At 28.9% G+C, this 57671-nt stretch carries 52 protein-coding genes, 2 CRISPR repeat arrays and 1 riboswitch (1 of these 55 running past the window's edge); of the genes, 44 read left to right on the plus strand and 8 right to left on the minus strand.

The features are described 5' to 3' along the window. Positions 1-124 precede the first annotated feature (124 nt). Positions 125-1732 carry a DEAD/DEAH box helicase gene (locus H9661_RS13090; protein WP_191769254.1) on the minus strand — a complete coding sequence of 536 codons (1608 nt, stop codon included), beginning with the start codon at positions 1730-1732 and terminating at the stop codon, positions 125-127. Positions 1733-1867: 135 nt separating this feature from the next. Further along, positions 1868-3766, minus strand: a complete 1899-nt coding sequence (locus H9661_RS13095) for an NAD(+) synthase (protein WP_191769256.1) — start codon at positions 3764-3766, stop codon at positions 1868-1870. 298 nt (positions 3767-4064) lie between these two features. On the opposite strand from H9661_RS13095, the gene H9661_RS13100 reads away from it, so the two are divergent. From H9661_RS13100 to H9661_RS13220, 25 genes are all read left to right on the plus strand, one after another. Continuing rightward, entirely contained in the window at positions 4065-4496 is a 432-nt protein-coding gene (locus H9661_RS13100) for an NfeD family protein (protein WP_191769258.1), read from the plus strand. Between the two features lie 2 nt (positions 4497-4498). Further along, the gene (locus H9661_RS13105) at positions 4499-5437 is read left to right on the plus strand and encodes an SPFH domain-containing protein (RefSeq protein WP_191769260.1); all 939 of its coding nucleotides are present in this window, start codon (positions 4499-4501) and stop codon (positions 5435-5437) included. 75 nt (positions 5438-5512) lie between these two features. After that, positions 5513-5845, plus strand: a complete 333-nt coding sequence (locus H9661_RS13110) for a hypothetical protein (protein ID WP_143315326.1) — start codon at positions 5513-5515, stop codon at positions 5843-5845. A gap of 123 nt (positions 5846-5968) precedes the next feature. Beyond that, positions 5969-6715, plus strand: a complete 747-nt coding sequence (locus tag H9661_RS13115; RefSeq protein ID WP_191769262.1) for a heparan-alpha-glucosaminide N-acetyltransferase domain-containing protein — start codon at positions 5969-5971, stop codon at positions 6713-6715. 335 nt (positions 6716-7050) lie between these two features. Then, a CRISPR array of direct repeats spans positions 7051-7470; the repeat unit is 30 nt; unit sequence ATTAACCATTAACATAAGATGTATTTAAAT. A gap of 213 nt (positions 7471-7683) precedes the next feature. Then, positions 7684-8376, plus strand: coding sequence for a CRISPR-associated endoribonuclease Cas6 (gene cas6, locus H9661_RS13120; protein ID WP_191769264.1), 693 nt, complete (start codon positions 7684-7686; stop codon positions 8374-8376). 15 nt (positions 8377-8391) lie between these two features. Continuing rightward, a complete protein-coding gene (gene cas8b / locus H9661_RS13125) occupies positions 8392-10134 on the plus strand; it encodes a type I-B CRISPR-associated protein Cas8b/Csh1 (protein ID WP_191769266.1) in 1743 nt (580 codons plus the stop codon). Further along, positions 10127-11077 (plus strand): type I CRISPR-associated protein Cas7, encoded by a 951-nt coding sequence (locus H9661_RS13130; RefSeq protein WP_191769268.1) that lies wholly within the window; start codon positions 10127-10129, stop codon positions 11075-11077. The genes cas8b and H9661_RS13130 overlap by 8 nt, the downstream gene beginning before the upstream one ends. A 3-nt stretch (positions 11078-11080) precedes the next feature. After that, positions 11081-11857 (plus strand): type I-B CRISPR-associated protein Cas5b, encoded by a 777-nt coding sequence (gene cas5b / locus H9661_RS13135; protein WP_191769271.1) that lies wholly within the window; start codon positions 11081-11083, stop codon positions 11855-11857. A gap of 41 nt (positions 11858-11898) precedes the next feature. Further along, the gene (locus tag H9661_RS13140; RefSeq protein ID WP_191769273.1) at positions 11899-13557 is read left to right on the plus strand and encodes a CRISPR-associated endonuclease Cas3''; all 1659 of its coding nucleotides are present in this window, start codon (positions 11899-11901) and stop codon (positions 13555-13557) included. A gap of 18 nt (positions 13558-13575) precedes the next feature. Further along, on the plus strand, positions 13576-14448 hold the full coding sequence (locus H9661_RS13145; protein ID WP_341480430.1) for a helicase-related protein: 873 nt from the start codon (positions 13576-13578) through the stop codon (positions 14446-14448). Then, complete coding sequence (gene cas4, locus H9661_RS13150) at positions 14445-14936, plus strand: CRISPR-associated protein Cas4 (RefSeq protein WP_191769275.1); 492 nt, start codon at positions 14445-14447, stop codon at positions 14934-14936. Before H9661_RS13145 ends, cas4 begins: the two co-directional genes overlap by 4 nt. A 9-nt stretch (positions 14937-14945) precedes the next feature. Further along, a complete protein-coding gene (cas1b, locus tag H9661_RS13155) occupies positions 14946-15944 on the plus strand; it encodes a type I-B CRISPR-associated endonuclease Cas1b (protein WP_191769278.1) in 999 nt (332 codons plus the stop codon). After that, positions 15944-16234 (plus strand): CRISPR-associated endonuclease Cas2, encoded by a 291-nt coding sequence (cas2, locus tag H9661_RS13160; RefSeq protein ID WP_191769280.1) that lies wholly within the window; start codon positions 15944-15946, stop codon positions 16232-16234. Before cas1b ends, cas2 begins: the two co-directional genes overlap by 1 nt. Before the next feature lie 173 nt (positions 16235-16407). After that, positions 16408-18587: a CRISPR direct-repeat array (repeat unit 30 nt; unit sequence ATTAACTATTAACATGAGATGTATTTAAAT). Positions 18588-18750: 163 nt separating this feature from the next. Continuing rightward, positions 18751-19548 (plus strand): amino acid ABC transporter substrate-binding protein, encoded by a 798-nt coding sequence (locus tag H9661_RS13165; RefSeq protein WP_143315324.1) that lies wholly within the window; start codon positions 18751-18753, stop codon positions 19546-19548. A 65-nt stretch (positions 19549-19613) separates the two neighbouring features. Further along, positions 19614-20255 carry an amino acid ABC transporter permease gene (locus H9661_RS13170; protein WP_191769328.1) on the plus strand — a complete coding sequence of 214 codons (642 nt, stop codon included), beginning with the start codon at positions 19614-19616 and terminating at the stop codon, positions 20253-20255. 11 nt (positions 20256-20266) lie between these two features. Beyond that, positions 20267-20950: an amino acid ABC transporter ATP-binding protein gene (locus H9661_RS13175; RefSeq protein WP_143315323.1), complete on the plus strand. Its 684-nt coding sequence runs from the start codon at positions 20267-20269 to the stop codon at positions 20948-20950. Between the two features lie 132 nt (positions 20951-21082). After that, entirely contained in the window at positions 21083-21442 is a 360-nt protein-coding gene (locus H9661_RS13180; protein WP_143315322.1) for a hypothetical protein, read from the plus strand. Between the two features lie 162 nt (positions 21443-21604). Next, positions 21605-22885, plus strand: coding sequence for an FHA domain-containing protein (locus H9661_RS13185; protein ID WP_185966723.1), 1281 nt, complete (start codon positions 21605-21607; stop codon positions 22883-22885). A gap of 18 nt (positions 22886-22903) precedes the next feature. After that, positions 22904-23953, plus strand: a complete 1050-nt coding sequence (locus H9661_RS13190; protein WP_143315320.1) for an AAA family ATPase — start codon at positions 22904-22906, stop codon at positions 23951-23953. Positions 23954-23965: 12 nt separating this feature from the next. Beyond that, complete coding sequence (locus H9661_RS13195; protein WP_143315319.1) at positions 23966-24238, plus strand: EsaB/YukD family protein; 273 nt, start codon at positions 23966-23968, stop codon at positions 24236-24238. Next, the gene (essC, locus tag H9661_RS13200; protein ID WP_143315318.1) at positions 24228-28772 is read left to right on the plus strand and encodes a type VII secretion protein EssC; all 4545 of its coding nucleotides are present in this window, start codon (positions 24228-24230) and stop codon (positions 28770-28772) included. The genes H9661_RS13195 and essC overlap by 11 nt, the downstream gene beginning before the upstream one ends. Positions 28773-29035: 263 nt before the next feature. Further along, positions 29036-29332: a WXG100 family type VII secretion target gene (locus H9661_RS13205; RefSeq protein WP_185966722.1), complete on the plus strand. Its 297-nt coding sequence runs from the start codon at positions 29036-29038 to the stop codon at positions 29330-29332. Positions 29333-29526: 194 nt separating this feature from the next. Then, complete coding sequence (locus tag H9661_RS13210; protein WP_143315316.1) at positions 29527-30348, plus strand: pyridoxamine kinase; 822 nt, start codon at positions 29527-29529, stop codon at positions 30346-30348. Positions 30349-30629: 281 nt separating this feature from the next. Beyond that, complete coding sequence (locus tag H9661_RS13215) at positions 30630-31541, plus strand: tetratricopeptide repeat protein (protein ID WP_143315315.1); 912 nt, start codon at positions 30630-30632, stop codon at positions 31539-31541. A 162-nt stretch (positions 31542-31703) separates the two neighbouring features. Beyond that, positions 31704-32600: an HD domain-containing protein gene (locus H9661_RS13220; protein ID WP_191769282.1), complete on the plus strand. Its 897-nt coding sequence runs from the start codon at positions 31704-31706 to the stop codon at positions 32598-32600. A gap of 45 nt (positions 32601-32645) precedes the next feature. Here H9661_RS13220 and speE read toward each other — a convergent pair whose 3' ends face one another. After that, entirely contained in the window at positions 32646-33491 is an 846-nt protein-coding gene (speE, locus tag H9661_RS13225) for a polyamine aminopropyltransferase (RefSeq protein WP_143315313.1), read from the minus strand. Between the two features lie 578 nt (positions 33492-34069). Between speE and H9661_RS13230 the strand changes: the two genes are divergently transcribed. From H9661_RS13230 to H9661_RS13275, 10 genes are all read left to right on the plus strand, one after another. Then, positions 34070-37816 (plus strand): phosphoribosylformylglycinamidine synthase, encoded by a 3747-nt coding sequence (locus tag H9661_RS13230; protein WP_191769284.1) that lies wholly within the window; start codon positions 34070-34072, stop codon positions 37814-37816. 14 nt (positions 37817-37830) lie between these two features. After that, a complete protein-coding gene (gene purE / locus H9661_RS13235) occupies positions 37831-38310 on the plus strand; it encodes a 5-(carboxyamino)imidazole ribonucleotide mutase (RefSeq protein ID WP_143315310.1) in 480 nt (159 codons plus the stop codon). Beyond that, entirely contained in the window at positions 38310-39020 is a 711-nt protein-coding gene (gene purC / locus H9661_RS13240) for a phosphoribosylaminoimidazolesuccinocarboxamide synthase (RefSeq protein WP_143315308.1), read from the plus strand. Before purE ends, purC begins: the two co-directional genes overlap by 1 nt. Positions 39021-39023: 3 nt before the next feature. Then, positions 39024-40454 carry an amidophosphoribosyltransferase gene (purF, locus tag H9661_RS13245; protein WP_191769286.1) on the plus strand — a complete coding sequence of 477 codons (1431 nt, stop codon included), beginning with the start codon at positions 39024-39026 and terminating at the stop codon, positions 40452-40454. Between the two features lie 9 nt (positions 40455-40463). Beyond that, a complete protein-coding gene (purM, locus tag H9661_RS13250) occupies positions 40464-41465 on the plus strand; it encodes a phosphoribosylformylglycinamidine cyclo-ligase (RefSeq protein WP_191769288.1) in 1002 nt (333 codons plus the stop codon). Beyond that, a complete protein-coding gene (purN, locus tag H9661_RS13255) occupies positions 41453-42064 on the plus strand; it encodes a phosphoribosylglycinamide formyltransferase (protein WP_143315304.1) in 612 nt (203 codons plus the stop codon). Before purM ends, purN begins: the two co-directional genes overlap by 13 nt. 15 nt (positions 42065-42079) lie before the next feature. After that, positions 42080-43582 (plus strand): bifunctional phosphoribosylaminoimidazolecarboxamide formyltransferase/IMP cyclohydrolase, encoded by a 1503-nt coding sequence (gene purH / locus H9661_RS13260; protein WP_143315303.1) that lies wholly within the window; start codon positions 42080-42082, stop codon positions 43580-43582. Positions 43583-43600: 18 nt separating this feature from the next. Beyond that, entirely contained in the window at positions 43601-44851 is a 1251-nt protein-coding gene (gene purD, locus H9661_RS13265; protein ID WP_191769290.1) for a phosphoribosylamine--glycine ligase, read from the plus strand. 139 nt (positions 44852-44990) lie between these two features. Next, complete coding sequence (locus H9661_RS13270) at positions 44991-45197, plus strand: alpha/beta-type small acid-soluble spore protein (RefSeq protein WP_143315300.1); 207 nt, start codon at positions 44991-44993, stop codon at positions 45195-45197. A 337-nt stretch (positions 45198-45534) separates the two neighbouring features. Then, entirely contained in the window at positions 45535-45744 is a 210-nt protein-coding gene (locus H9661_RS13275; RefSeq protein WP_143315298.1) for an alpha/beta-type small acid-soluble spore protein, read from the plus strand. 109 nt (positions 45745-45853) lie between these two features. On the opposite strand, the gene H9661_RS13280 is transcribed toward H9661_RS13275, so the two are convergent. Next, complete coding sequence (locus H9661_RS13280; RefSeq protein ID WP_143315297.1) at positions 45854-46201, minus strand: hypothetical protein; 348 nt, start codon at positions 46199-46201, stop codon at positions 45854-45856. 173 nt (positions 46202-46374) lie between these two features. On the opposite strand from H9661_RS13280, the gene H9661_RS13285 reads away from it, so the two are divergent. The 4 genes from H9661_RS13285 (at position 46375) to H9661_RS13300 (ending at position 49727) form a co-directional block, all read left to right on the plus strand. Continuing rightward, positions 46375-46722 (plus strand): hypothetical protein, encoded by a 348-nt coding sequence (locus H9661_RS13285; protein ID WP_191769292.1) that lies wholly within the window; start codon positions 46375-46377, stop codon positions 46720-46722. A gap of 98 nt (positions 46723-46820) precedes the next feature. Continuing rightward, positions 46821-47534, plus strand: coding sequence for a hypothetical protein (locus H9661_RS13290; protein ID WP_191769294.1), 714 nt, complete (start codon positions 46821-46823; stop codon positions 47532-47534). 132 nt (positions 47535-47666) lie between these two features. Next, positions 47667-48056: a metal-dependent hydrolase gene (locus H9661_RS13295; RefSeq protein WP_143315294.1), complete on the plus strand. Its 390-nt coding sequence runs from the start codon at positions 47667-47669 to the stop codon at positions 48054-48056. 180 nt (positions 48057-48236) lie between these two features. Next, positions 48237-48338, plus strand: a riboswitch (purine riboswitch). 87 nt (positions 48339-48425) lie between these two features. Then, positions 48426-49727 carry an NCS2 family permease gene (locus H9661_RS13300; protein WP_341480428.1) on the plus strand — a complete coding sequence of 434 codons (1302 nt, stop codon included), beginning with the start codon at positions 48426-48428 and terminating at the stop codon, positions 49725-49727. A 140-nt stretch (positions 49728-49867) separates the two neighbouring features. Here the strand turns inward: H9661_RS13300 and H9661_RS13305 are convergent, their stop codons facing one another. Further along, positions 49868-50659 carry a helix-turn-helix domain-containing protein gene (locus tag H9661_RS13305; protein ID WP_191769296.1) on the minus strand — a complete coding sequence of 264 codons (792 nt, stop codon included), beginning with the start codon at positions 50657-50659 and terminating at the stop codon, positions 49868-49870. A gap of 156 nt (positions 50660-50815) precedes the next feature. Between H9661_RS13305 and H9661_RS13310 the strand changes: the two genes are divergently transcribed. From H9661_RS13310 to H9661_RS13320, 3 genes are all read left to right on the plus strand, one after another. Further along, the gene (locus tag H9661_RS13310) at positions 50816-51547 is read left to right on the plus strand and encodes an HAD family hydrolase (protein WP_191769297.1); all 732 of its coding nucleotides are present in this window, start codon (positions 50816-50818) and stop codon (positions 51545-51547) included. A gap of 9 nt (positions 51548-51556) precedes the next feature. Then, positions 51557-52348: a lipid II flippase family protein gene (locus tag H9661_RS13315; RefSeq protein ID WP_191769299.1), complete on the plus strand. Its 792-nt coding sequence runs from the start codon at positions 51557-51559 to the stop codon at positions 52346-52348. A 133-nt stretch (positions 52349-52481) separates the two neighbouring features. Continuing rightward, entirely contained in the window at positions 52482-52850 is a 369-nt protein-coding gene (locus H9661_RS13320) for a phage holin family protein (protein WP_143315288.1), read from the plus strand. A gap of 116 nt (positions 52851-52966) precedes the next feature. Here H9661_RS13320 and H9661_RS13325 read toward each other — a convergent pair whose 3' ends face one another. From H9661_RS13325 to H9661_RS13335, 3 genes are all read right to left on the minus strand, one after another. After that, entirely contained in the window at positions 52967-54022 is a 1056-nt protein-coding gene (locus tag H9661_RS13325; protein ID WP_143315287.1) for a galactose ABC transporter substrate-binding protein, read from the minus strand. Between the two features lie 229 nt (positions 54023-54251). Further along, positions 54252-54461, minus strand: coding sequence for a DUF1648 domain-containing protein (locus tag H9661_RS13330; protein ID WP_143315286.1), 210 nt, complete (start codon positions 54459-54461; stop codon positions 54252-54254). 152 nt (positions 54462-54613) lie between these two features. Beyond that, positions 54614-55243, minus strand: a complete 630-nt coding sequence (locus H9661_RS13335; RefSeq protein WP_143315284.1) for a metallophosphoesterase family protein — start codon at positions 55241-55243, stop codon at positions 54614-54616. 229 nt (positions 55244-55472) lie between these two features. Between H9661_RS13335 and hcp the strand changes: the two genes are divergently transcribed. Continuing rightward, positions 55473-57176 (plus strand): hydroxylamine reductase, encoded by a 1704-nt coding sequence (gene hcp, locus H9661_RS13340; RefSeq protein ID WP_143315283.1) that lies wholly within the window; start codon positions 55473-55475, stop codon positions 57174-57176. A 243-nt stretch (positions 57177-57419) separates the two neighbouring features. Beyond that, a protein-coding gene (locus H9661_RS13345; protein ID WP_143315281.1) for a cupin domain-containing protein crosses the window boundary here: on the plus strand, positions 57420-57671 show its 5' portion. It continues 90 nt past the right edge of the window; only the first 252 of its 342 coding nucleotides appear in the window; it begins with the start codon at positions 57420-57422; its stop codon lies beyond the right edge, outside the window.

Genomic DNA, 57671 nt, shown 5'->3' on the forward strand with positions numbered 1-57671 from the left:
TTATTCCAAATCTACCATCAAACAATACAAAAAAAGAATGTAGTAGATTTGTTTTACACAAATCTATCTACATTCCCACCTTATATAAAAAAACTATCCAATTTTAAATTGGATAGTTTTTTTATTATCTTCTTTTAGTAGCTACTTCAACATTAACTTTTCTTTTATTAATCTTGTTTCCAGTACATGCTGAAAGAACTTTATCTGAAATGTCCTTATCAACAGTAACAAATGAAAAACTTTCAAGTATATCTATTTTATTAACTTTCTTGCCATTTATATTAGCCTTTTCAGTTATAAATTTTACTAAAGTTTTTGGTGTTAAATTATCTCTTTTTCCAATAGAGAAGAATAATCTAACATCATCACGATTTTTAAAACGATCTGTACCGTAAGAAGTTTCTCTTTTAGGAGTTTCCAAAGCATCAGTAGTATAGTTAAAGCTCATTTCCTTATTAAATTGCATTTTCATAAGTGCAGCAACCACATCAACTGGGTTGTAATTTTCACAAAGAGTGTTAGCAAGTTTAACATATTTAGAGCAATCTTCATTAAGTAAAACTTGTTCTATTTCCTTAGATTTAGAGTTAAACTTTGATTCTAAAATTTCTTCAACTGTTGGAACAGGCATTTTTGTTATAGTACCTTTTGTAACTCTTTTAATTTGGTTAAGCATTGAAAATTCTCTTGGAGTAATGAAAGAGTAAGCAGTACCTTCTCTGTTAGCTCTACCAGTTCTTCCTATTCTATGGACATAACTTTCAACATCTTGAGTCAAGTCATAATTTATAACGTGAGTAATTCCTTCTACATCAATACCTCTTGCAGCTACATCTGTTGCAACTAAGTAACTTAAAGAACCTTCTTTAAATCTTTTTAAAGTTCTCATTCTATGGAGTTGAGACATATCACCATGCATTCCTTCAACAACATAGTTTCTTGATTGAAGACCTTCAACTAAATCATCAACACCTTTTTTAGTTCTACAAAAGATGATTGCAGCGCTAGGTGTGTCATAATCTAATACTCTGCATAAGGCTTCAAATTTATTTCTTTGATTAACTTCAAAAAATCCTTGCTTAATCTTAGAAACTGTCATAGCAACTTTTTTTATGTTAACTATTTTAACATCTTTCTTCATATACTTCTTAGCTAATTTCTCAATTTGAGGTGGCATAGTAGCAGAGAATAATAGTGTCTGTCTTTCATTAGGTAGCTCTTTTATAACTTCTTCTATATCTTCAATGAAGCCCATATTAAGCATTTCATCAGCTTCATCTAAAACTAAGAATTGAGCATCTTCTAAGTGAAGAGCCTTTCTTCTAATAAGATCAAGAACTCTTCCTGGAGTACCAACAACTACATCAACACCTCTTTTAAGTTCTCTAAGCTGCTTTTGAATAGAATCTCCGCCGTATATTGGTAAAACGTTAATCTTATCATATTTTGATAATTTATTTAATTCTTCGTAAACTTGAATTGCAAGTTCTCTTGTTGGAGCTAAAACTATAGCACCAATATTGCCAGTTTTAACAAGGTTGTTTAATAAAGAACAACCAAAGGCAGCAGTTTTACCTGTACCAGTTTGTGCTTGACCTATAAGATCATGTCCTTCTAATGCTAAAGGAATAGCCTCTGCTTGAATTTGAGATGGATTGACATAACCTAAGTCGTCTATAGCCTTTATTATCTCATTTTTTAAATTTAAATCTTTGAACGTAATTTTTTCCATGTAATGTTCCCTTCATTTTATATTTGCTTCATATATTATTAAACTTTTTAAATTGCACATTTAAACATCATATATATTTGCACTAACTTTCTAAGTATAGCCTAATTGAAAGAATAATGCAAAGAATTTTAAATATTATTTCCAAGGTGCTGCATCAGAAGGCATTCTTAAATCTCCTCTTGGGGATAGTGATATTGATCCAACTTTAGGTCCATCTGGTAGTGCGCTCCTCTTAAATTGTTGTGTAAAGAATCTCCACATAAACTTATCTAACCACTTTTGAATTTCGTCTTCACTATAGTCATCCTTAAAAGCATTTTTTGCTAAAAAGAAAATTCTTTCCTTAGATGACCCATGTTTCATAAAATGATATAGGAAGAAATCATGTAATTCATAAGGGCCTACAATATCTTCTGTTTTTTGAGTGATTTTACCTTCATCATCCTTTGGTAAAAGCTCAGGACTTACAGGAGTTTCAAGAATATCAATTAATGTTGAGCGAACAGTAGAAGTTGATTCCTTTTCCGCAACGTATCTTACAAGGTATCTTACAAGACTCTTAGGGATTGAAGGATTAACAGAGTACATAGACATATGGTCTCCGTTATAAGTACACCAACCTAAAGCTAGTTCTGATAAATCACCAGTTCCAATAAGCAGACCACCTTCTTTATTAGCTAAATCCATAAGGATTTGAGTCCTTTCCCTTGCTTGAACATTTTCATAAGTAACATCGTGGATATCTTTATCATGGCCAATATCTTCAAAATGTTGAAGAGAAGCTTTAACTATATTAATTTCTCTTAAATCACAACCAAGTTCTCTGCATAAGCTTAAAGCATTATTATATGTTCTATCAGTTGTTCCAAAGCCTGGCATGGTTATTGCTACAATATTATTCATTGGATAATTTAACAGTTCAAAAGTTTTAACAATAACTAATAAGGCTAATGTAGAATCAAGTCCACCTGAAATTCCTATAACTGCCTTTTTAAGCCCTGTATGTTCAAATCTCTTAGCTAAAGCAGAAGATTGAATATTAAATATCTCTTTAGAACGTATTTCTCTTTCAAGATCATTAGATGGAACGAATGGATGTTTATCTACATATCTATCAAATTCCTTTAAAACTACATCTTCATATGAGAAATTTATAGTCTTAGGAGACATATTTAACATTCTAGTAGAATCTCTAAAGCTAAGGTTTTTCATTCTTTCAGCATTTAGCTTAAAAATATCAACTATAGAATAAATTACTTCGTTATCTCTTTGGAAACGCTTATTCTCCTTTAGTATGCCCCCATTTTCTCCAATTAATAAATGTCCGCTAAATAATAAATCTGTAGTAGATTCATGAACGCCTGCAGAAGAGTAAATATATGAACAAATACAGCGGGCACTCTGATTTTTAATAAGATCACGTCTGTAGTCCATTTTGCTGACAAGTTCATTTGATGCGGAAAGATTACCTATTATATTAGCTCCTATAAGAGCTAAATAGGAACTTGGAGGAATAGTTACCCAAAGATCTTCGCAAATTTCAACACCAAAAGTAAAATCAGCACATGAGAAAAGTAGGTTTGTACCAAAATCAATATCTTTTTGGAATGGAAGATCAATTATTTTATTTGTTATTCCAATTCCCTCAGTAAACCAGCGTTTTTCATAGAATTCACTGTAATTTGGTATATATGATTTAGGAACTATACCAAGAATCTTTCCTTTAAATAATATGTATGCTGCATTATATAAAGTACTCTTATGTAGTAGTGGGGCACCGACAGCTATAAGAATATCTAAGTTTTTAGTGTCTTCAAGTAAATTATGAATTCCTTCAATAGATTTATTTAGCAAAGTGCTTTGCAAAAATAAATCAGAACAAGTATAAGAAGTTATAGATAATTCTGGGAATACAATTAATTTTGCTCCGTTTTTCACAGCGTCTTTTGTACATTCTAAAATATTAGAAATGTTAAAATTTACATCGCCTACTTTTGTAATAGGGCAAGCAGATGCTACTTTAATAAAATCCATGTATTTCAACTCCATTGTGTAATTATTTTTTACTACATTAATAGTAGTATTTCATTTATTTTAGGTATATAAACATAATAAAATGAAAATTTTAGAAAAGCAATGAAAAATAAAGAAAGAGAAAGAATAATCACTTAAAGAGTTATTTTATAACTTATAAAGAGAGAAAATTAAACTTGTAAGCTTGGACCTTTGGAAATAGAATGTATTCATAGATAAATTAACTAACAAGAAATAGGTACTTAATGGTATAATGGAAACATATATACTAGTATTAATAATGAAAGGGGAGATGATAATGGGAATGCTTATATTTTGGCTAGTTCTTTCTATTGTTGCATTATTGGTTGATGCTTTTACTAGTGCATTTTTATTTATATGGTTTGCTTTTGGTGGTGTGGCAGCTATAATTGCAAGCTATTTAGGGGCAGGACTTATGTTACAGATTGCTTTATTTGTCTTAGTTAGTTTAATTGCAGTGGCAATTGGATATCCATGGGCTAAGAAAAAATTTAAGACTTCAATAAAGCCTACACCGCTTATGGAAGAAACTTATGTAGGAAAAGAATTTGTAGCAGAAGAAGAGATCGGAGAAAAAACAAGATTAAAAGTGTCAGGAATTTATTGGACAGGATACAATGAAGGAAATATAATAAAAAAAGGACAAAAATTTAAGATAGTGGGAATAAATGGAAATAAGTTAATAATTAATGGAATCGAGGAGGAATAATTATGAGTGGATTAATAGTTGCAGGAGCAGTAGTACTTATAGTAATAATAGTTTTATTAGCATCAATAAGAATAGTAAATACAGGATATGTTTACGTGGTAGAGCGTTTAGGACAGTTTCATAAGGTATTAGAACCAGGGTGGCACTTTTTAATTCCTTTTGTAGACTTTGTTAGAAAAAGGGTATCTACAAAACAACAAATTTTAGATGTAGAACCTCAATCAGTTATAACAAAAGATAATGTTAAGATTTCAGTAGATAATGTTATATTCTATAAGCTTTTAAATGCAAAGGATGCAGTGTATAATATAGAGAATTATAAGTCTGGTATAGTTTATTCATCTACTACTAATATGAGAAATATTATAGGTAATATGACATTGGATGAAGTATTGTCAGGTAGAGATAAGATAAACCAAGATTTATTAAGCATTATAGATGAAGTTACAGATGCATATGGTATTAAAATACTTTCAGTAGAAATTAAAAACATAGTACCTCCAGGCGAAATACAACAAGCTATGGAGAAGCAAATGAAGGCTGAAAGAGACAAAAGAGCTGCAATACTTGTTGCAGAAGGACAAAGACAATCACAAATAGAAAAAGCAGAAGGTGAAAAGAGAGCTAAGATTTTAGCTGCAGAAGCAGAAAAAGAAGCTCAGATAAGAAGAGCAGAAGGTTTAAAAGAATCTCAACTTTTAGAAGCTGAAGGTAAAGCAAAAGCTATAGAAGAAATAGCAAAAGCAGAATCAGAAGCTATTATGAAAGTTAATAGGGCAATTATTGAGTCTGGAACAGATGAAAAAGTTATTGCATTAAAACAAGTTGAAGCTTTAAAGGAAATGGCTAATAATCCTGCTAATAAGCTTATATTGCCAAACGAAACTTTATCTTCTCTTGGAAGCATAGCTGCAATAGGAGAGATGCTTAAAGGAAAGTAATAAAACTATAAAAACATTTCACAGCTTTATATAGCTGTGAAATGTAAACAGAAAAATGAACGGGGTGTTGCTTTGATGGTTATTTTTATAATTTCCTTAGTGACCGTAATATTAGGATTTACTATTTATATTAAAAAGTTATATAAGCTAGGGTACATGTTTTTTTACTATAAGTCTATTGATAAATGTTATAAGGTTAATAACGAAAAAGACAGAGATGAAATAGCTGAAATTACTGGAGCGTATATGATGGTTGTTGGATTGATTATAGGGGTAATTTATCTACTATCCATGGCTATAGATTTAAAAGTCTTGCTTTTAATATTACTAATATTTATCCCATTTTTTCATTATAGACTTTATAGAAGTCTTCATGAATATAAGGGCGAAAAAATAGAAGAAGAATAAAGATTAGAAAGAAGTACATAAAAATGTATTTCTTTTTTTAATACTTTAGATTACTGCGGAATGAATTAGTATGGACAACTATGGGAATAATTAAGGTAAAAAGTTATTGTTATAGGAGATCATATGAAAAAACGTGTCCAGTTAATTGATGAGTTAAGAGGCTTAGCTATAATACTTATGATAATATACCATTTTATTTATCAATATGTATTATGGATGTCATCAAATAGTAAAATTTTAGATAACATAATAATTGAAGGTATTAGGTTAGGGGCAGAGTTTTTGTTTATAACTATATCAGGAATTAGTAGTTCATTTAGTAGAAATAATTTTAGAAGAGGATTAATTTGTGTTTACTTAGGAATTTTCATAACAGTTGTAACTTATATTTTTGTACCTAGAGAATTAATTTCATTTGGAATATTACATTTCCTTGGGATTTCAATAATTTTTTATGAACTTTTGATAGATAGGATAAGAAAAATTACCCCTAATAGGGGATTGGTTTTATCTCTTATTCTCTTTATCGTTACCTATGTTGTCTTATATGAAGGGTCATATTTAAAAGAACGTATGAAATTATCTTGGATAATTAATCTTAAAAATAATGGATATCTTAACTTTATTGGAATAAAGTCGAATTCTTTCATTAGTTCTGATTTTTTCCCTATTATTCCTTGGTTTTTTCTATTTCTTTCAGGAGGATTTATAGGGGAGAAGATTAAGAAAATAGATAAGATTAAAGATGAAAATAAGATTGAGTTTTTAATTTTTTTAAGATGGCTTGGACGAAATTCTCTTTTAATTTATATGACTCATATTCCTATAATAATTGGGATTATTTTTTTCATAAAGTATATAGTTCTATAAGCCTACCAAAACTTTTATTAGATTTTTTGCACTCTGAGAAGAAGGGATTTATGGTATATTCTAATATTCTTGTATTCTGAAGAATATTAGAATATTAGAATACAAAGGGGAAATTAGCCGTGGATATAATATTTATGGATGAGACATATTTTTATAGGAAAATTTACCAGGCAGATTTATTTTAAAAATATGGTTAGAGTAGAGTATCAGTGTAGTTGTAGTATATGAATTTTTCTTCCTTAAATTTAGACATTCGCTTGGTAAAAAGGAGATAGAATGAGATTATTGCAGCCTGGTGATTGATTGTAGTATTATAAGAATATAGAATTTTCTAGATTAACCATTAACATAAGATGTATTTAAATAAAATGAAAAATATAAGAATGTATTTATTTCAGCAAATTAACCATTAACATAAGATGTATTTAAATATGATGATGATGATTTTATAAATCCAAACAAACCAAATATTAACCATTAACATAAGATGTATTTAAATTAGCTTGCATAGTAGCGAAGGAGAGTGTAGAGAAATTAACCATTAACATAAGATGTATTTAAATGTTATTTTTGTGGACATTTTACCAAAGCCTCCTACATTAACCATTAACATAAGATGTATTTAAATCAAGCATATAAACTAAATGATAAGTTATGTGATTTATTAACCATTAACATAAGATGTATTTAAATATGCTACCGTAAAAAATAGTCCAATGTGGAAGATTAACCATTAACATGAGATGTATTTAAATATTCGTTGGTAACTTCTAAGTGGTATGTCTAGTATATTAACCATTAACTGATAATGATAAAATTTTTTAAAAGTTAAGTGTAAATTTATTAATATATAAAATAAATTATATTAAAAATTTTATAATTAGTTATTTAAAGTGGATAGAAAACTATTATTTTGTTTATTTACATAATGTTACATATAAGGTAAAATTAATTCAGGGAGGTGTTGTATGAAAGTTTATGAAATAAGGATAAAGCTATATGTTTTACAAAATATTAGCTTAGAGTCAGCACAATCAACAATTTGTTCATTTATAGATAAAGCTTTAGTAAAAAATAAAGATTTTGCTGAATTTCATAGTGAAAGAAAGTTTAAAAATTATTGCTTTGATTCGCTATACCCTTTGGAAAAAGATAAGGTTTATAAAGAAGGGAAAATATATACATTAACATTAAGAACTATAGATGAAAAATTAGTAGATTTCTTTAGTAAAGAATTAGTTAATAGTTTTACTGAAAAATTAAAAGCTTTGACTGCTGAGAAGAAAATTATACCAAAAAAACATATAGAGAAAATTTATTCTATTACTCCAATGATAATGAAAAATGATTCAGGATATTGGAAGGGGAAATTATCTTTAGAAGAGTTTGAAAAAAGGATAAAGGAAAATCTTATAAAGAAATATAACACATTTATGAATACGAAGATCAATGAGGATTTTGAGTTATATTCAGGTCTTGAATTTAAAAATCGAAAGCCAATTATTATAAAGTACAAAGACATAAAGCTTATGGGAGACAAAGTTTCTTTAAATATATTAGAAAACGATTTAGCTCAAGATATGGCATACATGTGCCTAGGAACGGGTTTGTCAGAAATGAATTCAAGAGGATATGGATTCATGAATTATAGATTTATATAAGGAGGTGAATTAGTATTGCTGAAAGATTGCTTAGAGGTTTTCAAAAGAGAACTCAATGCTAAAGGAGAAAAGCTTATAACAGATACATATGTTCCAAAAGATGGGACTTATATTATTGTGGCTCCAACTAATGATGCCTATGAAATCAAGGAAATAGTACAAATAAAACAAGATAAGAAGGCAAAAGGAATAGATAAATCACATAGTTATTATAGCTATATATGTGAAAGAGATTATAATAGCAAACTAGTGGAAATGAATAAGCCAATTGATGGCAAAAAGGTAATACATAGTAATAACTATCTAAGCTTTTTTATAAAAAAAGAGAATTTGGCTAGTGGTAAATTAACTGATGAAATAATTGATAATTATTATAACGTTTTATCAAATCCGTATCTAAAATATACAAAGGAAAATGCAAAGGAAATATATAAATCTCTTGAAGAAGATGTTGGACAAGTAGATATTTCTTTGTTAGAAAATATTAAAACATGGATAAAGAATAATATTTTCAAGCTTGATGAAGAGATTATATCAGGTAAAGATTATCTAAAAATATTTTTTGATTATCCTATAGAAGATTATAAAAGAGAAGGTAAGAGGTATCTTATTCCTAATATCTATAATAATAATGATTTTAATATAAAAATTGATAATACCATCTATGGTTTGCCAAATGATAATATGGGGCTAAATGCTAAAAAGCCTTACCTAGAGAATAAAACAAGAAATGAAAAAGTACCATATCTAATTAATAATGATGAAGTGCTACTCCAAGGAAAATTCTTTGACTATTTATTAAATCTTGCATCTATTGGTAAGGTTAATATTTATATTAAGGATGAAATTAAGGGATATAATAATGGAGAATTTCCTGATAAAGATTTTCAAGGTATATTTTTAAGGCTTAAAAAAGGTAAAGAAGTAGAAATTCATGATTATGATGTTATAACAGAATTTAAGACCTTGTTATCTAAAAAATTTCACTTTAAAAATATCTTAGAATTAGATTTATCATCTAAAAATGTCTCTGTAGAGAATTATGGTTTCATTTCTACAGTAAAAGATATGCAGGATATAATAAACATTGTATTTTTTTCAAAGTATTTAATAAATAATTACTTTACAGAAGCTTCTGATATGTCATTTAATGAAAGCTATATAAAGAATAATCTATTATTATCTAGAGAAACATTATTTAATTGGTTGTATAAAGGTATAGATAATGGCGTGGAGGCAGTATTAAATAAAATTTCATTAAATTTGATTAAAGGTTCAGTAAATAACGGATATTTAAATAAAGCATGCCATCAATTTAACTTAAGATGGTCACTAAATAACTATTTTAAAGGAGGAAAGGATATGGCAGATATAGTTTATAATATAAAAAATTCTTTAAGAGAAAAAATTAATTCTTCAATTACAGATAAATTTGAAAATGATGAAGAGTTTTATTTTGCAGTAGGTCAATCAGTGGGATTTCTACTTTCTAAAAGTAGAGGAAAAAAGAAACCACATTCTTTAGTAAATCCCTTTATTAATGCAAAAGACAATGATGTGATTAAAGCTAATTTAATAAAGTTATTTAAAAAGTACAGTTTTGATGAAAGTGTAAATAGCAAGAGATTTAATAATATGTATGCAATGATATTAGGTTACGAGCCAGAAGATAAAGTAAATCAAGATATAATTCTTGCAGGATATTTAAGTAATAACTTAGTTTATGAAAGCAATAAGGAGGAAAAAAATCATGAATAAAAGGGTTTGTGGAGTATTAGGAATTTCGTCAATTATGGCTAACTGGAATGCAGATTTTACAGGGTATCCAAAGACAACATCAGCTGGGGAGACTTTTGGAAGTGATAAGGCTCTAAAATATCCAATGAAGAAGATGTGGGACAATGAGGGGAAAAAAGTTTTATATATAAAGTCAATGAAACTTTCTGAAAATAAGAAGAAAGAAACTGTATTGGCACCTAGATCATTAAAAGAACGTTATGAGCAAATATTTGAAGTAAAGAATTTAAAGGAATGTAAGGATACAAAGGAAGTATTAACAAATCTTTTTAAAGCAGAAGATGTAAAGAACTTTGGTGCAACTTTTGCTGAAGAAGGAAATAATATTTCTATAACTGGAGCTGTTCAAATAGGACAAGGTTTTAATAAATATGATGGAACAGAACCAGAAGAACAACAAATACTTTCACCATTTAGAGATGCTTCAAAGGATAATGCAAAGCCAGATTCAGAAGAAGCTAAAAACTCAACTCTTGGAACAAAAATTGTAAGTAATGAAGCTCATTATTTTTACCCATTCACAATAAATCCATTAGCTTATAAGGAGTTTGTAGAACTTGGTGTTACAGATGGGTATACAGAAGAAGATTATAATAATTTTAAGAGAACATCTTTAGTTTCTGCAACGTCTTTTGCTACTAATTCTAAAGTTGGATGTGAAAATGAATTTGCTTTATTTGTTGAAGGTGAAGAGGATCTATATCTTCCAAATCTATCAGAATATATAGAGTTTGAAAAAGGAAATGACAAAAATATTATACAAATAAAGTGTTCAGATTTGATTAATTCTCTAGGAAGTAAGATAAAGAATGTTGAAATTTACTATAATCCTTATACAACTGAGCTACAATCCGAACTAAAGGGAGCTAAGATCTTTAATATATTTACTCAAGAAGAGGTGTAATTTATGAACGCACTAAAATTTACGCTGAGAGGTAAAAATGCTTTTTTTAAAAAGCCAGATGTTAATTCGTATCTATATTTTACTTATGGAAATATACATAAGGTAGCTTTATTAGGTATTTTAGGTGCAATTCTAGGTTATAGTGGATATAACAACAATAAGCTTAAAGATATGTTAGAGAATAAAGGTAAAAAAGCATCAAACACTAAAATATTTCCAGAGTTTTATGAAAGATTAAAAGAACTAAAGGTATCTATTGTGCCTAATAATAATGAAGGATTTATACCTAAAAAGGTGCAAAATTTCAATAATTCCGTTGGATATGCATCTCAAGAACAAGGTGGAAATTTAATAGTTAAGGAACAATGGTTAGAAAATCCATCTTGGGATATTTATATTTTATTACAAGATGAAGAGGGAGATAAAATAAAGGATTCCATTTTAAATAATAGAGCTATTTATCTTCCATACTTAGGGAAAAATGACCATTATGCTGATATAGTAAATGCAGAAATAGTGGAAATTAGTGAATTAGATAATGGAAGTAAAATAGATTCGCTTTGTCCTAAAAGTCTTTTTCAAGTAGATATTGATAATGATGAAGAAGAGGATGAGGAGGATGTAAAACAATTTAAATATGAAGAATCATTACCAATAGGAATTAGTGAAGAAACAAATATGTATATATTAGAAAAGTTTTTATGTACAAATATGAAGATTATAAATAAAGATAAAGCTGAAATTTATAAAGCAAATAACAGGAATATAGTATTTTATTAGAAGGAGGGGAGACCCTCCTTTAAAGTTAGGGGGGCAAATTAATGTATTTTGATGAGATTGAAATTATTAAAGTTAATGAATTACTAAGTGATAAATTTAAATATTATGCGCATTTAGGGAGCAAAAAAAGTAATAACAAGGAGGAGTTATTTGACCATACTAAGTTATGCTTAAGATATTTTAATAAATTAGTAAAAGAAAAAAATATTGATTTAGTATTAAGAAATTTTGAACGTTTATATTTAGGCGGTTTAAGCTTGGAGGCAATCAAGTTATTCAAAGAATTATTTATAAACACTATTACACTTCACGATATGGGAAAAATTAATCCAATATTTCAAAGCAGAAAAATGGATAATGAATCTATTAAGTTTGATGAAAAATTTTGTGCAGTTGATACTAAACATTCTATTGTTTCATCAGTGTTATATATAGATTATTTTTGGAATAAAGTAATGACTTATCCAGCACAAGAGAAAAAGATACTTAGAACCTTTATGTTTTTAAATTCATATATAATCTCAAAACATCATGGAAGTTTAGATGAATTCGTTAAATATATTGATAAATTTGATGAAGGAGAAGTAGGTTTTAAAGTTATAGATATTTTTACAAATACCTATAAAGAGATATATATAAAGGGATTTAATTTAGAAGAAAGTAAAGTTAAGACGCAATGTAAAAATACAAAGAAAGTTTTAAAGAAATGTAATAGAGAAGAATCTATTTATCTTTATACCTATGGTAAATTGTTATACTCACTGTTATTAGCAAGTGATTACTATTCAACTACAGAGTTTATGAATGGCGTAGAAATGAAAACTTTTGGTGGGTTAGATGATGTTTATGAGTTTTATGATATTTATAAAAGAACTGATGTAATCAAAAGTATAAGAAATTATGAAGAGAAACAATATGGTAGTAAAAAGCTAGATAATATAAGTGATATTAATATATTGAGAAATGAAATGTTCTTAGATGCAGAAAAGGTATTAATTGACCATATAGATGAAAATATTTTCTTTTTAGAAGCCCCAACTGGTAGTGGTAAAAGTAATGTATCCATGAATTTGAGTTTTAAATTAATTGAAAAGGAACCAACCTTAAAGAAGATATATAATATTTATCCTTTTAATACTCTTGTTGAACAAAACTTAGAATCATTTACAAAGATATTTGAGTGCAATGAAAAAATATTAAATAATATTGCTGTAGTTAACTCTATTTATCCTATAAAAACTGATAAATATGAAGAAGAAAGTAATGAAGATTTCTATTCAAAATCATTGTTAGACAGGCAATTCTTAAATTATCCGATAGTACTAACTACTCATGTAAGTATATTTGATACAATGTTTGGTGCATCAAAAGAGTCATCCTTTGGATTTCATCAGTTAGCTAATAGTGTAATAATTTTAGATGAAATTCAAAGCTACAAAAATGTAATATGGACAGAAATAATATCTTTCTTAAAAGGATTTTCAAAGATTTTAAATATGAAGGTAATAATAATGTCTGCTACATTGCCTAATTTAAACTTATTGTTAAAGTCAAAAGAAAATACGATAAATCTAATTAGAGATAGAGAAAAGTATTTTTCTAATCCACTTTTTAAAGATAGAGTAAAAGTTAGTTATGAGCTTATGGATAAAGAAAACATATTGGATGAGCTATATACACATGTTAAAAAATCTAGTTAATTAAATAAAAAGATACTTATTGAATTTATAAATAAGCAGAGTGCCTATAACTTTTATAGAAGTTTAAAAGAGGATGAGGATTTTGATGAAGTTCAGTTAATGACAGGTGATGATAATACCATAGAAAGAAAAAGAATATTAAAGCTTGTTAAAGAGAAGAAAAGTATAATTCTTGTTTCTACTCAGGTAGTTGAAGCTGGAGTAGATATTGATATGGACATAGGCTACAAGGATATTTCAAAACTTGATAGCGATGAGCAGTTTATGGGAAGAATCAATAGGTCATGTAAGAAAGATGGAACAGTTTACTTTTTTAATTTAGATAAGATGGAGAGTATTTATAAAAATGATATAAGAGCAAACAAAAGTCTTAGTCTATTAGATGAAAATATGAAGGAAATATTAGTTGATAAAAATTTTGAAAGCTATTATAAACCTGTTATTGAAAAACTAAAAGAGGATTATAATGAGTCTTTTAGTGAAACTAATATAGAGGATTTTTTTGTTGAAATTGTAGGTAATCTGAAGTTTAAAGATGTAGAAACTAGAATGAGATTAATAGAAGATGATAGATGGCATATGTCAGTTTATTTATCAAGTGAAATTAAAAAAGATGATGGAACAATTTTAGATGGAAAAGCTATATGGGAAGAATACGAGGAATTATTAAAAGATAACAAACTGAGTTATTCAGAAAAGGAAGTAAAGTTATCTAGAGTAAGAAGTTTAATGAATAATTTCATATATGAAATAATGAAATGTGACACTTTCCCATATACTCAAAAGATTGGAGAGTTGTACTATATCGAAAATGGAGATAAGTACTTTGATGATGGAAAGTTAAATAAGGAAAGATTTATAAGTGGAGTGGGTGACTTTATAGAGATATGATAAATGGAACATTAATAAATTATTATTTTCATTGCAAAAGACAATGCTATCTTCATGGGAATAGGCTTAACTTAGAAGATAATAGTGAACTTGTTAAAATAGGAAAGGCTATTCATGAAGAGAGAAGTGAAAAAACAGATAATGCAGAAATTGCTATAGAAAATATAAAAGTAGACAAGTTAACATCAGAATATTTAACAGAAGTAAAAAAATCAGATGCTGACAAAGATGCTGCTAAGTGGCAGCTTACATATTATTTAAAAGTGCTTAAAAATAAAGGGATAATACGTAAAGGTAAATTGGAGTTTGTTGAGAAAAATAAAAAGGACAAAAAAGTAGTATATGTAGAATTAACTGATGAAATAGAAGAAGAATTAGAAAATTATATAAATGAAATTAATGAATTACTATCAGGTGATAATATACCAGGTGTCTTAAACAAACCCAAATGTAAAAAATGTGCCTATTATGAGTATTGTTATATTTAGGAGGATTTTATGGGAAGTACAAGATATATTACATCTATGGGAGAGCTTATACGAAAAGACAATTCTTTATGCTTTAGAAAAGATGGTAAAAATGTTTATATACCAATAGAAAATACAAAAGAAATATATTGCTTAAATGAAATAAGTATAAATACAAAGTTATTAGACTTCTTATCAACCAATAATATTGTTGTACACTTTTTTAATTATTATGAAGGGTATAGTGGAACTTTCTATCCAAGAAATCAGTACAATAGTGGAAAACTCTTAGTGAAGCAAGTCGAAAAATTCAATAATTCTAGACTAGATGTGGCTAAAGCTATTGTTAGTGGTATAGGTGGAAATATTAGAGAAGTATTATATCATTATTACAAACATAATAAAAAAGAGGTGAAGGGGACTATTGATTGGATAAAAAGTGAATTTTATAGAAGAGTAGATGAAAGCACAAATATAAAAGAACTTATGGCGACAGAAGGAGAAGTGTGGCAAAGATTTTATAGAGATTTTAAGAGCTTTTTACCATCGGATTTCATAATGAATAAAAGGGTAAAAAGACCTCCAGATAACCCAATAAACGCATTAATATCTTTTGGTAATACATTGTTATACACAAAAACAATTTCAGCAATTTATAGAACTCATATAGATCAGAGAATAAGCTTTTTGCATGAACCATCAGAAGGCCGATTTTCCTTAAGCCTTGATATAAGTGAAGTGTTTAAGCCAGTTATAGTTTATAGAACAATTTTTGATTTAGTGAATAATAAAAAACTTCAAGTTGCAAAACATTTTGATAAGAAGGTTAATTATTGTCTCTTAAATGAAGAGGGGAGAAAAATATTTATAAATGCATTTGAAGAAAGATTAGAATCGGCATTTGAACATCCTAAACTTAAAAGAAGAGTAACCTATAGAACAGCTCTTAAATTAGATTGCTATAAGCTTATAAAATTTATTATGGAAGATAAAGAGTTTATTCCATTTAGAATTAAGGAGGGGATGTAGTGGGGAAAATAACAAATTACAATTATGCTTTTGTATTTTATGATGTAAATGAAAAGAGAGTTCAGAAAGTATTTAAGATTTGTAAAAAATATCTATCACACTTTCAAAAGTCAGTATTTCGTGGAGAGATGTCTCCATCAAAATTAATAAGTTTTAAGAAAGATATAAATAAAGTTATAGATAAGAGTGAGGACTTTGTTTGTATTATAAAACTTATGAACGATAATGTTTTTGGAGAAGAAGTCTTAGGTGTTTCGGCAGGATCAACAGGTGAAGACCTAATAATATAAATTTACCAAGCTAATTTAGTTTCGCATTCATAGAAGCCTTAAGAAATAAGGGGTTTCATAATAATATAAAAAATTATAGATTTATAATAGTGGGTTGGTAAATTTTTTATACAATGGCTCTATTACTGAAGTTGGATATGATATAATAAAGTAAGAATGAAGAAATTACAAGCATTAACTATTAACATGAGATGTATTTAAATTTTAAATTCCTTATTGCATAATCTACTGCTTGCATATTAACTATTAACATGAGATGTATTTAAATTATCGAAAAGTTCTGTAAAAGTAATATGTTCATATTATTAACTATTAACATGAGATGTATTTAAATTCGAAAAAATAATTTACAGGTACATTTAACGCTTTATTAACTATTAACATGAGATGTATTTAAATGCAAGTGTATATCTTTCACACATATTAAAATCATTATTAACTATTAACATGAGATGTATTTAAATAAAACATTTTTATTATCTAATTTTAAGAAATATTTAATTAACTATTAACATGAGATGTATTTAAATTGGGTTTACTCCTTTCTATATTCTTCTATCTGCAAATTAACTATTAACATGAGATGTATTTAAATTATTAAGCGCCTACTTTCTTTTGACAACTTGTGCATTAACTATTAACATGAGATGTATTTAAATTTGTTATGTGGAAGAAAAAAGAAGTTAAAGAGATTAATTAACTATTAACATGAGATGTATTTAAATTAAAGATATATGCAATGGAGTGTATAGTGTTATGAAATTAACTATTAACATGAGATGTATTTAAATTTTTTATAATCTACAGCAAATTTGATATTATATAGAATTAACTATTAACATGAGATGTATTTAAATGTTATATATCTTTTTGAACCGTCCTGTGCATCATATTAACTATTAACATGAGATGTATTTAAATAATCTACAAATTGCTTAACACATTATTGGTGTAAATTAACTATTAACATGAGATGTATTTAAATAAGTGTTAGTGGTAGTAAACTTCATTATGTTTTTTTATTAACTATTAACATGAGATGTATTTAAATTAAGCTAATACATTTGCATAAAAAGGATTTTTAACATTAACTATTAACATGAGATGTATTTAAATTTAGGAAGTATGAGCCGGGCTGCCATATATGTGGATTAACTATTAACATGAGATGTATTTAAATCTTCCTCCTTTACTTAATAAATCCTAGTGCATTTAATTAACTATTAACATGAGATGTATTTAAATGTAAAATTCCAAACGATTGGAGATTAGAGAGATCATTAACTATTAACATGAGATGTATTTAAATCAATAATAGCTAAAGAAGTTCCGATTGCAATAAGATTAACTATTAACATGAGATGTATTTAAATCTCTTTTTTCTGTTGTTTTAAGTACATAAATAAAATTAACTATTAACATGAGATGTATTTAAATTTTTTTCTAATAAATCTTGATAGTTTTTCTCTCTTTATTAACTATTAACATGAGATGTATTTAAATTTTGAAGCCACAGTTAATGATTTAGATGGTGAAAGATTAACTATTAACATGAGATGTATTTAAATCTTGCCAATGCTTTAGATACTACATTGGATAACCTAATTAACTATTAACATGAGATGTATTTAAATGAAAATAAAGGAGAGGTTAAAATGGTAGAACTAAAAATTAACTATTAACATGAGATGTATTTAAATATTATGGAGAGCGATTTAGAGTATATACGAAAAGTAATTAACTATTAACATGAGATGTATTTAAATAAGTTTTGCTGGAAAAGGAGGTACATATGGTTATGGATTAACTATTAACATGAGATGTATTTAAATTTAACTATATTGTTAAAGTAAACTGAATACCTTATATTAACTATTAACATGAGATGTATTTAAATTGTACACAATATAATTTATGTGTATTAAGACATTTTATTAACTATTAACATGAGATGTATTTAAATTTTATAGTAAAAGATAATGTTTTGAAACAACTTGGATTAACTATTAACATGAGATGTATTTAAATACATATAATTCCGCAGCTATATAACACTTCTAACGTATTAACTATTAACATGAGATGTATTTAAATAGGTAGTGGTAAGAGTTGTTTTGCTATCTGTGAAGATTAACTATTAACATGAGATGTATTTAAATATATAAATCAATACCAGTTCGTAAATTATTTTTTCATTAACTATTAACATGAGATGTATTTAAATGATGGAAAAGATATTAAATTTAGTGTAAACCCAGTATTAACTATTAACATGAGATGTATTTAAATAAGCCAGCTGGAATTGTTATTGGAAGAGTAAAAGATTAACTATTAACATGAGATGTATTTAAATAGACTTGGATTTTTTCTTTCTGATTTAATATCACATATTATTAACATGCCACATATTTACCATTCTCCTTAAAACTCACAAAATTTTTATTGCATTTAGCGCTTTAGTATGATAAAGTATTAAATAAGTAAGAAACATAAAGCATATTTAAGGGGTGGCAAAAATGAACTTAAAAAACTTATTTAAAAAAGGATTAATCATAACAATGATTGGAACACTAGCTATAGGCATGGTTGCTTGTGGGAGTGATAAGAATAAAATAAAAACTTTAGATAAAGACGAAATAGTATTAGGTTTTGATGATACTTTTGTACCAATGGGATTTAAAGGCAATGATGGAAATTACACAGGTTTTGATATTGAGTTATCTGAAGCTGTAGGCAAAAAGTTAAATAAAAAGATTACTTTTCAACCTATAGATTGGACAATGAAAGAATCAGAACTTAAGAATGGAAATATAGATTTAATCTGGAATGGTTATTCAGTTACTGAAGATAGAAAGAAAGAAGTTGATTTTTCTAAATCATACTTAAAAAATAGACAAGTAATTATTACTTTAGCCAATTCTAATATAAGTTCAAAAGAAGACTTAAAAGGGAAAAAGGTAGCAGCTCAAGATCAATCAAGTGCAATTGATGCAATAGGTGATTACAAAGATAACTTTAAAGAGTTAGTTACATTTTCAACTAATGATGAAGCGCTAAGAGATTTAGAAGCTGGTAGAAGTGATGCAGTAGTTGCAGATGAAATTCTTTCAAGATATTATATAAATCTTAAAGGTGAAACTAAATATAAAGTTTTAAGTGATGATTTTGGTGATGAAGAATACGCTGTAGGTATCAGAAAAGGCGATAAAGAATTCTTAGATGCGTTTAATAAGGCATATGAAGAAGTAGTAGCAGACGGAACAGCTTCAGAAATCTCTAAAAAATGGTTTGGTGAAGATATAATACAAAAGTAATTTTTAAAGTACTGGAAGGTGGATGTCCCTATATGAACACGATAATTGAATTTATTAATCAATCAATGAATACGACAGTGGAGTTAATGCCACAATTACTTGAAGGTTTAATAATGACTTTAAAGGTATTTGTACTTACTTTAATTCTTTCTATTCCACTTGGAATAGTAGTTTCATTAGGAAGAATTTCTAAGGTGAAAATAATAAAAAGCATAACAGGAGTTTATGTTTTAATAATGAGGGGGACCCCACTTCTCTTACAATTAGTATTTATATTTTTTGGTTTGCCTCTATTAGGTATAAATATAGAAAGATTTCTAGCGGCACTAGTAGCTTTTGTACTTAATTATGCTGCATATTTTGGTGAAATCTTTAGAGGTGGAATACTTTCAATAGATAAAGGACAATATGAAGGAGCAGAAGTTTTAGGTTTATCTTCAAAGGACACTTTCCTTAGAATAATATTACCTCAAGCTTTTAAGAGAATAATACCACCAGTGGCAAATGAGATAATTACTTTAGTTAAGGATACCTCCTTAGTATATGTAGTAGGACTGGATGAACTTCTTAAAATTGCAAAAGCAGCTTCTAATAAACTTTCTTCATTGCTTCCTTTGCTATTAGTAGGTGTTGTTTATTTATTACTTATAGCTATATTTACTAAGTTGCTTTCTAAAGTAGAAGAAAAATATAACTATTACGAGTAGGAGGAAAGACTATGTTAAAGATAACTGGGCTTAGAAAAAGTTTTAAAAATACTGAGGTCTTAAAGGGTGTTGATTTAACTGTAAAAGCTGGAGAGACTTTAGTTATAGTAGGTCCATCTGGTGGAGGTAAAACAACATTGTTAAGATGTGTTAATGCCTTAGAAAAAGCGGATAAAGGGACAATTGAGATAAATGGTAAAAAGTTATGTTATGAAGGAAAATATGTAGATAAAAATGGGCTTAAAGATATAAGAAGAGATGTCGGAATGGTTTTTCAAGGGTATAATCTTTTTCCTCATATGAGTGTTTTAGAAAATCTTATTGAAGCTCCTCAAAGGGTCTTTGGAGTATCTAAAGAAAAGGCCATAGAAAATTCCAGAGAAATTTTAGGATTTTTAGGTCTTAGTGATAAGGAAAATAATTATCCGTTTGAATTATCAGGAGGACAAAAGCAAAGAGTTGCAATTGGTAGAGCGTTAGCGTTAGAGCCAAAACTAATGTGTTTTGATGAACCGACATCAGCATTAGATCCAAGTTTAACTGATGAGGTGGGAAAGCTAATTAAAAGTTTAAATCTTAAAGGTATGTCTAATCTTATAATAACTCATGATATGGAATTTGCTAAGAAAGTAGCAGATAGAATTTTTTCAATGGATAAAGGAGTATTAAAGGAAGGCCTTATCTTTGAAGAGTAAATTCATATTTGTAAAAGGGTATAACAAATTTAATTGTTATATCTTTTTTTTGTTATGTCAAAAAGCTTGTTTAAGGATTTTAGAAGGTATATACTTATTATGTAAAAATATACAAATTACAGGGGGAGAAAAATGGGAATTAAAGCACAAAAAACAAAAATGATTGGAAGTTTACTAGCTGTTACAACTACATTTGTAATTGGGTACAATTTAATATTTTCTAAAGCTATTACTGTTCATGCACTGGAAGATATAAGTATAACTGTTAAGGATAATGTTTCGTTACAAGATAAAGAAAGTACAGATGAAACTTATAGAATAAATTTAGAAAATGCCAATAAAGCTATGGAAATTCTTCACAAGGATCATTGGAATATAGACAAATTTAAACCAGCACAAGATGCTATCAATAAATTACCTGAAGGTGATGAAAATAGAATAAAACTTCAGAAGGAATATGATGTTTACTGGATATTGAGAAGTATTTATTAATTATAATGTGTTTATAAAGCTATTTTTTGGTATAAGCTTATAGGACCATAGTCTTAAAATCTTAGGACTATGGTCACTTTTTTGCCCTTATTGAGGAAAAGGAACAAAAAACGGTTTATAATTTTGATATATACGGAAAAAAGTATATCTAGGAGGGATAGAATGAGGAACATGTTTAGTGAATATAGAGATAACTCAAGTATTAACTATACGTTGGATGATAGAAATATTTTTTCAGATGTTGGATATAAGGTATTAAGAAATGAAGATACCAATGGGTTTATTAAGTGTGTAAAGGTATCACATAATGGAAAATTAAAATTAGTATATGATATTTCAGGATATAGAGATCTTTTTACATTATCTAAAGAAATGTCTTTAGATAGTTTTTTTACAGTAATATCAAGACTATTATCCATTGTAAATGGTGTTAAAGAAAATGGATTTATGGAATATAAAAATATAGATTCTAGTATGAGCAGTATATTTGTAGATATAAACAATTTAAATGTTTATATGATATATCTTCCATTAAGTTATTATGGAGATAAGTCAGAAGAGACTTTTGTAAGTGAATTAAAAAATAACATAGTTCAACTTATGAATATTAATAGAAATCTGCAAGGGCAAAATATAAATATTTTAAGGAATAACTTATTGAGTTCAAAACCATTAGAATTTGTTTTAAAGGAATTAAATAACAGAGGTAGAAATGAAGAGATTAGTCAAATTTCTATTAATATAAATCCTAATGTTAAAAAGAAAAAATCACCTTTTGCAGTTTTCGAAAAGCTATTTTCTAAAAAGAAAGAAAAAACAAGTAATATGAATATGCAGAACATGAACATGCAAAACAGATCTGTTGAAGAGTATCAGAATAATTCAATCAATTCAATTAATCAACAACAAGGTAATATTAATTTTCAGCAAGCCAATCTTAATTTTCAAGAAGGTAATGGGAATTTTCAGCAAAGTAATAATAACTTTAACCAAGCAGTTGAACAACCAATTATGAATATGGCTCCTCCTATGGAACCTCAAACGCCTATGGGTAATTATATAAATAACCAGACATCAGCTGTTTCAGAGGAAATATATGATGAAGAAACTTCATTATTATATGATAAAAATGATAATGGTGGAAGTTTGGTTTTAAAGGGGATTAATACTCCAGTGCCAATAAGTTTCATAGTAGACAGAGATGAGTATCTTATAGGAGCAAGTAAAGATTTAGTTGATGGGTTTATAGGGTTTAATAAGGCAGTAAGCAGAAGACATTGTAAGGTTATAAATAGAAATGATTCGTATTATATTCAGGATGTGGGTAGTTCTAATGGAACTTTTGTTAATTCAAGGAGACTTAGAAGAGATGTAGCTACTAAAATAAGTTATGGAGATAAGGTTACCATTGCCAATATAGATTTTATGGTTATGGAAATGTAGATTTTAGGGGGGATTAGGATGAATAAACTATCAATTATGTTAGTTGACTTAGATGAAAAATATTTGATGCCAATTGAGTTGAAATTTATAGAAGAACTAGAAGATAAAGTGGATATTATAGTTATTTCAGATAAAGAATATTTGAAGGAGTATTTTAGTTCACCTAAAAAGGTCGATGTATTAGTCATTAATGAAAACTTATATACAGATGAGTTTGAAAAACATAATATAGGAAATACATTTATTTTAATGGAGAATGAAGGTGAAGGAAGCACTGAAAACCTTAATATCCATAGAATTTATAAATATAAAAGTGTTAAGAAATTGTATAGTGACATAATGAATAACAGTGTTACTAAATCAATGGAGTTATTAAATAAAATAGAAGATACCAAAGTGTTTATGGTATATTCACCAGCTGGCGGGAGTGGAAAAACAACAGTTGGCATTGGACTTGCAGCAGCACTTACAGGAGTAAATAGAAAGGTTCTCTATATAAGTACAGAAAGTTTACAAAGTTTTTATTTTACGAAAGATGAGAGATATTGTCAAAATGGCTTTGATAAACTGATGATTTCAAGAGAAGAAAATATACTAGATAGCTTAGAAAGTGTTATTGATAATAATATTTTTGATTACTTATTACCCTTCAGACAAGCACTTTCATCTATTAACATAAAGCTTTCAGATTATGAATTTCTAATTGATAAAATCAAGTCTTCTGGGAAGTATGACTATATTATAGTAGATACTTCTTCGGACCTTACAGCAGAAAAATCAATGTTAATGAGTAATAGTGATAAGGTTATAATTTTAGCTGGGCAAGGGCGTGAAGAGGCTATAAAGCTTAATTCTCTTTTATTTAATATAGATTGTTCAAATGAAAATAAATTTATATTTATATGTAATAAATACCTTGAAAGTAAAGAGAATTATTTAATTAAAGATGAATTTCTAAATAAATGTAACATAGTTGAATATATCGAGTATTTTAATCAAGAAAATATTACAGTCCAATTTTTAGCAAATAATGTTCACTTTAATAAGCTTGCATATATGATAAGCTAGGAGGAATTAGATATGAACAAAGCAATAATTAGATTATATATACATAAGAGAAATAAGAAAGTTGATATAGAAGTTCCTTTAGATATAACTGCTAATGATTTAGTTATAGCACTAAATAAAGCCTATAACTTAGGAATAAATACAGATAATATGATGGAAGTATATCTAAAATCAGAAAATCCAATAGCTCTCCTTAAGGGAAATAGAACCTTAGAAGATTTTAAGATTAGAAATGGATCGATTATAAACATTACAGGTGAGGAGAGAGATAATTTTGGACAATAAATATAAGATAGTCATTTCTGGTAAAGGTATATATAGGGAACATGTACTTGCTACCAATGATAGCAATATAATAAAGGTTGGAACAAATAGAGGCTGTCAAGTTAGATTTAAGAAAGAAAGGTTTTTTGAAAGTTTTGAATTTGAACTAGTAAAAACAGCTAAAGGATGGCAATTAAATTGTAGTAATTCTGTCTATTTTACTTTAGATGGTGTTATGAAATTATATAATAAAGAACTTGAACATGGTGATGAAATAATAGTAAAATATCAAAATTATAATGGAGAACTTTTTAAATTAAATTTCTTTATTGACTTTGATAGTGTAACAAAAAACTATGATAGAATAATTGATTTAACAGATGTAAAAAAATTAACTATCGGTGGCAGCGAAGATAATCATATTTTTATAGATGACTCCCTTTATAAACAAGGAACTGTTACCTTGTCTTGTGAAAATGGGGAATACTATCTTAAAGATAATAATACTAAGTATGGAGTTTACATAAATACAGAGAAGATAAAAGAAAAGAAAAAATTAAATAATTATGATTTCTTTATTATAGTTGGACATTATTTTTATTTGAAAGATCATAAACTTTATACAGATAAAGATGAGAGAATGCATATAAAGGCCTTGAATTATGTAGATGAAAAGATAATAAATAGTATGGAGTATCCTAAATTTAATAGGAGTACTAGGATTAAATATAAGGAACTAGATAATCAAATAGAGATTTTACCTCCAGAGCAGCTAGCAAAGGAGCAAAAGAGAAGCATACTTTTAGCTCTAATTCCAGCATTAGCTATGATGGGGATAACAGTTGTTTTAAGAGGAATGATGGGGGGGGGTGGCGCCTTTGTTTTATATAGCGTTGCTACTATGTCTGTAGGTGTAATTATGTCAATTGTAACAGCTATATCAAATGGAAAAGAATATAGAAAGAATAAAAAAGAACGTAGAGAAAAATATCTAGAATATTTAAAAGAAAAAGAACAAGCAATTAGAAAATGCAGAGAAAAAGAACTTGAAGTATTAAATAAAATATATAAACCTATTGAAGAAAATCTTGATAACATAAAAGGATTTAAGAAAGATCTTTTTGATAGGGATAGAAGAGACGAAGATTATTTGAATTTGAGATTAGGTACTGGAAGGCAAGCGGCTAATTGTAAGGTTAAAGTAACGCCACTTGAATTTAAGAATCTTGAAGATGATTTAGTTAGTATGCCTGAGCAAATAGAAGAAAAATATAAGTATATAGATAATAGACCAATAGTAGCTAAACTTCCAGAAATAAATGCATTAGGAATAGTAGGTCAATATGAAAGTTTGTATAAGATATTAAAAAACATTACATTTGATATAGTAGGAAGGCAATTTTATAAAGATGTTAAACTTTTCTATATGATTAGGGAAGATGAAAAGGCAAGGTTTAGCTGGCTTAGATGGTTAAGACATGTGGAAAATGATGATCTTGGCATAAGAAATATAATCTGTGATGATGAAAGTAAGAATTTATTATTTGAATATTTATATATCGAACTAGGAAAGAGAAGAGAAGATAAGAAAAAAGAATTTAAAGAGAATTTTATAATATTTGTTTTAGATAATAAGGGGATAAAAAATCACCCTATTTCAAAGTTTATTGAATCTTCTAAAGAATATGGTGTAACCTTTGTATTTTTAGAAGAACATGAAGAATTATTACCTAAGGGCTGTGATGAAATAATAAGGCTAAAAGACAATGCAAATAGCGCAGTTGTATTAAGCAGTATAAATGGGGAAGATAATCTTCAATTCAACTTTAATGAAGTAGCAGAAAATTTATTAGAATCTTTAGCTTTAAAGATAGCTCCTGTTTATGTAGATGAAGTTACTCTAGAAGGACAACTAACAAAAAATATATCTCTTTATGAACTTTTAGGGGTGTTAAGTGTTGATGAAATTGACATAGAAAAGAGATGGAGAGAATCTGTTGTTTATAAGAGTATGGCAGCACCTCTTGGTGTTAAGGCTAGTAAAGAAGTTGTATATCTAGATTTAAATGAAAAACATCACGGGCCTCATGGACTTGTGGCAGGTACAACAGGTTCTGGTAAAAGTGAGATCTTGCAAAGTTATATATTATCTATGGCCACACTTTTCCATCCATATGAAGTTGGGTTTGTAATAATTGACTTTAAGGGTGGAGGTATGGTTAATCAATTTAAGGATTTGCCACATCTAGTTGGAGCTATTACTAATATTGATGGTAGAGAAATAACGCGTTCACTTTTATCTATAAAGGCAGAACTTAGAAAGAGACAAGAACTTTTTGCTGAAGCTGAAGTTAATCATATAGATGCTTATATTAAAAAGTTTAAGGCAGGAGAAGCTAGTTATCCACTTCCACATTTAATATTAATAGTAGATGAATTTGCAGAACTTAAAAGCGATCAACCAGAATTTATGAAAGAACTTATTAGTGCAGCTAGAATAGGTAGAAGTTTAGGAGTCCACCTTATCCTTGCAACACAAAAACCTTCAGGAGTAGTTGATGAACAAATTTGGAGTAACTCAAAGTTTAAGCTATGCTTAAAAGTTCAAAATCAACAGGATTCAAAGGAAGTATTAAAATCACCATTAGCTGCAGAAATAAAGGAACCTGGTAGAGCATACTTACAAGTTGGTAATAATGAAATATTTGAATTATTCCAATCAGCATATAGTGGAGCATCAGCCGTAAATGATGATATGGGAAGTTTTAAAGAGTTTGAAGTAAATGAAGTTTCTTTATGGGGTAAGAGAAATACTGTATTTAAGCAAGAAAAGAAGAAAAGTGGAGAAAACAGTGAAAGTCAACTAGAGGCCATAGTTGAATATGTTAATGAGTATTGTGCTGAAAAGAATATAAAGAGATTGCCAGGAATATGTCTTCCACCTTTACCAGAACTTATTTACTTAAGTGACATAGAAGATATAGAAAAGAATGATATAACTACAGAAGTTCCAATAGGTATGTTTGATGATCCAACAAGACAATTACAAGCACCTGTAATATTAAACTTGCTTGAAGGAAATATGATTATAATAGGCTCATCACAATTTGGTAAGACAAGCATTCTTCAAACTATAATTAGAGGGGTAGCAGAAAAATACTCACCAGAAGAAGTGAATTTCTACATTATAGACTTTGCTTCTATGATACTTAAGAACTTTGAAACATTAAAACATGTTGGAGGGGTAATAACATCTTCAGAGGATGAAAAGCTTAAGACATTCACGAAGATGATAATTCAAGAGATAGCAAGACGTAAAGAGATATTATCAAGTCTTGGAATAAGTTCTTTTGCTTCATATAGAGAAGCAGGTTATAAGGATTTACCACATATTATTATAGCATTAGATAACTTTATAGCATTTAAAGAATTATATCCAGATAGAGATGAAGAACTATTAAATATAGTTAGAGAAGGTACAGCAGTTGGTGTAACTGTAATATTTGCTAATTCACAAACTAATGGAATCAGTTATAAATATATGACTAACTTTGGTAGAAGAATAGCATTATATTGTAATGATTCAAGTGAATATGGAGTATTATTTGATAAATGCAGAATGCAACCTAAAAATGTTCCAGGTAGAGCTATAATTTCTATAGATAAAAATATCTATGAATATCAAAATTATCTTGCTTTCTATGGTGAAAAGGAAATTGATAGAGTTCAGGATATGAAGAATTTCATAGAAGAAATTAATAAAAAGTATTCAGGAAAGGGTGCTAGAATAATTCCTGAAATACCAAAGCTATTAACAATGGAATATATTGAAGATAATTATAGTGATAGATCCTTTAGTAAATACGAGATTCCAGTAGGATTAAACTACAATAATATTGAAATAGAAACTATAGATTTGGAAAAGGTAGGATTCTTCTGTACAGTTGGTAAAGAAGGAAGAGGAAAGAAGACTTTACTACGTAATATCATGGAAAATCTACAAAAGAATATATATAGTAGTCCAGTAGAGGCTATGGTTATTGATAATATAGAAAAAGATCTTAGCTTTATGGAGGACTATGGATATACTTCAAGTTATTCTGTTCTATATGATAACTTTGAAGAGGTAATAGAGGATGTTCATGATAAACTTGAAGAACGTTATGATGCTGTTAGTGAATCAGGTAAGGAAGTCCTAGAGAAAATGCCATTATTACTTGTTGTAGTTAATAATAATGATGCTTTAGTCAATATTGGAACTAATAAAGAAGCAATGGATATGTTTAAGAAGATCACTAAGCAATATAGAAATCTAAAAGTATGCTTCATATTCAATAATGTAGAAAATTCACCGGTTTCTTTTGCATCAACAGAAATTCTTAAGATGATTAAGGAAAATAGAAAAGCATTCTTATTTGAGGATTTAGAAAATAGTAAATTATTTGATATGAATATGAATGTTGTTAGAAACTTTAAGAAGAAAATTACTGTCGGAGATTGTTATATCCTTGAAGAAGGTGAAGTGGTTAAGATAAAGGCAGTGAAAAATGAGTAAATAACTTATATATAATGATTGAACCATAGTCAAAAATGATATGACTATGGTCTTTTTTTACCGAAAAGCGAAGAATAGGACCATAGTTATATTGAAAATAGGACCATAGTCCATAAATGACAGGACTATAGTCACAAAATTAGAATTTTTAGGGAATTTGGTTTTTGTTTATTATATAATGAAAATACGGAAGACATTCCGAAGGAGAGACCTAAAAAGGTTAAATAAATAAAAAAATTATAAATAAAATGGAGGAATTAAAAATGTCACAAATTAGAATTACACCTCAAGAATTATATGATGGAGCTAGCTTCACAAATGATAAGGCAAGTACTATTGAATCTGAATTATCAGCTTTAAAGTCAAAAATTGATGAAGTAACAGGTAACTGGGAAGGTGCTGCTCAAAGTAGTTTCATAGCAAGCTTTAATGAATTATACAGTTCATTTATGCAAAAGTTCCCACCAATAATACAAGGGGTTGCTCAACAAATGCAATCAGCTGGACAAGTTCTTGAAAATGCTGATTTAGAAGTTTCTAAGGCATTTCAACAAAGCTAATATAATCTAGAGGGTAAGCCATAGATATGCACTTAAATTATATAAGTTAATACTGGATACTTAGTTAATAGTGTAAGGATTAAATTAATAAACTACACCTTGGAATATCTCTAAGGTGTAGTTTGTTTTTTATATGATATAATTTAATAAAGCAATCAATAAATTTTTTAAAAGAAGAAAGAGGAGTAAATAGTATGAAACCAGTAAAGAGAGTAGCAGTAATACATGATTTAAGTGTAGTTGGAAAAGCTGCTTTGACTAATATAATACCTGTTTTAAGTGTAATGGGCGTTGAAGTGTGTCCAATACCAACTATGATCCTTTCTACACATACTGGTGGATTTGGGGTGCCAGAAGTGATAAAGTTACCTAGGTTTATTGATGGATGTAATAATCATTATAAAAAAATTGGAATTACATTTGATACTTTATTTGTAGGTTACTTAGGCAGCGAAGATGCAATAAAATCATCAATTGATTTTATTAATGAAAATAAAGGAACAAATGTTGTATTAGATCCTATATTTGGTGACGGAGGACTTTGTTATTCTAATTTTACTATGGAATATGTAAATAGCATTAAAAAGTTAATTCCTTTTAGCGATATAATAACACCCAATTACACTGAAGCGTGTTTTTTAACTGGAGAAGATTATAATGAAGAATTTACAGAAGAAAAACTTATAAGAATCTATAAGAAGCTACTGAAGATTGGAGCTAAAAAAATAGTAATAACTAGTATTCCATCTTATATTAAAAATCATTTGGGAATAGGAATTTTTAATGGAGAAGATTTTAATGTTTTTTATAAGGAAAAGTCAGAAAAGTCCTATCCAGGCACTGGTGATATATTTACTTCTGTATTAATTGGTAAAATGATAAATGGGTTAAACTTATATGATTCAGCATTATGTGCTCATTATTTTGTTAGTTCTTGTATAGTGGAAAGTTCAAAGTATGATTATCCTACAAAGGAAGGAGTTCTTTTAGAGAAAAATCTAAAATTATTACTTTAATCTGCGGGAAAGAGCTGTGTTAATAGATATTTTTTTATTAGCGCAGCTTTTTTTGCGTGTTCATATACCTAAAGTCCTAATTAAATTAGGACCTTAGTCTTAACATTAAAGGACTTTAGTCACAAAAATGGATATAAGAAGGAAAGTTGGATTTAAATATTATATAATATAAGAAATTATATCGGTGTTAAGTTTAAAGGATAAGTTATAAGACAGCTATAAGTGATAACTATATGTGTGGAAAATCATTAATTATCTGTAATTATAATAAGGAGGAGCAAATGAATAAGGAATTAAGTAAACTAGAAGAAGAAAAATTAAATGTGGAATATAGATTAAAGAAGATTTGTGGCTTTATAAAATATGAAAATTATGATGCAGCTATTAAAGATTTAGATGAGTTTAATAGAAAATACCCATTAATAGTGGAAGGATATCATATTAAATTTAAAGTTCATTGTATTAAAAAGAAATACTTCGAAGCAAAAGAAGTAATTGATTATGCAATGAAGTTATTCCCTGAAAATGAGAAGTTAAAGCAGGATAAAATAGCTATTGATACTAAGCTAAAGGATTATGAAAATGTATTATATAAGCTTAATAAAAATAAAAAGGCAGAAGCTTCAACTGAAGATTTAAGAAATTTGAATTTTGAGAAAGCTAAGGTATATGCTGAAGAAAATGATGTTAATAATACAATAAAATATTTAGAAAAAGCAATATCCTATGAAGGGGATAATGTTGATCGTGAAGCTAGATATTATATTATGAACCATTATTTAAGCACAAAACAGTATGATAAGCTTATTAAAAATTCTGAGGTTCTAGTTAAGGAAGAAGATTCTAAAGATTCTAGTTTAATGTCTGCATATTACTATAGGGCTTTAAGCTTTAGAATGCTTAATAAGGATAAGGAAAATAAGTATTATGGAGAAGCTTGCAAGATTTATAAGGATATAACTATATCAAAGCCTACAAATATAGATGCGTATTTACTTAGAGTATTATGTCATAAGGATTTAAAAGAGTATAGCAGGGCTTTAGAATTAATTGATTGCATATTAATGATTAAGAAAGATTATAAGCCAGCTTTAGATTTAAGAAGCTCTATTTATAGAGAGATGGAACAAGAGAGAATAAGTAAAGTGCTAAAAGCTAAAAAGTTAGATTTTAATGCTGTTTTGCAAAATTAGATATTTGGCTTGGGAAAAGATAGTAACAGGAAGTTTTAGTTACTATTTTTTTTATTTAGGAAAAGAGATTGAAATGAGTACTAAAATGATTAAAACTGGAACTAAAGAAACATTAAATTTAAACTTTTACGCATACTAAACTATGTAAGGAAGGTGTGTGTTATGAAGAATAAAAAGTTAGTTGATTGTTGTTGGGGAGATAAAATAGAAATCAATTTAATGATAAAGAAAATATTAGATATTAAAAATCCTTTAATTTGGGCTTATGCAGGTGATAATACTAAAGAAATAAAGTGTATTATAAACTGTGAGGATCTAAAAATAAAGGAAGGAGATGTGATTTTTACAAAAGGTCAATATGCTGAACCCTTTAAGATAGATAATTTTAAGATTGTAGAAAAATATGATATTAAGGACTTCCTTCAAAGTGTTAAAAGACCTATTGAAGATATAATGAGGGAAATAGAAGAAATCTCAAATGAAGAATTTAAATCAAAGGAAGCTAAAATATTAAATAATTACTTTTTTAAAGACGAAGATTTTATAGAAAAATTTAAAAATGCCATTGGAGGCGTATTTAATCATCATAATTATCTAGGGGGACTTGCTGAGCATACATTAAACGTTATGTATCTATCAAAAACTTTAGCATATAGATATGATTGTAGGTATAAAGAGATAGCAATACTTGGAGCAAAGCTGCATGATATAGGTAAAGTTTATGAAATGGAGTATAATGGACCTTTTAAATATACATTGCGTGGAAGCCTTGAAGGTCACATTGTTATGGGAGTTGAGATGATAGAGAGAGCTTTCTCTGAAAATCCGGATATCTTTTCAGAGGACTATAAAGAAAGAATAAAAGCTATAATAGTTCAGCATCATGGTAAATTAGAATATGGATCTCCAGTAGCACCAAGAACTGAAGAGTCTTATGTAGTGCATTATGCGGATTATGTAGATGCAACTATGAACAAAATAGATATTATTTCGGAAGGAATACCTGAAGGGCAGTGGAGTAATTATGATAAAAGAATAGAAACAAGATTATTCTTATAGAATTAAAAGGATAAAACTTTCATAAAGAAGTTTTATCCTTTTCTTTTATTCTTCTAATAATTCTTTAACGTAGTTTGGTAAAGCAAAAGCTGCTTTATGAACCTCACTATTATAGTATCTGTCTTTTAGGTTAAGACTCTTATAATATTCTTCGTTGTAGTCTTTAACTGGATGAAGTTTCTTGGAAGCAAAGCCAAAGAACCAATATCCAGAAGGATATGTTGGAATAACATATTGATAAACTTCGCAAATAGGGAAGATTTCTTTAAGCTTCTTATTTGATCTTTTCATTTCTCTTCTGTTCATATCATAATAAGGACTTTCGCCTTGGTTAACTAATATTCCATTTTCAGTTAATGCTTTATAGCAGTTTTTATAGAATTCCACTGTAAATAATCCTTCTCCAGGACCTATTGGATCAGTAGAGTCTACTATTATAAGGTCATATTTATTTTCTAGACCTTCAACAAATTTTATTCCATCTTCAAAATAAAGACTAACTTTTTCGTCTTTCAATTTAGAAGAAGTGAATGGTAGATGTTCAAATGCTGCATTTACAACTTCTTCATCTAGTTCTACCATATCTATATGTTCAATGGATGGAAATCTAGTAAGCTCTCTAACAGTTCCTCCATCACCAGCACCTATTACTAAAACATTTTTTATATTTGGATTAACAGTCATAGGAACGTGAGTTATCATTTCGTGATAGATGAATTCATCTTTTTCAGTTATCATTGTCCAACCATCTATAACTAAAACTCTACCAAAATCATATGTATCTATTACATCAATTTGTTGGAAAGGACTCTTTTTTGAAAAAAGTGTTTCCTTTACTCTCATAGAGAACTTTACATTGTCTGTTTGATTTTCTGAATACCATAATTCCATAAAATATACCTCCTAATTTGTACGATAATGTTATTTAGTTCATTTTGTCAAAAGAATTGTGCATTACCTTATTATAGGTAAGAATTTAAGACAAAATTATAAAAAAAGTTTACTAAAGGTAAACTAAAAGTTGTGATATATTAAACTTCCCGATATAAAGTATACATTACATTAATAAAAAGTCAATATTTTATAAGCAACATTTATTATTATATGAAATAATTTCATTTTATATAACAATAACTTAGAAATTTGAATAAAGCAGTAAGAATTTGCGAATAATATTATTGACCGTTAAGGTTGCGTAGGGTTTCTTGCCAATGGCTTAGGCTGTTGGCTTTTTTTTAATTTTAGATCATCTAAAATATAGAAAATGAAGAGAAATGTCTAAAAATACGAATAACTAAAGCGTGTGATTTTAATATAATTCGTTATACTGCGAAATATATTATGTTTTTTAACTGTAATATTGACATTGTTCAGTTGGAATGATAAGCTAATTATAGAAATACGAAATATAAAATGTAATAGCAAAAAAACATTCGTTAAATTGACAATCAATGTTTGGAGGTATTTAAATGTCTAAAAATAGATGCATATTCGTCGAAAAGAAAGATGGATTTGACGTTGAAGCTAAAAGCTTATTAAAAGACTTTAAAAGTAATTTAAGAGTAGAAAAATTAGAAAATGTGAGAGTAGTAAATAAATATACTTTAGGAGACGTAGAAGAAGAATATTATAAAAAAGCTTTATATACAATTTTTTCTGAACTTACAGTTGATAAAGTATATGAAGAAAATTTAGAAATTAATGATGGAGAAATAGCATTTGGAGTTGAATACTTACCAGGACAATACGATCAAAGAGCTGATTCAGCGTCAGAGTGTTTTCAAATCTTAACTGAAGAAGATAGAATTCAAGTTAAATCTTCAAAAATAATTATTTTAATTGGTAATTTAACAAAAGAAGATATAGATAAAATAAAAAAATATTACATCAATCCAGTGGATTCAAGAGAAGTAGAAATTAATAATAGAGAGTTAGAATCTCCAATGAACATACCTAACGATGTACAAATCTTAGAAGGCTTCAGAGAAATGGATAAAGAATCTCTAGAAAAATTGCATAAAGATCTAGGACTTGCAATGAGTATAGAAGATCTAGTTATGATTAGAGATTACTTTAAGGAAGAAATGAGAGAACCAACTATTACAGAGATAAAGGTAATAGATACATATTGGTCAGATCACTGTAGGCATACAACTTTCTCAACTTCAATCGAAGAAGTTGAAATCGAAGAAAATAAATTCACAGTACCCATTAAAAAAAGCTATGAAGCTTATATAAAATCAAGAGATTATGTCTATGGAAAAACAGATAGACCTATAACACTTATGGATCTAGCAGTTATTTCAATGAAGGAAATGAGAAAAAAGGGAATGCTTGAAGACCTAGATGTTTCTGATGAAATAAATGCATGTTCTATAAACATTAATGTAGAAACAGATAATGGAACAGAAAAATACCTTTTAATGTTTAAAAATGAAACACATAATCATCCAACAGAAATAGAACCTTTTGGTGGTGCAGCTACATGTCTAGGTGGTGCAATTCGTGATCCATTATCAGGAAGAACTTTTGTATATCAAGCTATGAGAGTTACAGGTGCGGCAGACCCAACAGTTCCTGTAGAGGAAACTATAAAGGGGAAATTACCTCAAAGAACAATTACATTAAAGGCAGCACATGGATATAGTTCATATGGTAATCAAATAGGGCTTGCCACAGGACAAGTAGCAGAAGTTTATCATCCAAACTATGTTGCAAAGAGAATGGAGGTTGGAGCAGTAATTGCTGCAGCTCCAAAAGAAAATGTAGTTAGAGAAGAGCCTAAGGTAGGAGATGTTATAATTCTTCTTGGTGGAAGAACAGGTAGAGATGGTGTAGGTGGTGCAACTGGTTCATCAAAAGAGCATACAGAAGATTCTATAAATGAGTGTGGTGCAGAAGTTCAAAAAGGTAATGCACCAACAGAGAGAAAGATTCAAAGACTATTTAGAAACTCAGAAGTAGCTAAAATGATAAAGAGATGTAACGACTTTGGTGCTGGTGGAGTTTCAGTAGCTATTGGAGAACTTTGTAGAGGTCTTGATATAAATTTAGATAAGGTTCCTAAAAAATATGAAGGTTTAGATGGAACAGAACTTGCAGTTTCAGAATCTCAAGAGAGAATGGCAGTTGTAGTTCATAGTAGTTTAGCAGAAAGATTTATAGAACTTTCTTCAGAAGAAAATTTAGAAGCAGTGGTTGTAGCAAAGGTTACAGATACTGAAAGACTAAGACTTTTCTGGAGAGAGAAGATGATAGTGGATATTAAGAGAAGTTTCTTAGATACAAATGGAGCAACTCAGAAGACTAATGTTAAGGTAGTTGCACCTAAGGAATTCCCATGTGATGTTCATGAAGTAGATGTTAAATCAAAATGGATAGAAAATCTACATAAATTAAATGTAGCTTCTCAAAAGGGATTAATTGAAACCTTCGATTCAACTATAGGTACTGGAACAGTGCTTATGCCTTTTGGTGGGAAATATTCAAAAACACCAGCAGAAGGTATGGCAGCAAAAATTCCAGTATTCTATGGAGAAAGCAAGGATGCATCACTTATGACTTTTGGATTTAATCCAGAGCTTGGAACATGGAGTCCATATCACATGGCTTTCTATTCTGTAATAGAATCTATAGCTAAACTTGCAGCTATGGGTGGAGATTATAGAAGAGCTAGACTTACATTCCAAGAATATTTCGAAAGACTAGGTAAAAAGCCTGAAAGATGGGGTAAACCATTTGCAGCATTACTTGGAGCATATAAAGCGCAAGAGGATTTAGGAATACCTGCAATAGGTGGTAAAGACTCAATGTCTGGAAGTTTTGAGGATATAGATGTTCCTCCAAGTTTAGTGTCTTTTGCAGTAGGATATGAAAAAGCTAATAAAATTATTAGTCCAGAGTTTAAAGAAGTTAATAGTACATTAGTTTTACTTGAAACAGAAAAACTTGAAGATGGCTTAATAAACATGGATAAGTTTAAAAAGAATATAGAAACATTATATGACTTAATAGGTGCTAAAAAAGTTATATCAGCGTCAACAATAAAGTTTGGTGGAGTAGCTGAGGCTATAACTAAAATGTCTCTAGGAAATAGAATTGGAACTGAAATAAATAACCTTTCAAAAGATGAGTTATTTGGATTAAACTATGGAAGCATTTTATTAGAAGTACCAGCAAAGGTAAATGTTCAAAAAGTATTTAAAGATTGTTTATATAAAGTAGTTGGTAAAACTTTAGAAGAAGAAGTGATTAAAGTACAAGAATTTGAAATTGCACTTGCAATTGAAGAACTTGATAAAGCTTTAGAAGAAAAGTTAAGCCCAGTATTTAAAATTAAAACAGAGGAAACTAATACAAAAGTGAAAGTAGCTACTTACAATAAGAGAAACACTATTTCTCCAAAAGTAAAAGTAGCAAAACCTAAAGTTGTAATTCCAGTTTTCCCTGGGACAAATTGTGAAGATGATTGTGCTAGAGCATTCTTGAAGGAAGGTGCTGAAGTTTCACAAGTTATTTTAAGAAATCTAAATAAAGAAATTTTAACAGAGTCAATCAATAAGTTAGCTGAAGAAATAAGGACAGCACAAATCATTATGCTTCCAGGTGGTTTCTCAGCTGGAGATGAGCCAGATGGTTCAGGTAAGTTTATAGCTACTGTCTTTAGAAATGAAAAGATTAAAAATGCAGTAATGGATCTTTTAAATAATAGAGATGGTTTGATGCTAGGAATTTGTAACGGCTTCCAAGCATTGATTAAATTAGGACTACTTCCTTATGGTGAAATTAGAGATATAGAAGAGGATATGGCTACATTAACTTATAACAATATAAATAGACATATGTCATCTTTAATTAGAACAAAGATAAATTCTGTTAAATCACCATGGTTAAGTGAAGTAAATGTAGATGATATTCATACAGTAGCAATATCTCACGGAGAAGGAAGATTTGTAGCTTCAGAAAGTTTACTTAAGGAACTAGAAGCAAATGGACAAATAGCAACACAATATGTTGATTTTAATGGAGATGTTTCATTAGATATGCCATATAATCCAAATGGATCTATGCTTGGTATTGAAGGTATTACAAGTCCTGATGGAAGAATATTTGGTAAGATGGCTCATTCAGAAAGAATTGGCACAGATTTATATAGAAATGTACCAGGGGAATTTGATCAAAAGATATTTAAAGCAGGAGTAAATTATTTTAGATAAATGGGAGGTCTTTTATGAAAGTAGCAATATTTTTCGGAAGTAAGTCAGACACAGATGTTATGAAAGGAGCTGCAAATGCTCTAAAGGAATATGGAGTTTCTTATAAAGCATTTATATTATCAGCCCATAGAGTGCCTGAAAAACTAGTTGAGACTATTAAGAAAATTGAAAGTGAAGGTTGTGAAGTTATAATTGCAGGAGCAGGACTTGCTGCTCATTTGCCGGGGGTAATAGCATCACAAACAACGCTTCCAGTAATAGGAGTACCAGTAAGAGCAGCGCTAGATGGTATGGATGCACTACTATCAATAGTACAAATGCCAAAATCAATACCAGTTGCAACAGTTGGTATAAACAATAGTTATAATGCGGGATTATTAGCGGTACAAATGTTATCACTAAAATATCCTGATATTAAAGAAAAATTAGTAGAAGCAAGATTAAAGATGAAAGAAAAGTTTATAAGTGAAAATAGAGAGGGAGTAGAACTATAATGGAAAAGTTAGAAATGTTATATGAAGGAAAAGCAAAGAAGATTTATAGCACAGCAAAGGAAGATGAAGTTATCGTTTATTATAAAGATGATGCAACAGCATTTAATGGAGTAAAGAAAGCTCAAATCGATAATAAAGGTGTTTTAAATAATGCTATAACAACAATGATTTTTGAAATGTTAAATAAAAATGGTATAAAGACTCATTTTGTTAAGAAAATAAATGATAGAGAGCAACTTTGTAAAAAAGTTGAAATCGTACCTTTAGAAGTTATAGTTAGAAATATAGCTGCAGGTTCTATGGCTAAGAGATTAGGCCTTGAAGAAGGATATAAGTTAAAGACAACTGTATTTGAATTTTCTTATAAGGATGATGAACTTGGAGATCCATTAATAAACTCATATCACGCAGTTGCAATAGGAGCAGCTACTTTTGAAGAAATTAAGTTAATCTTAGATATGACAGCAAAGATTAATGATTTATTAAAAGAATTCTTTGCAAAACTTAATATAAATCTAATTGATTTTAAGATAGAATTTGGTAAGTTACAAAATGGAGAAATAGTTCTAGCTGATGAAATATCTCCAGATACATGTAGGTTCTGGGACGCAACAACTGGAGAAAAGCTTGATAAAGATAGATTTAGAAGAGATATGGGTAATGTGGAAGGTGCGTACATAGAAATATTAAACAGAATTAAAGGAGAATAGTTAATGACAAATTCAGATTTTAATTTAATATTAGATCCTAGTCTAGATAAATTTAAAGATGAATGTGGTGTATTTGGGGTTTTCTCAAGTACACCTCTAGATGTAGCAGGAATGACTTACTATGGATTATATGCACTACAACATAGAGGGCAAGAAAGTGCAGGTATAGCAGTAGGTGATGGCGAAAAGATCGAAATGCATAAAGGGCTAGGCTTAATAACAGAAGCATTTAGCAAGGAAGATTTAGAAAAGTTAAAAGGTCATGTTGCTATAGGGCATGTAAGATATTCTACTACAGGAGCAAATACAGTAGAAAATTCTCAGCCACTTTTAGCTAGTTCTAAGTTAGGCTCTATTGCCTTAGCACACAATGGTAATTTGGTAAATGCAGATGTGATAAGAGAATTACTTGAAGAGGGTGGACACATTTTCCATACTTCAATAGATTCTGAAGTAATAGCTACTTTAATTGCAAGAGGTGCAAAAAAGGGTATAGAAAGAGCAGTAACTGATGCAATGCAAGCAATTAGAGGAAGTTTTGCAATGGTTATAGCTACAAAGGATAAGCTTATTGGTGCAAGAGATCCTCATGGAATAAGACCTCTTTGTATAGGAAAAGTTGATAATGCTTATATTCTAGCATCTGAAAGTTGTGCTCTTGATGCTGTAGGCGCTGAATATGTTAGAGATGTTAAGCCAGGTGAAATGATAATAATCGACGAAAATGGCATTGAATCATTCCAGTATTCTGAAGATGCAGGTTGTCAAACTTGTGCTTTTGAATACATATACTTTGCAAGACCAGATTCTATGATAGATGGACTTGACGTTTATAATACAAGAATAAAGTCGGGAGAGAGATTATTTAAAGAACATAAGATAGAAGCTGATTTAGTAGTAGCAGTACCTGATTCAGGAATACCAGCAGCTATAGGGTATTCAAAGGCTTCAGGAATTCCTTATGATATAGGTTTTGTTAAAAACAGATATGTAGGAAGAACATTTATATCGCCTTCTCAAGAAATTAGAGAAAAGGCTGTTGCTGTAAAGTTAAATCCTTTAAAAGTTAATATAGATGGTAAGAGAGTAATACTTATTGATGATTCTATAGTTAGAGGAACTACATCAAAGCACTTAGTAGAATCGTTAAGGAGAGCAGGAGCTAAGGAAGTACATTTTCTAGTAGCATCTCCAGTTGTTAAGTATCCATGTTACTTTGGAATTGATACTCCATACAGAAGTGAACTAGTTGGTGCAAATTACACTATTTCAGAAATAGGTGAAATGATAGGTGCAGATTCTTTAGGCTACTTAAGCATGGAAGGAATGTATAAATGCTTTGAAGGCAAAGAAGGATTCTGTGTAGGTTGTTTTAATGGAAAGTATCCAGTAGCGACTCCAATTGAAACATCAAAAGATCATCTTGAAAGGTAGGATTATTAAATGATAACTTATAAGGAATCGGGAGTTAATATAGAAGAAGGATATAAGTCCGTTAAGCTAATAAAAGAATATGCAGCTAGAACAATGAGTAAATATGTTTTAAATGGACTTGGAAGTTTTGCTGGTATGGTTGAGCTTCCAGAAGGCTATAAGAAACCAGTTTTAGTATCAGGAACAGATGGAGTTGGAACAAAGCTTGATATAGCATGCAAGAAGAAAAAGTATGATACAGTAGGAATTGATTGCGTTGCCATGTGTGTTAATGACATACTTTGTCATGGAGCAAAGCCATTATTTTTCTTAGACTACATAGCTTGCGGTAAGCTTGAAGCAGAAGTTGCAGCAGATTTAGTTAAAGGTGTATCAGAGGGTTGTCTTCAATCAGATTGTGCGCTTGTTGGTGGAGAGACAGCTGAAATGCCAGGCTTTTATAAAGAAGGAGACTATGATATAGCTGGTTTTGCTGTGGGGATAGCAGATAAGGATGAAATAATTGACGGATCTAAAATTAAAGAAGGAGATAAGCTTATTGGTATAGCTTCTTCTGGAGTTCATTCTAATGGATTTTCACTTGTTAGAAAGTTGTTTAGTGATTTAGATATGGAGTTTGAAGGGAAAGAAGTATGGAAAACTTTAATTACTCCTACTAAAATTTACGTTAAGCCAGTGCTTGAACTCTTAAAAAATTATGAAATAAAAGGTATGTCACATATAACTGGTGGCGGATTTATAGAAAATGTACCTAGAATGTTTAATGGTAGAGAGTTAACTGCAGTTATAAATAAAGAAAGCTATCCATTACCATCAATATTTGAAAAGATGGTTGAGCTTGGAGTAGATAAAGATCATATGTACAATACCTTCAACATGGGGATTGGATTTGTACTTTGTGTCAATGAAAAGGATGTTGAACCTATAAAGAAAGTTCTACTTGAAATGGGGGAAAGAGCTTACGAAATAGGTTATGTAACATCTGGAGGTGAAGGTGTTTGTTTAAAATAGCAGTGCTGGTTTCCGGGGGAGGAACTGACCTTCAATCTATTATTGATGCAGTTGAAAATAAAGAATTAGACTGTGAAATAAAAATGGTAATAAGCAGTAAAGAAGGGGCTTTTGCAATAGAGAGAGCTAAAAAACATGGTATAGAATATCATGTTGTAAGTAGAAAAGAATTTGGGGAACATCAATCAGATAAAATTTTAGAATTGACAGATGGAAAAGTAGACTTAATAGTACTTGCTGGATATTTATCTATTCTAAATGGGGAACTTTTAAATAAATTTAGCAATAAGATGATAAATATTCATCCATCTTTAATTCCTTCCTTTTGTGGCCCAGGTATGTATGGGCTAAAGGTACATGAAGCTGCAATTGAGAAAGGTGTTAAATATTCAGGGTGTACAGTGCATTTTGTAAATAATGAAGTAGACGGGGGAGCAATTATTTTACAAGAAGCAGTGCCAGTTTCTTTTGAAGATACGGCGGAAACTCTTCAAAAGAAAATATTAGAAAAAGAACATATATTATTACCTAAAGCAATTAAACTTATTTCAGAAAATAAAATTGAAATTATAAATAAAAAAGTGAAGATTGAAGAATAAAAGGAGGCCTTTATTTTGAAAAAAAGAGCTTTAATTAGTGTATTTGATAAAGAAGGAGTATTAGACTTTGCAAAATTTTTAGTATCACAAGATGTTGAAATAATATCAACAGGTGGTACATATAAGCATCTAAAGGAAAATGGAGTAGATGTAATAGAAGTTAATGAGGTTACAAATTTTCCGGAAATGCTAGATGGAAGAGTTAAGACTTTACATCCACTTGTACATGCTGGAATACTGGCTATAAGAGATAATAAAGAACATATGGATACTTTGAAATCAAGAGAAATACACACAATAGATTATGTTGTAGTTAACCTTTATCCATTTTTTGAAAAGGTAAAGGAAGATCTAAGCTTTCAAGAAAAGGTTGAATTTATTGATATTGGTGGTCCAACAATGCTTAGAGCAGCAGCTAAAAACTTTCAAGATGTAGTAGTTATATCAGACAAAAAGGATTATGCTGTTGTTATGGATGAAATGAAATCAGGAGAAGTTTCATTAAAGACTAAAAAGAGATTGGCAGGTAAGGTATTTAATCTTATGAGCGCATATGATGCTGCTATTTCTAATTTTATGTTAGAAGGAGAAGAAGAATATCCTGAATATCTTTCAGTTTCATTTAAGAAAAAGCAAGGTTTAAGATATGGTGAAAATTCTCATCAAAGTGCTGCTTTCTATCAGTCAACAACAGTAGAAGGAGCTATGAATAGCATAGATATATTAAATGGTAAAGAATTATCTTATAATAACTTTAAAGATATGGATATAGCATGGAAATGTGCAAATGAATTTGAAGAACCATCATGTTGTGCTTTAAAACATAACACTCCATGTGGTGTTGCTATTGGAGAAAATCCATATGAAGCTTATATGAAGGCTTATAAGGTTGATCCTACTTCAATATTTGGTGGAATAGTTGCCTTCAATAGAAAGGTTGATAAGAAAACTGCAGAAGAAATGGTTAAGATATTCTTGGAGGTAATTGCAGCTCCAGATTATGATGAAGATGCACTTGAAGTATTAAAAACTAAAAAGAATTTAAGAGTATTAAGAGTTAGTAAAACGCCCCAAGATGAAAAGTATATGGTAACTGTTGATGGAGGTATCTTAGTACAAGAAGAAGATAAAAAGCTTTTAGAGAAAATAGAAGTTGTGACTGAAAAGAAACCAACTGACGAAGAGATGAAGGATTTACTATTTGGAATGAAGGTTGTTAAATATGTTAAATCCAATGCAATTGTTGTTGCTAAAGACTCTGTAGCGCTTGGAATTGGCGGAGGTCAAGTTAATAGAATATGGCCAACAGAAGATGCTCTAAAAAGAGGGGTTGGAGCTACTATATTAGCCTCTGATGCATTTTTCCCATTTAGAGATGTAGTAGATCAAGCTGCTAAAGCTGGAATTAAGGCAATTATTCAGCCAGGTGGATCTATGAGAGATCAAGAGTCTATAGATGCTTGTAATGAACATGGTATAGCTATGGTATTTACTGGACTTAGACACTTTAAACACTAAAAGTTTGGAGGATATTTTATGAAACTACTTTTAATTGGTTCTGGAGGAAGAGAACATGCAATAGCTTGGAAACTTTCAAAGAGCCCAAAGGTTGAGAAGATATATGTAGCCCCAGGTAATGGTGGAACTGCTGTAGAAAATAAATGTAAAAATATTAATATAACAGATTTTGATGAATTAGTTAAATTCGTTAAAGAAAATGATATTTACCTTACTGTAGTAGGTCCTGAAGATCCATTAACTAAGGGGATTACAGATAAATTTAAAGCTGAAAATCTTAGAATATTTGGACCTGATAAGGCTGGAGCTCAGCTTGAAGGAAGTAAAAGTTTTTCTAAGGAATTTATGAAAAAGTATGGAGTAAAAACTGCTGAATACGAAGTGTTCACAGAAGTAGAACCGGCTTTAGAATATATAGAAAATTGCACATATCCAGTAGTTATCAAGGCTGATGGACTAGCGGCAGGAAAAGGTGTTGCAATTTGTGAAACAAAAGAGGATGCTAAAGAAGCATTAAATTCTTATATGATAGATGATATATTTAAAGGTGCTGGACAAAAGGTTGTTATAGAAGAATTTTTATATGGAGTTGAAGCTTCAATTCTTTCTATTACAGATGGAAAGACAATAATACCATTTATATCAGCTAAGGACCATAAGCAAATTTTTGATGGTGGTAAGGGACCAAATACAGGTGGAATGGGAGTTTTAGCACCAAATCCATATGTAACCAATGAAGTTATGAAAGAATTTGAAGATAATATAATGGCTAAGACTCTAGAAGGAATTCAAGCTGAAAAGTTTGACTTTAAAGGAATTATATTCTTTGGACTTATGATTACGAATAAAGGAACATACTTACTTGAATATAATGTAAGAATGGGTGATCCTGAAACGCAATCAGTATTAAGTTTAATGGAAAGTGATTTGTTTGAAGTAATTGAAGCAGCAATGGATGAAAAATTAAGTGAAACTACTGTAAAGTGGAGAGATGAAGTTTGTATAAATGTTGTTCTTGCATCAAAAGGTTATCCAGGAAGCTTTGAAAAAGGTTATGAAATAACTATAGATCAAGGTGTTAAGGATAATGTATTTTTAGCAGGAGCTAAGCTAGAAGATGGAAAACTTAAAACTAATGGAGGAAGAGTTCTTTCTGTTGTTGGTTCAGGTAAAACATTAGAAGAAGCTAGGGAAGTTGCATATAGAAATGTTGAACTTGTAAATTTTAAAAATAGCTATTGCAGAAAAGATATTGGAATTTATCGTTAGTTTTACAATAGAACAATAGAATGCTATCTTTACCAACATTTAATTGGATTAATATTTCTAATGATGGTTAATATAATAGTGCCAAGCAAATTTAACATTTGCAAAGGCAAAATACTATATATTAAGGGAGGAAACTAAGATGGCATCAAATAATAGTGGAAGAAACAGAACTTTAGTACCAGAAGCAAAACAAGGATTAAACAGATTAAAAACTGAAGTTGCTTCAGAAGTAGGATTACAAGACTACGAAAACATTGACAAAGGAAACCTTTCTTCAAGACAAAACGGTAGTGTAGGTGGAGAAATGGTAAAAAGAATGGTAGAAAGTTATGAAAGAGGTCTATAAATAATATAGGCATCAAAAATGTAGTAAGCCATTTTTAAAATAGTGACATAATTCCTCTCTAATGAGAAAAGGCTAGTAGAGCATTTATAATAATTATTATATTTGTTCTACTAGTTTTTATATTTATATAATATTATAAATTAGAGGGCAATCTGTTAAACTTTGATAAGAAATCCAGCAGACTTATGAAAGTAGTATTATTAGGTTTCTCGTCTAAGTATATGAAATAAAACATTTGAATACTACTTTTGCTAACAATTTAATAGATTATAAATTTTGCTTGTGGTTAAGATATAACTGTAACCAAAATTTATATTTATTAAGGGAGGTAACAAAAATGGCATCAAATTATAGTGGAAGAAACAGAACTTTAGTACCAGAAGCAAAACAAGGGTTAAACAGATTAAAAACTGAAGTTGCTTCAGGAGTAGGATTACAAGACTATGAAAGCATTGACAAAGGAAACCTTTCTTCAAGACAAAATGGTAGTGTAGGCGGAGAAATGGTAAAAAGAATGGTAGAAAGTTATGAAAGAGGCCTACAATAACAAAGTTATTTAAAATTTTTTAAAACCGTCTAATATACATAAATTCTTTACTACATAGAAAAAGACTAGTAGAGCAAATACAACGTTCTACTAGTTTTTGTTATTTTACTTAGTTATCTTTTGTTAAATAATAGTTTGGTATAAAGCTCTCATCAGCAGTTTTCTTATCTAAATCTATATTGTCTATAAGTGGAGTAGAAGTAGTAAATTTATCTTTGCTATCTGTCCAATCTTTAAGTAATCCTCCTTTATGAAAAGTGGATTCAGCTCCACAAATTGAACAATATCTACTGTCTCCAGATAGCTCAATGTCACAATCAAGATTAGTACATTTATTTCTCAAGAAAGCACCACAAATTTGGCAGTAATCACCTTTTATATCAGTGTCCTCGTTATTACAAATAGGGCAAACGGAAGCTTTTCCTATATCATTTATGATAATCCTATCATATTTCATATTGTCCTCTCCTTAACTCCAATTAAATATATTTTACCTATTAATTATAGCTTATCAGACTCTTTACAAAAAGTATTTATTAATATTGAATATTGAGGAATTAAAATACACATTATATACATAAATGTATTAATTGTTTTAGGTAAAATATAAATAATAAAGGAGAAAGATATATGTTAATTTCAGAAGCAATTCAATTTAATAGTAAATCTTTAATTGAAGCTGAAAATGAATACAAAAAGAATGTTATTATGGTGACTAGGTTTATGGTTGGTGTTAGAAAGACAAAGCTTCACGCATTCAATAATAATCCCCCAGGTTATGATGATTTTGTAAAAGCATTTCAAAGATCAAAGGTTATAGCCAGAGACTGGGAAGCAAATGTTTATGAAGATTTAATAATTACTCCTAGAAATGTAAAAAAACATAATAATCACATTTTACATGAACTAACAGCAGCTCGGAAGCAAGCAAAATATTTAGTGACTCATCCAACTGATAAGGAAGAGAGGCTTTATTAATTGATTTAAATACTGTATCTGATAGATTGAATAATATTACAGAAGAAATTGCAGATTCTCTAAAAAACATACAGGATTTTAAAGGGAATATGCCTCAAATGGCAAAGGATATGCAAGCTGTCGCAGATAAGGCTGTAGAAGAAGCAAGTGTAGATAAAGGATTAGTAGAGCAGTTAAATAAAGATATTCAAAATTTACAAGATGAAATAAGCAGGCAAACGGCACAAATTGTAGCTGCAGCTATAGCAGCTGGTGCTGCAATAGTCATTGGTGTTGTAGCAGTATTTTTTGCAGGGCCATTAGGGTTAATTACTTGGTTTTTCTTAGCTCCAGTAGTTGCAGGTGCTATTTATGTTATTGTAGTGAATTCAAAAAAAATTAAAGAGGAACAAGATAAAATCAAAGAAATTAGTAGTAAAATAACTGGGATAAATGCTGATGTTACAGCATTTCAAATAATATCTAAAAACTATACAGCAATGGCTAAGGAAGTTCAAGCTTTAGAATCTAATGTTCAATTAATATTAAATGAGTGGCAAAAGCTTGAAGATGATGTTAACAGAGCAATTAATGATGTTTCAGTTGCAATTAATGATACTAATTTTAATAAATTTGATATAGTTGTTAATGATATTGATGCTGCTATAGATGAGTGGAATAGTGCTTATAAACAAGCAGATTATATTGATCTTAATATACAGGCAAGTGATGCTAAATTAGAGATAGGTATGTCTGAAACTGAAACAAAAGCGGCAATAGACAAATCAAATGTTGTAGACATTTTAGAATATTTAAATAAACCAGCAATCTAAATGAATTGTTGAATCTTTAGAAAAAATGTTATAATATAAGAACGTGTGTTTGCAAGAGGTGCTGTTATTTTATAAAATGAAATTACAGTATCTTTTACAAAATAACACAAAAAATTTAAGGAGAAGAAAATAATGATAAAAAGAACACATTTAGCAATAGGCTTAGCAGCAACAATTCCACTAATAATGAAGAATCCAATAAGTGTTCTTGGTGTTTTAGGAGCAATTGCTCCAGACTGGGATAAGTATTTAAGATTAAAACATAGAACAATAACTCATTCATTGGTAGCACTAGGAGTATCTACAGTAGGCTTATATCATGTTAATAAGTCAGTTGCTCTTGTTTGGGGAATATGTTATGCTTCACATTTATTAGCTGATGCTCTTACAATAAAAGGAGTACCATTTTTTTATCCATATAAAAAGAAATATGGATTGAAATTATTAAAAACTGGGGATGTAAAAGAATATGTAATCCAGCTATTAGCAATTGCTATTCTCATTTTAAGATACATAAGGTAATAAATTTTAGTTTTCAATGTATTACAGTGCCATTTAGAAAATTGTTTAAGAAAAAAGTGTAAGTGATAATGTTTACTAGTGAAAATATTTTAATAAATCATTTTGCATAGTTATTAAAGTCATAAATTATAATAGAAACATAGACAAGTGTAGGAAAATGTAGTATTATATAACCCTAACCCAAAAAGTAATCATAATTTTCGTATAAAGTTGGAGATACGGTCCGACAGTTTCTACCAAGTTGCCTTAAATGACTTGACTACGATATGTTACTACTTTCATATATTTTAATATATGTCTAATACATATCTTTATCCTCAACATGCGATAAAATTTGATTACAATACTACAGCATAGAGGAGAATGACAATGAATTTCATATCAAATTATTTTCAATTTAAAGAAAAACAAACAAATTTGAAAACAGAAGTAATTGGAGGGGTAACCACATTTTTAACTATGGCTTACGCCTTGTTTTTAATTCCAAGTGTTTTAGCTCAAGCAGGATTGCCGCAGGAAAGTGTTTTTTTAGCTACAGCTTTGGCAGCAGCAGTTGGTACTTTAATAATGGGAGCATTTGCAAAGTTCCCTTTAGCTATAGCTCCAGGTCTTGGACTAAATGCATTTTTTACATATAGTGTATGCATAGGAATGAATATTCCTTGGCAAACAGCTTTAGCAGGTGTATTAGCTTCTGGTATTATATTTTTCTTAATTTCAGCAACAGGTCTTAGAGAGATTATTATAAAAGCAATTCCAGCTAATCTTAAGTTCGCGGTAAGTGCAGGAATTGGTTTATTTATAGCATTTATCGGTTTAAAAAATGCAGGAATTGTAGTAGCTAATCCCGCTACTTTTGTAGGGCTTGGGGATTTAACAAATCCATCAGTTTTATTAGCTGTGTTTGGTGTTATTGTTATATCAATATTAATGGTAAGAGGATCAAATATTGCAATATTTATTGGAATGATATTAACTGTGGTTATAGGAATGATAACTGGTCTTATAGAAATTCCATCAGCAGTAATTTCTATGCCACCATCAATGGCACCTACTTTTGGAGTAGCAGTAGAAAATATAGGTGAAGTATTTAATCCACAAATGCTTTTAGTTGTATTTACATTATTATTTATGGATTTCTTTGATACAGCTGGGACATTAGTGGCAGCAGGTTCAAAGGTGGGATTATTAAAAAAAGATGGTTCAGTAGAAAATGGATCAAAGGCATTGCTTGCTGATTCGGTTGCAACTTGTATAGGTTCAGTGTTTGGAACTACTAATACAACAGCTTACGTTGAATCTTTATCAGGAATTTCTGTAGGAGCGAGAACTGGGTTTTCTAGTGTAGTAGTAGGTATTTTATTTTTACTTTCATTATTTTTCTCACCATTACTCACTGTTATTACTACACAAGTAACTGCACCTGCATTAATTATAGTAGGATCATTAATTTGTAGCACTTTAAAGGAAATCGATTGGGATAAGAGTGAAATAGCTATACCAGCATTTTTAACTATTATATTAATGCCATTAACTTATAGCATAGGTGAGGGTATTGCATGTGGATTTTTAACTTATGTTATACTAAATGTCTTTAAAGGAAATTACAAAAAGATACATCCAGTTATGTATTGTTTAGCAGTATTATTCTTAATATATTTTATAGTTTAGTGTAAAGACTAATATGGAAATATTCTGATATTCCTATATTCTTAAGAATATGCTGATAACTTGCGACTTTGAAGGGTTTTGTGTTAATAATTTTACGATTTTACTAATGGCAGTATCTAAAAAAGATACTGCCATTAATTTTATGTAGAAGCTAGAGAAGTTATGAAATCAAAAGCATCTTCATCATCATTTATAGAAATTTTCATGTTTCCAAAGGTGTTGTCATTAGTATTAAAGTTAAGAATACTAGACATTTCTTCGTAATTTTCCTCTCTATTTATCTTATCTTTTGAAAATAATATTTTTTGACAGCAAGGTTTACTATTAGCTTGAGATGGAAGTAGCATCATAGCAATTCCACCAATATACTTTTTCATGTTAACATTTGGTTTAATCATATTTATGTAACATATTCCATCTTTTACACTTGTAAGTTCAAAGAAGATTAGCTTATCAGTTGTCTTATAATTACCTTTAAAACTTTTAATGATTGAATTTTCATGAATTATATTAAAGCATACATCATCATCATGAAATTCAATAATACCTTCCTGAATAGTACCTTCTTTAAGTTTATTTGTTACAAGGAAATATACAAAATATTTTTCCCTAAAAATATACTGGAAAGAATTCTTAAAAGCATTTATTGATTCTAGATCGCTGATCTTTAGTTTGCTATATAGTAAATCATTTAATTTTATCTTGTATATTTTAGAAATATATATAAGGGTTTCTATGGTTGGAAATGTAGATCCTGATTTGTATTTAGAAAGTAGATCTTCAGAAATGCCTATTTTTTGAGATAACTGTTTCTGAGTGCCTTCTAACTGTATTAACTTTTTAAGATTATATACAAAGTTTACGGATATTTCATCATATATAGTATTTTTTAATATCTTTATTTCATTAAAATCAAGTGATTGATTAATCATCTAATATATCTCCAGATAGTTGAATATAATTCAAGTTTTTATAAGTGAATTTTCAATTTTATTTTATATTCCTATATATTTATTGAGCATTCACACTTCCTATATTACCATAACAAGGAAACATATATATAGAATGTTTTAGAAGAAGGTTGAGTAATGAATAAATATAAGAAGATAAAAGCAATATTAATTGATTCAGGAAGAGTACTAAATTATCCAAGAAGCGGGAATTGGTTTATGTCACCTAATTTTTATGAAATTATAGAAAGAGAAAAGTTTAACAAGATAAAAGCATATAGGAAGAGAAAAGCTGTTTATGAAGGAATGAAATATCTAGATAAACAAACTCTAATTTTAAGAGAAGAGGATGAATACAACTGTTTTTATAAATTTTTTGACATAATATCAGACTATTTACCAGAACTAGATTTAACTTATACTGAAATAACAAAACTAACTAAAGATTTGGTTTATAACTATAAAAAGTATGAATTTTATGATGATGTTTATAGAGTTATACCAAAATTAAGTGAGAATATTAAATTAGCTTTAGTTTCAGATGCTTGGCCATCTATTGAAGGAGTGTATAAGCATGCAAATTTAAGAAATTACTTTTCATCTTTTATTATTTCTTCTAAATTAGGAGTTAGTAAACCTAATAAACTTATGTATCAAACTGCACTTAATGAACTTAAGATGAAAGCAGAAGAAGTTGTATTTATTGATGATAACCCTAAAAATTGTTATGGAGCTAAAACACTTGGGATAAAAGCTGTATTACTAAATAGAGATTTTTTAGTAAGAATTAAGAATAAAATAGCTACTAGGGGAAAATATGATTCTTTTGCTAACTTAGATGAACTTCTAAAGAAAATGAAAGCAGATTAGAGGGATGAGATGAGTATTCAGATTATAATCATTTTGATATCAAATTTTATAATTGCAATAATAGGAACATTAGCTTATTCAACTAGATTAGTTGGTGTTAGAACAGGTAAAATTGCACTTACTTTCGCTATATTTAATATATTATCTTTAGTATCAAGAGTAGCAGTAACATTCCAAACACCTATGTTAACGAAGTTAGTAGAGTATAGATCATCAGGGGACTACTTAATAACTATATTTAATTTAATAATTATTGTTTCAGGTATTGCTACTGTTTTTGCAGCTTTATTAATTCCCACATTTCACAAAGTATTCTATAAATGCGTTTTATGTTTTTCTGTAGATAAATCAATCTCAAAATTAGTTTTATATGGTTTTTCAAAAGCAGGAATTAATTATATGAGAGATTCCATTGCAATACCAGTAAAAAATGATATTACAAAAATTAATTTCAAAAAAATACCTAAAAGGCTGACATTATACAATTTAATATCTGTATCATTGATAATGACTGGATCTTTAGCACCAATTTATGCAGGAAGCTTAGAACCAGAACTCAGAGCAACTTGTATTACTTTATCTTCAATTATAAATGGTTTAGCTGTTATTCTAATGTCAATATTTATTGATCCACAGTTATCAATTATGACTGATGATGTAATAGATAATAAATGCTCAGAAGAAGATTTTTGTGTATGCATTTTTGCTATGATTGGCAGTAAAATTATAGGTACTTTTGCTGCTATTATGTTGCTTATTCCTTTTTCATATGTGGTAGTATATATAGCAAGATTAATATAATAATATTTTCTACTTATTAAGAAATGCGGTAAGCATAGTAAAATTTTATTTTTTAAATATATCATATTATAAATAAAAAATGTACATACTATAAATGTAGTCATGTAAATAAAACTGCAAGGGAGGAATAACAATGGTACATAAAGAACAGACAGACAGACATGCACATAGTAGTTTTTTTGGTTGGTTAGGAAGATTGGTATTAGTTGCTGTTGTTTTAGGAATAACATCATTTTTGACTCCAGGTTTTACAATTGAAGGCTTATGGTCTTTCTTAATAGCTGCAGTTGTAATAACAGTTCTAGATTATTTTGCAGAAAGTTTTATGGGAGTTGATGCATCTCCTATTGGAAAAGGTATAAAGGGATTTGTAATATCTGCCATAATAATATATCTAGCACAATTTTTAGTACCAAACATGAGTGTATCAATAATAGGTGCCTTATTGGCAGCGCTAGTTATTGGGATACTAGATGCAGTTTTACCAGGAAAAGTAATGTAAAAACTTTATTAAAAAACTTATATAAAGAAGCTATTAAAGATAATAAGATGATTTCTATACAACATGGAAATCATCTTATTTATGTTGTTTTATTGAAGATAAATTTTAATTGATAATTAGTTTAATGCTTTATATAGCATATAAGGAATACGAATAGCAACACCACTATCATCAAAGGTATAATTTGTTCCTTCTAATGGTTTTTTATTTTCAGCTAAATTCATTCCGCAATAAAAAAGAGCTTCTGCAGTTCCTTTAGCATCTTGTATAACAGTATTTGTCATAATACCTTTATCAATTAATTCAATAGCTTCAGGAAGTCCATCTACGCCAACAACTGGAATTGTTCTAGAGCTGCCTTCTTTATTAAAGCCATAGGATTGTAATGCTTCAATAGCACCTATTGCCATTGAATCATTATTTGAGTTAATAACTTCAATCTTATCTCCAAACTGCAAAAGTAAAGCTTCAGTAGCTTTTCTACCTTCTTCTTTGTCCCAATTGCAAATTACTGATGAAAGTTCTTTTGTCTTTATGCCTGCAGCATCTATAGTAGAAACAGAAGCTTTTGATCTACCAATGGTGTCTAAGCTGTTTGGTTTTCCTTTTAAAAGAATATATTCCATAACATTATTTTTATTATGATCTACAGTATTTTTGTGCTTAATCCACTCATTAATAAGAATTTCTCCTTGAAGAATACCACCTTCTTCAGGACTAGAACCAATAAAAATAGCTTTATTATATGATTTTATAGCATCCATATTATATGGTTCACTGTGAAAAACAATTACAGGAATATTGCTGGATTTAATTCTATTTATCACATTTTCAACAGAATTTATATTAACTAAATCTAGCAGTATAAGATTATATTGTTCGTTTGAGATAATAGAATTAATAAATTGTGTTTCTAAATTCTCGTTATTATTGGAATTAAAAAAAGTAAACTGTACTTTATCTTTATTTTCTTCTTGAATTACTTGCAGGTATTTTACAATCTGAGAAGGATATGGCTCATTGACATCATACATAACAACTGCTATTTTTATTGGAACTTCCCTAAATGGATTGAAAGGATTGATTTGTGCCATAGCCTTATTTGGAAAAGCAAATGAGAAGGACAATAAAGCAATTATTAATATTGATAGGAATTTCTTAAAAGTTTTCATCTTAACCACCTTAATTTGTATTTTATAAAAATTCATTTTAAATTTAGTATACCTATTGCTAAAAATACTATTCAGGGGAATTTTAAGTTGGATGTAAAAAGATTAAATTTTAACTGACAATAAAAATTGTTTTACAGAAAAATCAGTGTGATCCATTCTACCCTAAGTAGATTGAATAAAATTAGGAAATACATCATAAAGTTAATGTGGCTATAAATAAATTTTTGGTTTATTTATAGCCACGTTTTGCTTTATATGATTTATAAACTATAAAAGGAATAAATCCTAATAAAAATGATAATCTTTTATTTAAATACCAATTAACATCACCGTTATAGTTCCATTGCATAGGAATTTGATCAGGTAAAAAAGGAGTTGAAATAATTATTATAATTATTGGTATTACTAATATTAATATATCCTTTTTATTAAATTTCATATCGTATCACCTAATTCTTTTAAGTTATTTTGATTAATGCTAACACAAATATATATAATAGACAAGTAGATTTGTAGTTTTAAAGTATTTGATGATATTGATAAAAGTTCTATATGGAATGTTACAGATACTTTATATTGATTTAGATAATTTTATATTTTAATTTTTCGTATAGAATATTCGAAGTTATCATCTTCAAATTTTAATATACCATATGAAGCTCTTGATTCATCACTAGGTAAACCAACACTACCTACATTCATTATTAGTTTTCCGTTTTTAGTTGCTATAAATGGTGAATGAGTATGGGCGCAAAGCAATATATCATGATTCAATCTATTAAAGAGCTCAGAAATATCTTCCTGTGGTGTAAGTATCCCAATTCCTTCATTAATCTTACGATCTGACCCATGAACACATAGTATTTTAACACCTCTAATTGTAGTTTCTTCTTTTTCTTTTAAAGTTTTAATAGTCTCAATTAATTCTTTTGATACCTTACTATTTACATCTAAAAATTTATTGTACATATTATTTTCAAGTTCATTTTTAGGTTTGAAATTTTCATTTATTTCATTAAACCAATTATCTGTATTACCTTTAATCCAAACAATTGGTTTAATCATTTTAATTCTCTCAAAACATTTCTGTGGCTCTGTCCCAGAAAAGATTATGTCTCCAAGGACAATAACTGAATCAATATCATTTTTATGCATATCCACTATAACTGTCATAAGTGCATCATAGTTCCCGTGGATATCAGCAATTACTCCTATCTTCATAATAACCTCCAAGTGTAAAAATTAACAATATATTACAATATAATTATATCACCATTATATAGAAGTTTATATATTAATCTTAAAATTATATTTAACTAGAAGAGGAAAATTTTTAAGAAGATTGTAACACCTGTTACGGAATAAATCAGAGTTATTAAGTATACTTTATCTTGTAACGAGGAAAGAAATTAGAAAAATAATTTTTTTAGATAAAGTAGGAGGAAAAAATATGTCAATGTTTTGTTATCAATGTCAAGAAACTGCTGGTTGCAGTGGATGTACTGTAAGAGGAGTTTGTGGTAAAGATGAAAGCGTAGCTAAAGCTCAAGACTTATTAGTATATGTATCTAAGGGACTAGCTATGGTTAGTAATGAAGGTAGAAAGGTTGGAGTTATAGATAATAAAGTTGATAAGTATATAACAGAAAACTTATTTACTACAATTACTAATGCTAACTTTGACAGAGATTCTATATTAGAAAGAGTAAAAGAAACTCTAAAGTTAAGAGAAGAATTAAAAAGCAAAGTTATAAAAGCTGGTGGAAAAGTTGGAGAAGTTAAGGTAACTGGTGGTTTCTTTAAGAAAGTATTTGGAATGAGTAATGAAGAAGTTATAGCTCCAGATGCTGTAACTTGGACAGCGGACAACACAATAGAGTTTGATAAAAAGGCTGAAACTGTAGGAGTATTAGCAACTAAAGATGAAGATGTAAGAAGCTTAAGAGAACTTATAACTTATGGATTAAAGGGATTATCTGCTTATATGAAGCATGCTATGAACTTAAAATATAATAATGAAGAAGTACATGGATTTATGGCAAAGGCACTAGCAGCTACTTTAGATGATACTTTATCAGTAGATGATTTAGTAGCATTAGCTTTAGAAGCTGGAAAATTTGGTGTAGATGGTATGGCTCTTTTAGATAAAGCTAATACAGAAACTTACGGAAATCCAGAAATAACCACAGTAGATATTGGAGTTAGAAAAAATCCAGGAATATTAATTTCAGGACATGATTTAAGAGACTTAGAAATGTTACTAGAGCAAACAGAAGGAACAGGAGTAGATGTTTATACTCATGGAGAAATGCTTGCTGGACAATATTATCCTAAGTTTAAAAAATATGCTCACTTTGCAGGAAACTATGGTAATGCATGGTGGAAACAAAAAGAAGAATTTGAAAGCTTTAATGGACCAATTTTAATGACTACAAACTGTGTTGTTATACCAAAGGATTCATATAAAGATAGATTATTTACAACAGGGGCAACTGGAATGCCAGGATGTGCTCATATAGATGCAGATAAAGATGGAATCAAGGACTTTACAGCAATTATAGAATTAGCTAAGAAATGTAAGGCTCCAAAGGAAATAGAAAATGGACAAATCGTTGGTGGATTTGCACATAACCAAGTTTTAGCGTTAGCAGACAAGGTTGTTGATGCTGTTAAATCTGGTGCAATAAAGAGATTCTTTGTTATGGCAGGTTGTGATGGAAGAGCAAAGGCTAGAAACTATTATACTGAATTCGCAGAAAAATTACCAAAGGATACAGTTATATTAACTGCTGGTTGTGCTAAGTACAAGTACAATAAGTTAAACTTAGGTGATATTGGTGGAATTCCAAGAGTATTAGATGCTGGTCAATGTAATGATTCATACTCATTAGTTGTAATAGCTCTTAAATTACAAGAAGTATTTGGTTTAGATGATGTTAATAAATTACCTATATCATACAATATAGCTTGGTATGAACAAAAAGCTGTAATAGTATTATTATCATTATTATACCTTGGTGTTAAGAATATTCACTTAGGACCAACACTTCCAGCATTCCTTTCACCAAATGTAGCTAAAGTACTAGTTGAAAACTTTGGTATTGGTGGAATTACAAATGTTGAAGATGACATGAAAATGTTCATGGAAGCATAGAAGTTAATTACTAGATAATCATAATAAATTAGCCCTATCCAATATATATATTTAAAATAGAGAATCCTAGCTGTATTATTATAGCTAGGATTTATTTTTGTATTTTGAATACCACCTGCTACGCGGGTGGTTCTAAAAATTTAGAATTAAAAACCAGTTCAGTGGAGATAATATTATGAGAATAAAGAACTTAGGATTTTTAATTTATTTTAAGCTTAGAATTTCATAAAAGGAGTGAGTTCCATGAAAATAGAGAAAATAACAGAAAAAATGGAGTATAGCGAAGAAAAGTTTACAAAGAAGATACTTTACAATGAGGACAAAGTGCTTTGCTTCATTTTGAATTTTAAACCAGATCAAGGAGTTCCATCTCATAATCATGAAGAAAGTGATCTTATTGTTCATATCCTTGTAGGCCAAGGAGAAATGGTTGTTGAGGGGAAAACTTATAAGGTTCTTCAAGGAGATGTTATACATTGCAAGGGCAAAGAAATG

This window comes from Clostridium cibarium (assembly GCF_014836335.1).
Lineage (GTDB): Bacteria > Bacillota > Clostridia > Clostridiales > Clostridiaceae > Clostridium > Clostridium cibarium.

Excerpts from the sequence above, each read along its gene's own strand:
- H9661_RS13090 (WP_191769254.1), bottom strand. The coding sequence starts at position 1,732 with ATGGAAAAAATTACGTTCAAAGATTTAAATTTAAAAAATGAGATAATA.
- H9661_RS13095 (WP_191769256.1), bottom strand. The coding sequence starts at position 3,766 with ATGGATTTTATTAAAGTAGCATCTGCTTGCCCTATTACAAAAGTAGGC.
- H9661_RS13100 (WP_191769258.1), top strand. The coding sequence starts at position 4,065 with ATGGGAATGCTTATATTTTGGCTAGTTCTTTCTATTGTTGCATTATTG.
- H9661_RS13105 (WP_191769260.1), top strand. The coding sequence starts at position 4,499 with ATGAGTGGATTAATAGTTGCAGGAGCAGTAGTACTTATAGTAATAATA.
- H9661_RS13110 (WP_143315326.1), top strand. The coding sequence starts at position 5,513 with ATGGTTATTTTTATAATTTCCTTAGTGACCGTAATATTAGGATTTACT.
- H9661_RS13115 (WP_191769262.1), top strand. The coding sequence starts at position 5,969 with ATGAAAAAACGTGTCCAGTTAATTGATGAGTTAAGAGGCTTAGCTATA.
- cas6 (WP_191769264.1), top strand. The coding sequence starts at position 7,684 with ATGAAAGTTTATGAAATAAGGATAAAGCTATATGTTTTACAAAATATT.
- H9661_RS13130 (WP_191769268.1), top strand. The coding sequence starts at position 10,127 with ATGAATAAAAGGGTTTGTGGAGTATTAGGAATTTCGTCAATTATGGCT.
- cas5b (WP_191769271.1), top strand. The coding sequence starts at position 11,081 with ATGAACGCACTAAAATTTACGCTGAGAGGTAAAAATGCTTTTTTTAAA.
- H9661_RS13140 (WP_191769273.1), top strand. The coding sequence starts at position 11,899 with ATGTATTTTGATGAGATTGAAATTATTAAAGTTAATGAATTACTAAGT.
- cas4 (WP_191769275.1), top strand. The coding sequence starts at position 14,445 with ATGATAAATGGAACATTAATAAATTATTATTTTCATTGCAAAAGACAA.
- cas1b (WP_191769278.1), top strand. The coding sequence starts at position 14,946 with ATGGGAAGTACAAGATATATTACATCTATGGGAGAGCTTATACGAAAA.
- H9661_RS13165 (WP_143315324.1), top strand. The coding sequence starts at position 18,751 with ATGAACTTAAAAAACTTATTTAAAAAAGGATTAATCATAACAATGATT.
- H9661_RS13170 (WP_191769328.1), top strand. The coding sequence starts at position 19,614 with ATGAATACGACAGTGGAGTTAATGCCACAATTACTTGAAGGTTTAATA.
- H9661_RS13175 (WP_143315323.1), top strand. The coding sequence starts at position 20,267 with ATGTTAAAGATAACTGGGCTTAGAAAAAGTTTTAAAAATACTGAGGTC.
- H9661_RS13180 (WP_143315322.1), top strand. The coding sequence starts at position 21,083 with ATGGGAATTAAAGCACAAAAAACAAAAATGATTGGAAGTTTACTAGCT.
- H9661_RS13185 (WP_185966723.1), top strand. The coding sequence starts at position 21,605 with ATGAGGAACATGTTTAGTGAATATAGAGATAACTCAAGTATTAACTAT.
- H9661_RS13190 (WP_143315320.1), top strand. The coding sequence starts at position 22,904 with ATGAATAAACTATCAATTATGTTAGTTGACTTAGATGAAAAATATTTG.
- H9661_RS13195 (WP_143315319.1), top strand. The coding sequence starts at position 23,966 with ATGAACAAAGCAATAATTAGATTATATATACATAAGAGAAATAAGAAA.
- H9661_RS13205 (WP_185966722.1), top strand. The coding sequence starts at position 29,036 with ATGTCACAAATTAGAATTACACCTCAAGAATTATATGATGGAGCTAGC.
- H9661_RS13210 (WP_143315316.1), top strand. The coding sequence starts at position 29,527 with ATGAAACCAGTAAAGAGAGTAGCAGTAATACATGATTTAAGTGTAGTT.
- H9661_RS13215 (WP_143315315.1), top strand. The coding sequence starts at position 30,630 with ATGAATAAGGAATTAAGTAAACTAGAAGAAGAAAAATTAAATGTGGAA.
- H9661_RS13220 (WP_191769282.1), top strand. The coding sequence starts at position 31,704 with ATGAAGAATAAAAAGTTAGTTGATTGTTGTTGGGGAGATAAAATAGAA.
- speE (WP_143315313.1), bottom strand. The coding sequence starts at position 33,491 with ATGGAATTATGGTATTCAGAAAATCAAACAGACAATGTAAAGTTCTCT.
- H9661_RS13230 (WP_191769284.1), top strand. The coding sequence starts at position 34,070 with ATGTCTAAAAATAGATGCATATTCGTCGAAAAGAAAGATGGATTTGAC.
- purE (WP_143315310.1), top strand. The coding sequence starts at position 37,831 with ATGAAAGTAGCAATATTTTTCGGAAGTAAGTCAGACACAGATGTTATG.
- purC (WP_143315308.1), top strand. The coding sequence starts at position 38,310 with ATGGAAAAGTTAGAAATGTTATATGAAGGAAAAGCAAAGAAGATTTAT.
- purF (WP_191769286.1), top strand. The coding sequence starts at position 39,024 with ATGACAAATTCAGATTTTAATTTAATATTAGATCCTAGTCTAGATAAA.
- purM (WP_191769288.1), top strand. The coding sequence starts at position 40,464 with ATGATAACTTATAAGGAATCGGGAGTTAATATAGAAGAAGGATATAAG.
- purD (WP_191769290.1), top strand. The coding sequence starts at position 43,601 with ATGAAACTACTTTTAATTGGTTCTGGAGGAAGAGAACATGCAATAGCT.
- H9661_RS13270 (WP_143315300.1), top strand. The coding sequence starts at position 44,991 with ATGGCATCAAATAATAGTGGAAGAAACAGAACTTTAGTACCAGAAGCA.
- H9661_RS13275 (WP_143315298.1), top strand. The coding sequence starts at position 45,535 with ATGGCATCAAATTATAGTGGAAGAAACAGAACTTTAGTACCAGAAGCA.
- H9661_RS13280 (WP_143315297.1), bottom strand. The coding sequence starts at position 46,201 with ATGAAATATGATAGGATTATCATAAATGATATAGGAAAAGCTTCCGTT.
- H9661_RS13285 (WP_191769292.1), top strand. The coding sequence starts at position 46,375 with ATGTTAATTTCAGAAGCAATTCAATTTAATAGTAAATCTTTAATTGAA.
- H9661_RS13290 (WP_191769294.1), top strand. The coding sequence starts at position 46,821 with ATGGCAAAGGATATGCAAGCTGTCGCAGATAAGGCTGTAGAAGAAGCA.
- H9661_RS13295 (WP_143315294.1), top strand. The coding sequence starts at position 47,667 with ATGATAAAAAGAACACATTTAGCAATAGGCTTAGCAGCAACAATTCCA.
- H9661_RS13300 (WP_341480428.1), top strand. The coding sequence starts at position 48,426 with ATGAATTTCATATCAAATTATTTTCAATTTAAAGAAAAACAAACAAAT.
- H9661_RS13305 (WP_191769296.1), bottom strand. The coding sequence starts at position 50,659 with ATGATTAATCAATCACTTGATTTTAATGAAATAAAGATATTAAAAAAT.
- H9661_RS13310 (WP_191769297.1), top strand. The coding sequence starts at position 50,816 with ATGAATAAATATAAGAAGATAAAAGCAATATTAATTGATTCAGGAAGA.
- H9661_RS13315 (WP_191769299.1), top strand. The coding sequence starts at position 51,557 with ATGAGTATTCAGATTATAATCATTTTGATATCAAATTTTATAATTGCA.
- H9661_RS13320 (WP_143315288.1), top strand. The coding sequence starts at position 52,482 with ATGGTACATAAAGAACAGACAGACAGACATGCACATAGTAGTTTTTTT.
- H9661_RS13325 (WP_143315287.1), bottom strand. The coding sequence starts at position 54,022 with ATGAAAACTTTTAAGAAATTCCTATCAATATTAATAATTGCTTTATTG.
- H9661_RS13330 (WP_143315286.1), bottom strand. The coding sequence starts at position 54,461 with ATGAAATTTAATAAAAAGGATATATTAATATTAGTAATACCAATAATT.
- H9661_RS13335 (WP_143315284.1), bottom strand. The coding sequence starts at position 55,243 with ATGAAGATAGGAGTAATTGCTGATATCCACGGGAACTATGATGCACTT.
- hcp (WP_143315283.1), top strand. The coding sequence starts at position 55,473 with ATGTCAATGTTTTGTTATCAATGTCAAGAAACTGCTGGTTGCAGTGGA.